General features: G+C 72.3%; 54 protein-coding genes (2 of these 54 only partly in view). 23 read left to right on the top strand and 31 right to left on the bottom strand.

From position 1 onward, the window contains the following. Window positions 1-367 carry the 5' end (the start) of a PQQ-binding-like beta-propeller repeat protein gene (locus ACFYU9_RS34600; protein WP_389215317.1) on the bottom strand. The gene continues 2045 nt to the left of window position 1, outside the view, so only the first 367 of its 2412 coding nucleotides appear in the window; it begins with the start codon at window positions 365-367; its stop codon lies off the left edge, out of view. Window positions 368-487: 120 nt separating this feature from the next. After that, the gene (locus ACFYU9_RS34605; RefSeq protein WP_389347503.1) at window positions 488-1285 is read right to left on the bottom strand and encodes a VOC family protein; all 798 of its coding nucleotides are present in this window, start codon (window positions 1283-1285) and stop codon (window positions 488-490) included. A gap of 302 nt (window positions 1286-1587) precedes the next feature. Between ACFYU9_RS34605 and ACFYU9_RS34610 the strand changes: the two genes are divergently transcribed. Continuing rightward, complete coding sequence (locus ACFYU9_RS34610; RefSeq protein WP_389215312.1) at window positions 1588-2235, top strand: TetR family transcriptional regulator; 648 nt, start codon at window positions 1588-1590, stop codon at window positions 2233-2235. A gap of 150 nt (window positions 2236-2385) precedes the next feature. Here the strand turns inward: ACFYU9_RS34610 and ACFYU9_RS34615 are convergent, their stop codons facing one another. Beyond that, window positions 2386-2859, bottom strand: a complete 474-nt coding sequence (locus ACFYU9_RS34615) for a nitroreductase family deazaflavin-dependent oxidoreductase (protein ID WP_389215309.1) — start codon at window positions 2857-2859, stop codon at window positions 2386-2388. Next, window positions 2860-4083, bottom strand: a complete 1224-nt coding sequence (locus ACFYU9_RS34620) for an acyl-CoA dehydrogenase family protein (RefSeq protein WP_389347505.1) — start codon at window positions 4081-4083, stop codon at window positions 2860-2862. 116 nt (window positions 4084-4199) lie between these two features. Between ACFYU9_RS34620 and ACFYU9_RS34625 the strand changes: the two genes are divergently transcribed. The 4 genes from ACFYU9_RS34625 to ACFYU9_RS34640 all read left to right on the top strand — a co-directional run bounded on the left by ACFYU9_RS34625 (window position 4200) and on the right by ACFYU9_RS34640 (window position 10955). Next, on the top strand, window positions 4200-5366 hold the full coding sequence (locus ACFYU9_RS34625) for an acetyl-CoA acetyltransferase (protein ID WP_389347507.1): 1167 nt from the start codon (window positions 4200-4202) through the stop codon (window positions 5364-5366). A gap of 109 nt (window positions 5367-5475) precedes the next feature. Further along, entirely contained in the window at window positions 5476-6717 is a 1242-nt protein-coding gene (locus ACFYU9_RS34630; protein WP_389215300.1) for an FAD-dependent monooxygenase, read from the top strand. Between the two features lie 146 nt (window positions 6718-6863). Continuing rightward, window positions 6864-10250 carry a hypothetical protein gene (locus ACFYU9_RS34635; protein WP_389347509.1) on the top strand — a complete coding sequence of 1129 codons (3387 nt, stop codon included), beginning with the start codon at window positions 6864-6866 and terminating at the stop codon, window positions 10248-10250. A 39-nt stretch (window positions 10251-10289) separates the two neighbouring features. Continuing rightward, complete coding sequence (locus ACFYU9_RS34640; protein WP_389215295.1) at window positions 10290-10955, top strand: pyridoxal 5'-phosphate synthase; 666 nt, start codon at window positions 10290-10292, stop codon at window positions 10953-10955. A 31-nt stretch (window positions 10956-10986) separates the two neighbouring features. Here ACFYU9_RS34640 and ACFYU9_RS34645 read toward each other — a convergent pair whose 3' ends face one another. From ACFYU9_RS34645 to ACFYU9_RS34670, 6 genes are all read right to left on the bottom strand, one after another. Then, entirely contained in the window at window positions 10987-12828 is a 1842-nt protein-coding gene (locus ACFYU9_RS34645; protein ID WP_389347511.1) for an AMP-dependent synthetase/ligase, read from the bottom strand. 53 nt (window positions 12829-12881) lie between these two features. Next, window positions 12882-13487: a TetR/AcrR family transcriptional regulator gene (locus ACFYU9_RS34650; RefSeq protein WP_389216035.1), complete on the bottom strand. Its 606-nt coding sequence runs from the start codon at window positions 13485-13487 to the stop codon at window positions 12882-12884. 87 nt (window positions 13488-13574) lie between these two features. Then, window positions 13575-14909: a dicarboxylate/amino acid:cation symporter gene (locus ACFYU9_RS34655; protein WP_389347513.1), complete on the bottom strand. Its 1335-nt coding sequence runs from the start codon at window positions 14907-14909 to the stop codon at window positions 13575-13577. 381 nt (window positions 14910-15290) lie between these two features. Further along, window positions 15291-15557, bottom strand: coding sequence for a DUF4229 domain-containing protein (locus tag ACFYU9_RS34660; RefSeq protein ID WP_389215288.1), 267 nt, complete (start codon window positions 15555-15557; stop codon window positions 15291-15293). 93 nt (window positions 15558-15650) lie between these two features. After that, entirely contained in the window at window positions 15651-16814 is a 1164-nt protein-coding gene (gene mqnE, locus ACFYU9_RS34665) for an aminofutalosine synthase MqnE (protein WP_389215285.1), read from the bottom strand. A gap of 46 nt (window positions 16815-16860) precedes the next feature. After that, window positions 16861-17316 carry an Lrp/AsnC family transcriptional regulator gene (locus ACFYU9_RS34670; protein WP_267044218.1) on the bottom strand — a complete coding sequence of 152 codons (456 nt, stop codon included), beginning with the start codon at window positions 17314-17316 and terminating at the stop codon, window positions 16861-16863. Window positions 17317-17432: 116 nt separating this feature from the next. Here ACFYU9_RS34670 and ACFYU9_RS34675 point away from each other — a divergent pair, with 116 nt between their 5' ends. After that, window positions 17433-17567: a hypothetical protein gene (locus tag ACFYU9_RS34675; protein WP_389215282.1), complete on the top strand. Its 135-nt coding sequence runs from the start codon at window positions 17433-17435 to the stop codon at window positions 17565-17567. Window positions 17568-17571: 4 nt separating this feature from the next. On the opposite strand, the gene ACFYU9_RS34680 is transcribed toward ACFYU9_RS34675, so the two are convergent. Genes ACFYU9_RS34680 through ACFYU9_RS34690 form a run of 3 tightly spaced genes read right to left on the bottom strand, consistent with a single transcriptional unit; the run spans window position 17572 to window position 20624 of the window. Next, window positions 17572-18243, bottom strand: coding sequence for a UbiX family flavin prenyltransferase (locus tag ACFYU9_RS34680; RefSeq protein ID WP_389347581.1), 672 nt, complete (start codon window positions 18241-18243; stop codon window positions 17572-17574). A 30-nt stretch (window positions 18244-18273) separates the two neighbouring features. Further along, complete coding sequence (gene mqnP, locus ACFYU9_RS34685; RefSeq protein WP_389215279.1) at window positions 18274-19176, bottom strand: menaquinone biosynthesis prenyltransferase MqnP; 903 nt, start codon at window positions 19174-19176, stop codon at window positions 18274-18276. Continuing rightward, on the bottom strand, window positions 19173-20624 hold the full coding sequence (locus tag ACFYU9_RS34690; RefSeq protein WP_389215277.1) for a menaquinone biosynthesis decarboxylase: 1452 nt from the start codon (window positions 20622-20624) through the stop codon (window positions 19173-19175). The genes mqnP and ACFYU9_RS34690 overlap by 4 nt, the downstream gene beginning before the upstream one ends. An 89-nt stretch (window positions 20625-20713) precedes the next feature. On the opposite strand from ACFYU9_RS34690, the gene ACFYU9_RS34695 reads away from it, so the two are divergent. Together ACFYU9_RS34695 and ACFYU9_RS34700 are read left to right on the top strand one after the other, a co-directional pair. Continuing rightward, window positions 20714-21001, top strand: a complete 288-nt coding sequence (locus tag ACFYU9_RS34695) for a PLDc N-terminal domain-containing protein (RefSeq protein ID WP_389215274.1) — start codon at window positions 20714-20716, stop codon at window positions 20999-21001. Window positions 21002-21016: 15 nt separating this feature from the next. Beyond that, window positions 21017-21895 carry a LysR family transcriptional regulator gene (locus ACFYU9_RS34700; protein WP_389215271.1) on the top strand — a complete coding sequence of 293 codons (879 nt, stop codon included), beginning with the start codon at window positions 21017-21019 and terminating at the stop codon, window positions 21893-21895. Here ACFYU9_RS34700 and ACFYU9_RS34705 read toward each other — a convergent pair. Both ACFYU9_RS34705 and ACFYU9_RS34710 read right to left on the bottom strand, forming a co-directional pair. Continuing rightward, a complete protein-coding gene (locus ACFYU9_RS34705) occupies window positions 21807-22727 on the bottom strand; it encodes a DMT family transporter (RefSeq protein WP_389347515.1) in 921 nt (306 codons plus the stop codon). The two genes, ACFYU9_RS34700 and ACFYU9_RS34705, sit on opposite strands and share 89 nt — an antisense overlap. A 106-nt stretch (window positions 22728-22833) precedes the next feature. Next, window positions 22834-24063, bottom strand: coding sequence for an acyltransferase family protein (locus ACFYU9_RS34710; protein WP_389347517.1), 1230 nt, complete (start codon window positions 24061-24063; stop codon window positions 22834-22836). 235 nt (window positions 24064-24298) lie between these two features. Between ACFYU9_RS34710 and ACFYU9_RS34715 the strand changes: the two genes are divergently transcribed. Both ACFYU9_RS34715 and ACFYU9_RS34720 read left to right on the top strand, forming a co-directional pair. Beyond that, window positions 24299-26398 (top strand): hypothetical protein, encoded by a 2100-nt coding sequence (locus tag ACFYU9_RS34715; protein ID WP_389347519.1) that lies wholly within the window; start codon window positions 24299-24301, stop codon window positions 26396-26398. 4 nt (window positions 26399-26402) lie between these two features. Then, complete coding sequence (locus ACFYU9_RS34720; RefSeq protein WP_389215259.1) at window positions 26403-27956, top strand: ABC transporter substrate-binding protein; 1554 nt, start codon at window positions 26403-26405, stop codon at window positions 27954-27956. Window positions 27957-28003: 47 nt separating this feature from the next. Here ACFYU9_RS34720 and ACFYU9_RS34725 read toward each other — a convergent pair whose 3' ends face one another. The 8 genes from ACFYU9_RS34725 to hemL all read right to left on the bottom strand — a co-directional run bounded on the left by ACFYU9_RS34725 (window position 28004) and on the right by hemL (window position 36457). Next, window positions 28004-28537 (bottom strand): SRPBCC domain-containing protein, encoded by a 534-nt coding sequence (locus ACFYU9_RS34725; RefSeq protein ID WP_389347521.1) that lies wholly within the window; start codon window positions 28535-28537, stop codon window positions 28004-28006. A 46-nt stretch (window positions 28538-28583) separates the two neighbouring features. Then, the gene (gene ccsB, locus ACFYU9_RS34730) at window positions 28584-29672 is read right to left on the bottom strand and encodes a c-type cytochrome biogenesis protein CcsB (RefSeq protein ID WP_389347524.1); all 1089 of its coding nucleotides are present in this window, start codon (window positions 29670-29672) and stop codon (window positions 28584-28586) included. Further along, a complete protein-coding gene (locus ACFYU9_RS34735) occupies window positions 29669-31408 on the bottom strand; it encodes a cytochrome c biogenesis protein ResB (protein WP_389215249.1) in 1740 nt (579 codons plus the stop codon). Before ACFYU9_RS34735 ends, ccsB begins: the two co-directional genes overlap by 4 nt. Before the next feature lie 10 nt (window positions 31409-31418). After that, a complete protein-coding gene (locus ACFYU9_RS34740) occupies window positions 31419-32162 on the bottom strand; it encodes a cytochrome c biogenesis CcdA family protein (RefSeq protein WP_389347527.1) in 744 nt (247 codons plus the stop codon). A gap of 13 nt (window positions 32163-32175) precedes the next feature. Beyond that, window positions 32176-32781: a TlpA family protein disulfide reductase gene (locus tag ACFYU9_RS34745; RefSeq protein ID WP_389347529.1), complete on the bottom strand. Its 606-nt coding sequence runs from the start codon at window positions 32779-32781 to the stop codon at window positions 32176-32178. Between the two features lie 135 nt (window positions 32782-32916). After that, window positions 32917-34170: a hypothetical protein gene (locus tag ACFYU9_RS34750; protein ID WP_389215240.1), complete on the bottom strand. Its 1254-nt coding sequence runs from the start codon at window positions 34168-34170 to the stop codon at window positions 32917-32919. 299 nt (window positions 34171-34469) lie between these two features. Continuing rightward, window positions 34470-35144 (bottom strand): histidine phosphatase family protein, encoded by a 675-nt coding sequence (locus ACFYU9_RS34755; RefSeq protein ID WP_389215237.1) that lies wholly within the window; start codon window positions 35142-35144, stop codon window positions 34470-34472. Then, a complete protein-coding gene (gene hemL / locus ACFYU9_RS34760) occupies window positions 35141-36457 on the bottom strand; it encodes a glutamate-1-semialdehyde 2,1-aminomutase (protein WP_389215234.1) in 1317 nt (438 codons plus the stop codon). Before hemL ends, ACFYU9_RS34755 begins: the two co-directional genes overlap by 4 nt. 841 nt (window positions 36458-37298) lie before the next feature. On the opposite strand from hemL, the gene ACFYU9_RS34765 reads away from it, so the two are divergent. Next, a complete protein-coding gene (locus ACFYU9_RS34765) occupies window positions 37299-37877 on the top strand; it encodes a hypothetical protein (protein WP_389216029.1) in 579 nt (192 codons plus the stop codon). Here ACFYU9_RS34765 and ACFYU9_RS34770 read toward each other — a convergent pair. Further along, entirely contained in the window at window positions 37822-39813 is a 1992-nt protein-coding gene (locus ACFYU9_RS34770) for an APC family permease (protein WP_389347531.1), read from the bottom strand. The two genes, ACFYU9_RS34765 and ACFYU9_RS34770, sit on opposite strands and share 56 nt — an antisense overlap. 113 nt (window positions 39814-39926) lie before the next feature. Here ACFYU9_RS34770 and ACFYU9_RS34775 point away from each other — a divergent pair, with 113 nt between their 5' ends. Continuing rightward, window positions 39927-40304 (top strand): MerR family transcriptional regulator, encoded by a 378-nt coding sequence (locus tag ACFYU9_RS34775; RefSeq protein ID WP_389216026.1) that lies wholly within the window; start codon window positions 39927-39929, stop codon window positions 40302-40304. Between the two features lie 133 nt (window positions 40305-40437). On the opposite strand, the gene ACFYU9_RS34780 is transcribed toward ACFYU9_RS34775, so the two are convergent. Beyond that, entirely contained in the window at window positions 40438-41364 is a 927-nt protein-coding gene (locus tag ACFYU9_RS34780; RefSeq protein ID WP_389347533.1) for an ABC transporter substrate-binding protein, read from the bottom strand. 177 nt (window positions 41365-41541) lie between these two features. On the opposite strand from ACFYU9_RS34780, the gene ACFYU9_RS34785 reads away from it, so the two are divergent. Beyond that, window positions 41542-41784 carry a hypothetical protein gene (locus tag ACFYU9_RS34785; protein WP_389347535.1) on the top strand — a complete coding sequence of 81 codons (243 nt, stop codon included), beginning with the start codon at window positions 41542-41544 and terminating at the stop codon, window positions 41782-41784. Window positions 41785-41807: 23 nt separating this feature from the next. Here ACFYU9_RS34785 and ACFYU9_RS34790 read toward each other — a convergent pair whose 3' ends face one another. Continuing rightward, window positions 41808-42395 carry a TIGR03086 family metal-binding protein gene (locus ACFYU9_RS34790; protein WP_389347537.1) on the bottom strand — a complete coding sequence of 196 codons (588 nt, stop codon included), beginning with the start codon at window positions 42393-42395 and terminating at the stop codon, window positions 41808-41810. A 61-nt stretch (window positions 42396-42456) separates the two neighbouring features. On the opposite strand from ACFYU9_RS34790, the gene ACFYU9_RS34795 reads away from it, so the two are divergent. Next, window positions 42457-43431 carry a DUF6597 domain-containing transcriptional factor gene (locus ACFYU9_RS34795; RefSeq protein ID WP_389347539.1) on the top strand — a complete coding sequence of 325 codons (975 nt, stop codon included), beginning with the start codon at window positions 42457-42459 and terminating at the stop codon, window positions 43429-43431. Window positions 43432-43445: 14 nt separating this feature from the next. Then, a complete protein-coding gene (locus ACFYU9_RS34800; RefSeq protein ID WP_389215217.1) occupies window positions 43446-43991 on the top strand; it encodes a GNAT family N-acetyltransferase in 546 nt (181 codons plus the stop codon). On the opposite strand, the gene ACFYU9_RS34805 is transcribed toward ACFYU9_RS34800, so the two are convergent. After that, the gene (locus tag ACFYU9_RS34805; RefSeq protein ID WP_389347541.1) at window positions 43972-44415 is read right to left on the bottom strand and encodes a GNAT family N-acetyltransferase; all 444 of its coding nucleotides are present in this window, start codon (window positions 44413-44415) and stop codon (window positions 43972-43974) included. The two genes, ACFYU9_RS34800 and ACFYU9_RS34805, sit on opposite strands and share 20 nt — an antisense overlap. A gap of 338 nt (window positions 44416-44753) precedes the next feature. Between ACFYU9_RS34805 and ACFYU9_RS34810 the strand changes: the two genes are divergently transcribed. After that, the gene (locus ACFYU9_RS34810; RefSeq protein WP_389347543.1) at window positions 44754-45488 is read left to right on the top strand and encodes a Mut7-C RNAse domain-containing protein; all 735 of its coding nucleotides are present in this window, start codon (window positions 44754-44756) and stop codon (window positions 45486-45488) included. 72 nt (window positions 45489-45560) lie between these two features. Here ACFYU9_RS34810 and ACFYU9_RS34815 read toward each other — a convergent pair whose 3' ends face one another. Together ACFYU9_RS34815 and ACFYU9_RS34820 are read right to left on the bottom strand one after the other, a co-directional pair. Continuing rightward, complete coding sequence (locus ACFYU9_RS34815; protein WP_389347545.1) at window positions 45561-46046, bottom strand: MarR family winged helix-turn-helix transcriptional regulator; 486 nt, start codon at window positions 46044-46046, stop codon at window positions 45561-45563. Window positions 46047-46215: 169 nt separating this feature from the next. Next, a complete protein-coding gene (locus ACFYU9_RS34820) occupies window positions 46216-46776 on the bottom strand; it encodes a TetR family transcriptional regulator (RefSeq protein ID WP_389215204.1) in 561 nt (186 codons plus the stop codon). Window positions 46777-46915: 139 nt separating this feature from the next. Between ACFYU9_RS34820 and ACFYU9_RS34825 the strand changes: the two genes are divergently transcribed. Next, window positions 46916-48388, top strand: coding sequence for an FAD-dependent monooxygenase (locus ACFYU9_RS34825; protein WP_389347547.1), 1473 nt, complete (start codon window positions 46916-46918; stop codon window positions 48386-48388). Between the two features lie 179 nt (window positions 48389-48567). Here ACFYU9_RS34825 and ACFYU9_RS34830 read toward each other — a convergent pair whose 3' ends face one another. Further along, window positions 48568-49038: a hypothetical protein gene (locus ACFYU9_RS34830; RefSeq protein WP_389215199.1), complete on the bottom strand. Its 471-nt coding sequence runs from the start codon at window positions 49036-49038 to the stop codon at window positions 48568-48570. A gap of 74 nt (window positions 49039-49112) precedes the next feature. Between ACFYU9_RS34830 and ACFYU9_RS34835 the strand changes: the two genes are divergently transcribed. The 3 genes from ACFYU9_RS34835 to ACFYU9_RS34845 all read left to right on the top strand — a co-directional run bounded on the left by ACFYU9_RS34835 (window position 49113) and on the right by ACFYU9_RS34845 (window position 51022). Continuing rightward, window positions 49113-49448 (top strand): YnfA family protein, encoded by a 336-nt coding sequence (locus tag ACFYU9_RS34835; RefSeq protein WP_389347549.1) that lies wholly within the window; start codon window positions 49113-49115, stop codon window positions 49446-49448. A 72-nt stretch (window positions 49449-49520) separates the two neighbouring features. Further along, the gene (locus tag ACFYU9_RS34840; RefSeq protein ID WP_389215193.1) at window positions 49521-50285 is read left to right on the top strand and encodes an SDR family NAD(P)-dependent oxidoreductase; all 765 of its coding nucleotides are present in this window, start codon (window positions 49521-49523) and stop codon (window positions 50283-50285) included. Window positions 50286-50350: 65 nt separating this feature from the next. Beyond that, window positions 50351-51022: a DUF2278 family protein gene (locus tag ACFYU9_RS34845; RefSeq protein WP_389215190.1), complete on the top strand. Its 672-nt coding sequence runs from the start codon at window positions 50351-50353 to the stop codon at window positions 51020-51022. A 76-nt stretch (window positions 51023-51098) separates the two neighbouring features. Here the strand turns inward: ACFYU9_RS34845 and ACFYU9_RS34850 are convergent, their stop codons facing one another. Further along, the gene (locus ACFYU9_RS34850; RefSeq protein ID WP_389347551.1) at window positions 51099-52292 is read right to left on the bottom strand and encodes an RtcB family protein; all 1194 of its coding nucleotides are present in this window, start codon (window positions 52290-52292) and stop codon (window positions 51099-51101) included. Between the two features lie 181 nt (window positions 52293-52473). On the opposite strand from ACFYU9_RS34850, the gene ACFYU9_RS34855 reads away from it, so the two are divergent. The 3 genes from ACFYU9_RS34855 to ACFYU9_RS34865 all read left to right on the top strand — a co-directional run. After that, entirely contained in the window at window positions 52474-53379 is a 906-nt protein-coding gene (locus ACFYU9_RS34855) for a DUF3558 domain-containing protein (protein ID WP_389215184.1), read from the top strand. 120 nt (window positions 53380-53499) lie between these two features. Continuing rightward, window positions 53500-54240 (top strand): DUF3558 domain-containing protein, encoded by a 741-nt coding sequence (locus ACFYU9_RS34860; RefSeq protein WP_389347553.1) that lies wholly within the window; start codon window positions 53500-53502, stop codon window positions 54238-54240. Window positions 54241-54381: 141 nt separating this feature from the next. After that, window positions 54382-55310, top strand: the 5' portion of a protein-coding gene (locus ACFYU9_RS34865; RefSeq protein ID WP_389347555.1) for a DUF2637 domain-containing protein. 379 nt of this gene lie beyond the right edge of the window; 929 of the gene's 1308 nt are visible here — the first part of the coding sequence; its start codon is at window positions 54382-54384; its stop codon lies beyond the right edge, outside the window.

A 55310-nucleotide genomic window follows, 5' to 3' on the forward strand; every position in this document is an offset into this window, starting at 1 on the left:
CGGCGACACCGGCCGCGAGCCAGCGCACCGCCTGGGCCGGGAGCGGCCCGCACTCGTTCACTATCTCTTCGAGGGAGGGAGCGGGGACGTACGCGGTCGCGAGCCACGGCACGGCGGCGCGCGGATCGGCGTCGACGACGGCCGCCGTGTAGAAGCCGGAGACCGCCCGCGCGGCCTCCACCTCACGGGTGAAGCGGACGCGGAACAGCTGGTCCTCGGCGAGCTCCGTCCGCACGGTCTTGATCGCCACGCGCCGCCCGGACGCCGAGCGCGCGAGGTACACCAGGCCCATTCCGCCCGCGCCGAGCCGGCCCAGCACCTCGAAGGGCCCGATCCTTCTCGGGTCGTGCTGCGTCAGCTGCTCCACTTGCCTGCCACCTCCCCGTAGGGCCATGAGAGTACGGCCCCGTGGACCCTGATTGTTCCTGTCCGGGGCGGTGGTTGCGAACCCGGGGGCGGATCGGGGTGTCATACCTCATATCGGCCGTCATCCGGACGGTCGTGCCGCCCGTTTCTCCAGGACCGCGAAACGCGCTCCCTGGTTGTCCCTAAGGACGGCGGCGCGGCCGTGCGGGGTGTCGTGCGGGTCGGTGAGGACGCGGCCGCCGAGGCGGACGGCGGTGGCGCAGGCGGCGTCGCAGTCGCGGACGGCGAAGTGGGCGAGGACGTGGCCGGGGAGTTCGGCGGGGACGGCGTCGGTGAGGACGGCGCGGCCGCCGAAGGCAGCGGGCCAGGCCCCGGCGCCGGAGCGGGGCGGGGACCAGACGCGGTAGTCGGGGGCGGGGCCCGGGCCCGCGGGGTCCTGGGGTTCGCTCTGGCGGCCGAGCCAGCCGAAGACGGAGGCGTAGAAGGTGTCGACCGCCTCGGGTTCCCTCGTATGGACCTCCAGCCAGCAGAAGGCGCCGGGCTCGTCGACGACCTCGAAGCCGTCGGCGTCACCGGACTGGCGCAGTCCGAAGACGGCGCCGCCCGGGTCGGCGGCGAGCGCGAGGACGCCGAAGGGGCCGACGGGGTAGGGCTCCATCACCATCCGGCCGCCGCCCGCCTTCACCCGCTGGGCGGCGGTTCCGGCGTCGCCGACCGCCAGATAGACGGTCCAGGTGGTGGGCATGCGGCCGTCGCGCTTGGGCAGCAGCCCGGCCACCCGCCGGCCGCGCAGCAGGGCCTCGTCGCGGTCGGGGTCGAAGCTCCAGCCGAAGAGCTCGCCGTAGAAGCGCTTGCCCGCCGGGAGGTCGGGGAGCTGCGCGTCCACCCAGCACGGGGTGCCCTGTGTGAAGACGGCCATGGTTTCAGGATGGGCGCCGTGTCCCGGGCGCGCACCGCCACACGGCCCGCACGGGTTGTCCACCGAAGTTTTCCACAGGCTGTTAATAAGATGAATGAGCTGTGGACGGGCCCGGAGCGCCCGCCGGGGAGCCCGCCGGGACCCTGCCGGGGCCCTTCCGGAACCTCGCCGGGCCCTTCCGAGATCCTTCCGGGATCCTTCCGGCACCCCGTCGAGGCCCTGCTGAGGCCCTGCTGAGGGGGGTGGCCCCCATTTGCAGTCGGCCGAATCGCGCGCCGATCACCCCTCGGTAAGCTGACGGCATGACAGGACAAGTACGCACCGTCGACGGCCGCGTGGCCGGACGACGCGGCCAGGCGACGCGGCAGAAGCTGCTCGACTGCCTCGGCGAGATGCTCAGCTCCTCGCCCTACCGGGACGTCAAGGTCATCGACGTGGCCCGGAAGGCGGGGACTTCACCCGCGACGTTCTACCAGTACTTCCCTGACGTCGAGGGCGCCGTCCTCGAGATCGCGGAGGAAATGGCCAAGGAGGGCGCGGGGTTGACCGAACTGGTCTCCGGCCGCTCCTGGGTCGGCAAGGCCGGCTGGCAGACCTCCGAGGACCTCGTCGAGGGATTCCTGGACTTCTGGCGCAAGCACGACGCGATCCTGCGGGTGGTGGACCTCGGGGCCGCGGAGGGCGACAAGCGGTTCTACAAGATCCGCATGAAGATCCTGAACTCGGTCACCAACTCCCTCACGGACGCGGTGAAGGAGCTCCAGTCCAAGGGCAAGGTCGACAAGGACATCAGCCCCGCGGCGATGGCGGGCTCGCTGGTGGCGATGCTGGCGGCGGTCGCCGGCCACCAGAAGGGCTTCCAGACCTGGGGCGTGAAGCAGGCCGAACTCAAGCCGAACCTCGCCCTGTTGGTGCACCTGGGAATCACGGGGAAGAAGCCGACGAAGTAACCCCGTAGCCCGGGGAGCGGTCCGCTCCCCTCACCCGTCCTGTCGCGCCGGCGGCGGTCCCGTACGCGTTCGCGTACGCGAGGCCACCGCCGGCGTTCCCTTTCCCGCTCCACCCGGTCCCCACTCCACCCGGCCCCCGCTTCACCCGGCTCAGGCGCGCGTGAGCCGGAACAGCCGGATCTCCCGCTCGATCCGTGCCTGGTACGTGGCGTACGGCGGCCAGAACACCAGCGCCGCCCGCCACGCCTGCGCCCGCTCCTCCCCGGTGAGCAGCCGCGCCCGTACGGGAAAGCTCTCGCCGCGCCAGCTGACCTCGGCGTCCGGGTGGGCGAGCAGGTTCGCGGTCCAGGCGGGATGACCCGGGCGGCCGAAGTTGGAGCCGACGAGCAGCCAGGTGCCGGCGTCCGGCTCCGGCACGCAGGCGAGCGGGGTGACCCGCGGCTGTCCGCTCTTCGCGCCCCGGGCGGTGAGGACGACGCCCGGCAGCATGCGCGCGCTCAGCAGCACCCTGCCCCGGGTCAGCCGGTGCACGGCCCGGTCCATGGCGGGGATGACGTGCGGGGCGACCCGGGCGAAGGCGCGGGTCGAGGAGACCTTCTGCATCACGCGCAGCCCGACCGGCATCTACGCCACCTCCCCGGAGGTCTCCCCGAACAGGGCGGCGCGCCCGGCGGCCCGCGCCCGCAGCCGCACCGCCGGGCCGAAGAGCAGCTCGTCCGCCGCCGCCCGCTTGAAGTACAGATGGGCGTCGTGCTCCCAGGTGACGCCGATCCCGCCGTGCAGCTGGATCGTCTCGGCGGCCGCCGCCCGCTGGGCTTCGAGGGCCTGGGCGAGGGCGAGCCCGGCGGAGACGGGATCGCCGTCGGCCGCCGCGCAGTGGGTGAGCGAGCGGGCCGACTCGATCTGGACGAGGAGGTCGGCGAGCCGGTGCTTCAGCGCCTGGAAGGAGCCGATGGGCCGGCCGAACTGCTCGCGGGTGGCGGCGTGTTCGACGGTGCGGTCGAAGGCTCCGCGGGCGGCGCCGACGGCCTCGGCAGCCAGCGCCACGGCGGCGAGGCGTCCGGTCGCGGCGAGCGCGCCGAGCACGTCGAGCGTTCCGTCGGCCGGCTCCTCGCCCAGCAACCCGGCTTCGACGTCGCGGAGTTGGACGGTCGCCTGGGAGCGGGTGAGGTCGAGGGCGGTGTCCCGGCGCCGCACGAGCCCGGTGGCGTCGCTCGGCACGAGGAAGAGCAGCGTGCGGCTGCGCGGGAAGCCGCCGGTGTGCGCGGCGACCAGGAGCAGCCCGGCGCTGTGGCCGTCGAGGACGTGGCGGGCCTCCCCGTACAGCGACCAGCCGCCGCCCTCCCGGGGCACGGCCTGGACGCCGCCGGAGCGGCCGCCGCCCGACCAGGGCGTGGCGGTGTTGTCGTCCGCGAGGTCGAGGGCGAGCGGGAGGGAGCCGCCGGGCAGGGCGAGGGCGCAGGTCAGGGTGCCGTCGGCGATGCGGGGCAGCAGGTCGGCGCGCTGGGCCCCGGTGCCGAGCGCGGCGATGAGCGGGGCGGCGAGGACGGCGGTGGCGAGGAGCGGGGAGGGCGTGAGGGCGCGGCCGGTCTCCTCGCAGGCGGCGGCGAGCTCGGCGGGGCCGCAGCCGGCCCCGCCGTACCGCTCGGGCAGGGCGAGGCCGGGCAGTCCGAGGGTGCCGGCGAGGGCGGCCCACAGGGCGGTGTCGTAGCCCTCGGGGGTGGCGACGGCGGCGCGGACCGCGGCCGGTCCGGCGCGTTTGGCGAGGAGTTCGCGCAGGGTGCGGCGGATCTCCTCGCAAAACTCCCCGCGCTCCTGTTGCTCTTGGGTGACGGCGGCGGTACGCATGGGTCTCCCTTCCGGGGTCCCTCGTATCTGACGGTGCGTCATGCTAGGACCGCCCGGTGCAGATGCACAGCCCGGCGACCCTGTCGGAGCAAGAAATCTGATGTACCGTCAGATTCATGCCCACCACCATCACGGACCGCCGCCGGCGCGTCGCCGTCGTCGGCATATCCCTCTCCGACTGCGGCCGGGTCGACGAGGCCACGCCCTACGCCCTGCACGCCCAGGCCGCCCGCCGCGCCCTCGCGGACAGCGGCCTGGACCGCTCCCTGATCGACGGCCTCGCCTCGGCGGGCCTCGGCACCCTCGCCCCGGTGGAGGTCGCCGAGTACCTGGGCCTGCGCCCGCGCTGGGTGGACTCCACCTCGGTCGGCGGCGCCACCTGGGAGGTCATGGCGGCGCACGCCGCCGACGCCATCGCCGAGGGCCGCGCGAGCGCCGTCCTGCTCGTGTACGGCTCCACCGCCCGCGCCGACGTCAGGGCGCGCCGCCGCACCGGCAACCTCTCCTTCGGCGCGCGCGGCCCGCTGCAGTTCGAGGTCCCGTACGGGCACAGCCTGATCGCCAAGTACGCGATGGCCGCCCGCCGCCACATGCACGAGTACGGCACCACCCTGGAGCAGCTCGCGGAGGTCGCCGTCCAGGCGCGGGCGAACGCGGCGCTCAACCCGGAGGCGATGTTCCGCGATCCGGTCACGGTCGACGAGGTGCTGGACGGCCCGATGATCGCCGACCCGTTCACCAAGCTGCACTGCTGCATCCGCAGCGACGGCGGCTGCGCGGTCCTGCTCGCGGCCGAGGAGTACGTACCGGACACGGCGAAGACGCCGGTGTGGATCCTCGGCACCGGCGAGTACGTCTCGCACACCGCGATGTCGCAGTGGGAGGACTTCACGGTCTCCCCGGCGGCGGTCAGCGGCCGGCTGGCCTTCGAGCGGGCCGGCGTGCGGCCCGAGGACGTCGAACTGGCGGAGATCTACGACGCGTTCACCTACATGACCCTGGTGACCCTCGAAGACCTGGGGTTCTGCGCGAAGGGCGAGGGCGGTGCGTACTTCGCGGAGAAGGACCGGCTGCCGGTGAACACGGACGGCGGCGGGCTGTCCGCCTGCCATCCGGGGATGCGGGGGCTGTTCCTGCTGGTGGAGGCCGTGCGCCAGCTGCGCGGCGAGGCGCCGGGGCTGCAGGTGCGGCGGCCGGACGGCTCGCTGCCGGAGCTGGCGGTGGCGTCGGGGACGGGGGGCTGGTTCTGCTCGTCGGGAACGGTGGTCCTGGGGCGCGGCTGACCGCCCGGCCGAGAATCTATACAGCCGTCATAGACAGACGTGTAGTACGCTCGTATAGTCGTCTGTGCGGGGCCGGACCTGGCCCGCACAGACGACAAGGAGTTCCGCCATGCGTGCTGCCAGGACCGTCCTGATCTCCGGCGCCTCGATCGCCGGCCCCGCCCTCGCCCTCTGGCTGCACCGCTACGGGTTCGTCCCCACCGTCGTCGAGAAGGCGCCCGCCCTGCGCACCGGCGGTTACAAGGTCGATCTGCGCGGCGACGCCATCGGGATCTGCGCCCGGATGGGCATCCTCGACGAGGTCCGCGCCCACTCCACCGGCATGGACGGCGGCTCGTACGTCGACTCCCGGGGCCGCACGGTCGGCGAGCTGCCCTCCGAGATCTTCGGCGGCCGCACCGGGCAGGACGACGAGATCATGCGCGGCGACCTCGCCGGCATCTTGTACGAGCGGACCCGCGACGACGTCGAGTACCTCTTCGGCGACTCCCTCGCGAGCCTCGCCGAGGACGCGGACGGCGTGGAGGTCACCTTCGAGTCCGGCACCGTCCGCCGGTTCGACCTGGTCGTCGGCGCCGACGGCCTCCACTCGCACACCCGCCGCCTGGTCTTCGGCGACGAGCGGCAGTTCAAGCGCCACCTCGGCGCGTACATCTCCATCTTCTCGGCGCCCAACCGGCTCGGCCTGACCCGCTGGGAGACCTACCACGCCCGCCCGGACAAGCTGATCTCCGTCTACGCCACCGCCGGCGAGCACTCCGGCACCGCCAAGAACTGCTTCGTCTTCTCCTCCCCCGCCGAACTCGCCTACGACCACCGCGACACCGCCGCCCAGAAGCGCCTCCTCGCCGACGCCTTCGCGGGCGACGACTGGGAGATCCCGCGGCTGATCGCGGACGCGGCCGGCGCCGGTGACTTCTACTTCGACTCCATCGCCACCATCCGCATGGACCGCTGGTCCCGCGGCCGCGTCGTCCTCCTCGGCGACGCCGCCCACTGCACCTCCCCCGCCTCCGGCCAGGGCACCGGCCTCGCCCTCACCGGCGCCTACGTCCTCGCCGGCGAACTCGCGGCGGCCGGCGGCGACCACGAGGCGGCGTTCGCCGCGTACGAGGAGCTGATGCGCCCGGGCGTCGAGCTCAACCGCCGATTCGCGGAGAAGTTCGCCAAGGAGATGACCCTCTCGTCCCGGCGGAAGATCGCCCTGCGCATGTTCATGGTGCGCGTCCTGCCCAGGACCCCCTTCAAGAACCTCATCGCGAAGAAGATCCGCGACGAGATCCAGCGGGCGTCGACGGCCGTCCCGGTCAAGGAGTACGGCGCCTACGAGACCACCGCCCCGGCTTCCTGAACGAGTTCGAAATCACGTACCGCACGTCCGGGGCCGCTGTTACGATCGCGCCTTCGGACGGGAAGCGCCGGAGGGGGCCGCGCGGAGAACGCGCGAACGACGGCCGCCCGTCCCTTGCCTGACAAGGCCTTCGGAGGGGATCCACCTTGTACACCCACGCGCGAAGAACACTCGCCGCCGCCACCACGCTGGCCCTCGCGGCCGGCCTCACCGCCGCGGTCACGGGCCCGGCGACGGCCGCCACGGCCGGCGCGACCGGCGCGACCGCCACCGACGAGGTCGTGGTCCCGAACCCGGGGCGCGAACGGCCCCGGATCGACACCCTGAGGAGCGCGGGCACCACCGGCTACGCCCATGACCCCGAGGGCACCGGCACCGTGTGGACGGACTACGCGACCGGCGAGGACACCCCGCTCCCCGTGACCGGGATCAACGGCCACTCCGGTCTCCACGCGGATCTCGGCTGGGGGCCGCTGGACCAGACCCGCACGGTCGCCATCCACCACCTCGGGTCCGGGACCACGAAGAACGTGCCGCTCCCCGCCGGGCAGTACTTCTCCGACGCGTACAACGGCGACACGGCCCTCGCCTTCACCAAGGACGCGACGACCCGCCGGCTCACCTCCGCCACCCTCTACCAGGTCGCCGAGGACGGAACCGTCACCCCGCGGACCATCCAGGACCTGCCGCAGGCGTTCAACTCGTTCAGCACCGTCACGCAGGACCTGCGCGGCGCGGTCCTCAGGGCCCAGTCCTTCGCCGGCGCGTCCGCCCTGGACAACTCCTACTACCTGCTCGACTACGCGACCGCCACCATCAAGCCGCTCTACGGCGTCATGAAGGGCACCTTCGCGCTGAGCGACACCCAGGTCGTCTCAGGCACCTACGACCTGTACTCCGTCCCCCGCGACAACCCGGCGGCCACGCCGGTGCGGACCGTCCTCCCGGCACCCGCGGCAGACGAGGGCGCCCCCGCCTTCGCGGTGATCGGCGACACCGTCCTCTTCCAGCGCGAAGGGACCTCCGCCGACGCCACCCATCTGCCCGGCAAGGCCGTGCGCGCGATCCCCCTCGGCGGAGGGACGGTCAGCGAGGTCCTGAAGGCCGGCGAGGTCGGGCCGCGTTTCGCCACCGCGCCCGACGGCAGCGTCCTCGTCGTCGGAGGCACCGGCGCCCTCGACTGGGCCGTGCGGCGGATCACCGTCGGCGCCGACGGCACGCCCCTGGTGACCCGGGTGCGCGAGCTGCCGCGCGTGCCCCGGCGGATCACCCACCTCGCCCTGGGCGGCGGCCGGCTGAGCTACCTCAGCCCTCTCGACCGGGGGAACGGCTTCGTCGAACTCGCCGACGTCGACACGAACATCGGCGCCACCCCCGCCGCGACCCTGCCCAGGACCCGCTTCTGGTTCGGCGTCAACCCGCCGACCGGCCTGGCCTCGCTCGGCGACGGCGACTCGGCGGTCGCGTGGAACAACTCGGTGATCCGCCCCCTGACCACCTCCGGCTACTGGCCGGTGGAGGGCATTCCCGCCGGGGCCACCGTCGTGGACGGCGCGGGACGCCACGTCGTGGCGAAGGCCGGTGACACCACCTACGTCGGCGACTTCGAGAGCGCCCACTCCGGCGAGCCGACCGTGAAGCTCACCCTGAAGAACTCTCCCGCCGCGCTGTGGGACACCAAGGTGTGGAAGCCCTCCGCGACCACCGGCAACCTGGTCGACGCCTACGACCTGAAGACGAACACGACGTCGGCCGCCGTCGACCTCGCGTCCGGCTGCCGGCCCACCGATCTGCAGGCCTCCGCGGGCCGCTGGCTCTACTGGGCCTGCGGAACCACCAAGGCCGGTGTCTACGACCTCACCCTGAAGAAGAGCGTGCCGGTCCCGGTCGGCGAGGCCCTGCTCGGCGACGGCTTCGTCGTCCGGCACGAGGGCGACAAGCTGAAGCTGACGGACGCGGCCACCGGCCAGACCTCGGACCTCGCGGACCTGCCCGCCTCGGCCTCCGGCTCCGGCCGCAGGACGACCTGGACCGTGGACAAGTTCGGCGGCGACGTGGCCTTCGTCGACGCGGCACAGGACGTCCACGTCCAGCGGGTCGCCCTCGGCCGCCAGGCACTGGCCGCCCTCGACTCCTCCGTACCCGACCTGTCCTTTGCCGACCTGTCCGGCGTCGAGCCCGCGAGCACCTGGTCGCCGGTGTGGCGCTTCTCCCGGCCGGTCTCCTGGACGCTCCGCGTCGCGAAGGGCGACGGCGAGGGCGTCCGCACCTTCACCGGGGCGCACGGCGCCGGTGCCTCCGTCCGCGTCGACTGGGACGGCAAGGACTCCCGCGGCCGCGGCGTCGAGGACGGCCAGTACCGCTGGGAGCTGACCGCCCGTCCGCTCGACGGCTCCGGGCCCGCGCAGGCCAAGTGGGGCTCCTTCAGCGCCTACGGCAGCTCGCTGACCACCGTCCCCGGCACCTACACGCCCATGACGCCCGCCCGGCTCCTCAACACCCTCGGCGGCGTCGGCGCCCCGAAGGCGAAGGTCGGCCCGGGCGGCACCGTGCGCCTCAAGGTGGCCGGGCAGGCCGGTGTGCCCGCCGAGGGCCTGACGGCCGTGGTCCTCAACGTGACGGCGACGAACCCGACGGCGGCGGGCTACGTCTCCGTCTACCCGTACGGCACCCGCCGCACCGCGACCTCGAACCTCAACTTCACCGCCGGGAGGACCATCGCCAACCTGGTGACCGTCCCGGTCGTCAACGGCTGGGTCGAGTTCTACAACCACAGCGGCTCCGTCGACCTGCTCGCCGACATCGCGGGCTACTACACCGAGGGCACCGCGGGCTCCGCGTACCACCCGGTGGCGCCGCAGCGCGTCCTCAACACCATCGGCGGCGTCGGCGCCCCGAAGGCGAAGGTCGGCGCGGGCGGGACGGTGGACCTCGCGATCACCGAGCCGGGAGTCACCGCGGTCGCGATGAACGTGACGGCGACGAACCCGACGAAGTCCGGCTACGTGTCGGTCTACCCGTACGGCACCGTGCGCCCGCCCGTCTCGAACCTCAACTTCACCGCCGGCCAGTCCGTCCCCAACCTCGTCATCGTCCCCGTCAAGGACGGCAAGGTGACCCTCTACAACCACGCCGGCACGGTCGACCTGCTCGCCGACGTCACCGGCTACTTCAAGAAGGACACCGGCGCGGTCTTCACCGGGATGCAGCCCAAGCGGATCATGAACACGATCGCGGGCGTCGGCGTGCCGAAGGCCAAGGTCGGCGCGGGCCGGACGGTCACCCTGGAGGTCGGCGCGAAGTACTCGGCCGTCGTCCTGAACGTCACCGTCACCCACCCGACGGCGGCGGGCTACGTGTCGGTCTACCCGTACGGCACCGTGCGCCCGCCCGTCTCGAACCTCAACTTCACCGCCGGGCAGTCCGTCCCCAACCTCGTCATCGTCCCCGTCAAGGACGGCAAGGTCACCTTCTACAACCACGCCGGCTCCGTCGACCTCCTGGCCGACATCGCCGGTTACTACACCGGCTGATCCCGCGACCCGGCGGCGCGGGGCCTCATGATGGACGCCATGGACGACGAACGGCGTTTTCAGGAGGCCCTGCGGTCTCTGAAGGTCTGGGACACCGAGCTGCCCGCGTTCGATCCGGCGGACGTGCCGGAGGAGCCGGTGGCGCTCTTCCACGCCTGGTTCACCGGCGCGGTGGAGGCGAAGGCGGTCGAGCCGCACACGATGGCGCTCGCCACGGTGGACGCGGACGGGCGGCCCGACGTGCGGACGGTGATGCTGCACGGGGCGGACGCGCGGGGCTGGCACTTCGCCTCGCACGCGGGCAGCGCGAAGGGGCGTCAGCTGGCCGCGCGGCCGGAGGCGGCGCTCAACTTCTACTGGCCCGTGCAGGGGCGGGCCGTGCGGGTGCGCGGCCGGGTGGTGACCGGGACGGAGCGGGAGGCGTACGAGGATCTGCACGCCCGGACCGCCGGCGCCCTCGCCTCCGCGCTCGTCGGGCACCAGAGCGAGCCGCTGGACGACCTCGGCACCCTCGCCCGGGCGAGCGCCGCCGCCTGGGACCGGGCGAGGAGCGAACCGGAGGCGCACGCGCCGAGCTGGACGCTGTACGTCGTCGAGCCGGCCGAGGTCGAGTTCTTCCAGGGCGACGAGCAGCGGCGGCACGTACGCCTGCGGTACCGGCTCGGCAAGGCCGGCACCTGGGAGCGCGAGCTGCTCTGGCCGTAGTCCGGGTCCGGCCGCGGGCCGCCGGGCACCTCTAGCGGACGGTCCCGTACATCGCGTCGATCTCCCGCGCGAAGTCCCTCAGCACCGCCCTCCGCTTCAGCTTCAGGGAGGGCGTGAGGTGTCCGCTCGTCTCCGTCCACTCCGTGGTCAGGACCCGGAAGGCACGGATCGACTCGGCCCGCGACACCAGCCGGTTCGCGTCGTCGACGGCCCGCTGGACCACGGCGAGCAGCTCCTCGTCGCGGGTCAGCTCCCACAGCGCGAGATGGTCCTTGTGCCGCATCCGCCGCCAGTGCAGCAGGCCCTCGTGGTCGAGGGTGACGAGCGCGGTGACGAACGGCCGGTTGTCGCCGAGGACCATGCACTGGGCGACCAGGGGGTGGGCGCGCAGCCAGTCCTCCAGCGGGGCCGGGGCGACGTTCTTGCCGGCGGAGGTGACGATCATGTCCTTCTTGCGGCCGGTGATCCGCAGATGGCCCTCGTCGTCGAGGGCGCCGAGGTCGCCGGTGGGGAACCAGCCGTCGTCGGTGTACGGCAGGGCGACTCCGCGCTGGGCGTCCCAGTAGCCGGCGAAGACATGGCCGCCCTTGAGCCAGACCTCGCCGTCGGGCGCGATGCGGACGGCGGTGCCGGGCAGCGGCCGGCCGACGGTGCCGGGGCGCGGGCCGTGCAGCGGGGTGACGGTGGCGGCGGCGGTGGTCTCCGTCAGGCCGTATCCCTCGTACACCTCGATGCCCGCGCCCGCGAAGAACTCGGCGAGCCGCGCCCCGAGCGGTGAGCCGCCGCAGATGACGTGGCGGACCCGGCCGCCGAGCGCGGCGCGGATGCGCTTGTAGACGAGCGGTTCGTACAGGGCGCGGGCGGCGCGCAGGCCGATCGAGGGGCCGCCGGTGTCCCGCGCCTGACCGGCCGCCTGTTCGTGGCCGTACCGCTCGGCGATGCGCGCCGCCCGGTCGAAGGAGGCGGCGCGTCCGGCGCGTTCGGCGGTGGCGCGGGCGGTGTGGAAGACCTTCTCCAGGACGTACGGGATGGCGAGCAGGAAGGTCGGGCGGAAGCTCGCGAGGTCGGCGAGGAGTTCGTCGCTCTCGACGGAGGGCGCGTGGCCGACCCGGACCCGGGCGCGGACGCAGCCGATGGCGACCATCCGGCCGAAGACGTGCGAGAGCGGCAGGAACAGCAGGGTGGAGGCGGGCTCCCTGCTCACCGAGCGGAAGACCGGGTGGAGGAGTCCGACCGCGTTGTCGACCTCGGCGAAGAAGTTGGCGTGGGTGAGCGCGCAGCCCTTGGGCCGGCCGGTGGTGCCGGAGGTGTAGATGAGGGTGGCGAGGTCCTGGGGGGTGAGCAGTCCGCGCCGCGCGGTGACGGCCTCGTCGGCGACCCGCGCGCCGGCTCTTCGCAGCTGCTCGACGGCGCCGGTGTCGAGGACCCACAGCTGTCCGAGGCCGGGCAGCCCGCGCCGCTCGGCGGAGACGAGCCGGGCCTGGGCGGCGTCCTCGACGACGCAGGCGGCGGCGCCGGAGTCCTGGAGGATCCAGCGGGCCTGGTAGGCGGAGGAGGTCGGGTACAGCGGGACGGTGATCAGCCCGGCGGCCCAGGCCGCGAAGTCGAGCAGCGTCCACTCGTAGCGGGTACGGGCCATCAGCGCGAGCCGGTCGCCGGGCCGCAGCCCGTGCGCCACGAGCCCCTTGGCCACGGCGTGCACGTCGGCGGCGAAGGCGGAGGCGGTGACGTCGGCCCAGCTCCCGTCCGGCGCCTTGCGCGAGAAGAGCACGGCCGCCGGGTCCTCGCGGGCGGTCTCGTACGGCAGGTCGGCGAGCGAGCCGCGCCGCACGGGCGGGACGAGCGCGGGGACGGAGACCTCGGTGACGGGCACGTGCGGCTCCTCGGGCGTCGAGAACCGGACAGTAACCTTACTTCCGAGTAAATCTAGGGCGTGCCAAGGGATTTGGACAGATCCCCGGTCACACTGCTCAGGCCCGACCAGGCGAGGGTGATGAGCGTCGTGGCCGCCTGCCGGGGCGTGGCCCGGCGCTCTCCGTCGGTCCCGTTCGCCCAGTTCGCCAGCGACTCCGCCGCCCCCACCAGCGCCTGCGCCAGGCCCTCCGCGTCGCACGGCCCGTCCGCCGCCGCCCGGATCAGCCGGCCCACGTACGCGGCGATCCCGGCCCGCATCCGCTCCGCCTCGGTCGCGAACGGCTCCCCCTGGGCCCGCGCCTGCCGGCTCAGCACCGCCCACGCGTCCGGGTGTTCGGCGGTGTGCGTGAAGAACGCGAGCACGCCCGCCCACAGCCGCTCCTGCGCCGGCCCGTCCCCCTCCACGGCGGCGGCCACGACGGCGAGCAGCGCCTCCGCCTCCCGCCGGATGCAGGAGGTGAACAGCTCCTCCTTGGAGTTCAGGTACAGGTACACCAGCGGCTTGGACACCCCGGCCAGTTCGGCGATCTCGTCCATCGACGCCGCCTGGTACCCGCGCCGCCCGAAGGTCAGCACGGCCGCGTCCATCATCTGCCGCTCGCGCACCGCGCGCGGCAGCCTCTTCTTCCCCGCCACGTTGATCACCCTACAAACGAACCGTGCCCCGGACCGTCGGGTCCGGGGCACGGTGACGTGAACTCGGCGTCAGGCGGCGGCGGTGGCCGGCACCTTCCGCTCGGCGTCCTGCGCGCCGGCCGGCTCGTCGACCGGGGAGGCCGAGGCGGACTCGTAGGCGGCGAGGTCCAGGATCTTCTCGCGGGCGGAGACGATGACCGGGACCAGGGCCTGGCCGGCGACGTTGGTGGCGGTGCGCATCATGTCGAGGATCGGGTCGATCGCCATCAGCAGACCGACGCCCTCCAGCGGCAGGCCCAGGGTGGAGAGGGTCAGCGTCAGCATGACCGTCGCACCGGTGAGACCGGCGGTGGCCGCCGAACCGATGACCGAGACGAAGGCGATGAGCAGGTACTCCTTGACGCCCAGCTGCACGTCGAAGATCTGCGCGATGAAGATCGCGGCGAGCGCCGGGTAGATCGCGGCGCAGCCGTCCATCTTGGTCGTGGCGCCGAACGGCACGGAGAAGGAGGCGTACTCCTTCGGGACGCCGAGGCGCTCGGTGACCCGCTGGGTGACCGGCATGGTGCCGACGGAGGAGCGGGAGACGAAGGCCAGCTGGATGGCGGGCCAGGCGCCCTTGTAGAACTGCAGCGGGTTCAGCTTGGCGACGGTCGCGAGGAGCAGCGGGTAGACGCCGAAGAGGACGAGCGCGCAGCCGATGTAGACGTCTGCGGTGAAGGTCGCGTACTTGCCGAGCAGGTCCCAGCCGTAGTTGACGATGGCGCGGCCGATGAGACCGGCGGTGCCGATCGGGGCGAGCCGGATGACCCACCACAGGGCCTTCTGCAGCAGCTGGAGCGCGGACTCGGAGAGCGTGAGCAGCGGCGCGGCCTTCTCGCCGAGCTGGAGGGCGGCGATGCCGGCGACGGCGGCCATGAAGACGATCTGCAGGACGTTCAGCTCGGTGAACGGCGTGATGACGTCCGTCGGGACGATGCCGGTGAGGAAGTCGATCCAGCTGCCGTGGTGCTCGGGCAGCTTGCCGTCCTTCGGCGTCAGGCCGGTGCCGGCGCCGGGGTTGGTGAGGAGGCCGATCGCGAGGCCGATGGCGACCGCGATCAGCGAGGTGATCATGAACCAGACGAGGGTCTGCACGGCCAGGCGCGCCGCGTTGTTGACCTTGCGGAGGTTGGTGATCGAGACGAGGATCGCGAAGAAGACGAGCGGGGCGACGGCCAGCTTGAGCAGCTGGACGAAGATGCCGCCGACCTGGCCGAGGGTCTCCTGCAGCCAGCCGATGTCCTGGCTGCGGGCCACCCAGCCGAGCAGGACGCCGATGACGAGACCGGCGACGATCTGGGCCCAGAACGGGACCTTGGGTATGCGGGACTTCGTCACGGGCGCGGACGAGGACGCGGACACGGGCACACTCCACTGGTGCGTATCGGGGGAATACGGGGACGGGGGTGCGGCACACCCGCGCTCACGCGCGGGCCGCTGCATGATGCCGGATCAGAGGGCGCGGCAACAGACCGCGGACATACAGCGGCAGAGATCGACGTGCAGGCGCGCCACGAGCGGGCGGCCCGGGTCCTTGAGGAGGCGCACTGCTGTCGTCATGGCCAGAACGTTAACACTTGCACTTTGAGAACCTCAAAGCAGTTCTTTGAGGTAATGGGATACCGAGAAGGCGTCTCAGCCTTCGGAACGCAGAAAACCCCTGGCGGGAGCCTTCGAAGCTCCCGCCAGGGGTGAAGATGTGATGCTGCTTACGCAGCCTTTACGTGGCTCCCGCCGAGGTTGTTACGCGGCGTCCTCGGCCGAGCGGTTCGACTCCAGACGGCCCTTGGCCCGGTCGACCTTCGCCACGATCTCGACGCTCATCCGGTCCCGCTCCTTGCGCAGCAGGACGAAGCTCAGGGGCGCCGACACCAGGATGGACAGCAGGAGCACCCACAGCATGTTGGAGTCGCCGAGGCCGCGCGGCAGCACCCGCGCGTAGACGAGACCCCACAGCACGAGGAAGCTGCCGGCGAAGATGCCGAGGCGCATGAGGGTGTAACGGAGCATGCGAGTTCCTCTCATACCGGACGAGCGTCCCTCCAGTGAAGCACGCGCGGGCAGGACCCCTCGGAGGGGGGTCCTCACCCGCCCTCACGATCTTCAGACGCGCATCGGCTGCGGCGACTCGCGGAGCCCGGCGTCCGGGCCCGGATACTCGCGGATGACCTCGTAGCGCGTGTTGCGCTCCACCGGCCGGAAACCGGCGTCCCGGATGAGCTCCAGGAGGTCGTCCCGGGTCAGCTTGTTCGGGGTGCCGTAGTTGTCGGCGTCGTGCGTGATCTTGTACTCGACCACCGAGCCGTCCATGTCGTCCGCGCCGTGCTGGAGCGCCAGCTGCGCGGTCTGGACGCCGTGCATCACCCAGAAGACCTTGACGTGCGGCACGTTGTCGAAGAGCAGCCGGGAGACGGCGAAGGTCTTCAGGGCCTCGGCTCCGGTGGCCATCGTGGTGCGGGCCTGGAGCTTGTTGCGGATCTTGCCGTCCTTCATGTCCACGAAGTCGTGCTGGTACCGCAGCGGGATGAAGACCTGGAAGCCGCCGGTCTCGTCCTGGAGCTCGCGCAGCCGCAGCACGTGGTCGACGCGGTGGCGCGGCTCCTCGATGTGGCCGTACAGCATCGTGGCCGGGGTCTTCAGACCCTTCTCGTGGGCGAGCCGGTGGATCCGGGACCAGTCCTCCCAGTGGGTCCGGTGGTCCACGATGTGCTGCCGGACCTCCCAGTCGAAGATCTCGGCGCCGCCGCCGGTCAGCGACTCCAGGCCGGCCTCGATCAGCTCGTCGAGGATCTCCGAGGCCGACAGGCCCGAGATGGTCTCGAAGTGGTGGATCTCGGTGGCGGTGAACGCCTTGAGCGAGACGTTCGGCAGCGCCTTCTTCAGCTCGGAGAGCGAGCGCGGGTAGTAGCGCCAGGGCAGGTTGGGGTGCAGCCCGTTGACGATGTGCAGCTCGGTGAGGTTCTCGCCCTCCATCGCCTTCGCGAGGCGCACGGCCTCCTCGATGCGCATGGTGTAGGCGTCCTTCTCACCGGGCTTGCGCTGGAAGGAGCAGTAGGCGCAGGAGGCGGTGCACACGTTCGTCATGTTCAGATGACGGTTCACGTTGAAGTGCACCACGTCGCCGTTCTTGCGGGTCCGGACCTCGTGGGCCAGCCCGCCGAGCCAGGCGAGGTCGTCCGACTCGTACAGGGCGATGCCGTCCTCACGGCTCAGCCGCTCGCCGGCGAGGACCTTCTGCTCCAGCTCACGCTTGAGCCCAGCGTCCATCACGGCCGCCTCCCTTTTCTCCGAAACCAGGCTCCCCAACCTACTCTCAGCCTTCCTCAGGGAGATCCCCGACCCGGTTCTCCCACTTCGTGGACAGCACGATCGTGGTACGCGTCCGGGACACGCCCTTCGTGCCGCTGAGCCGGCGGATCGTCTTCTCCAGGCCGTCCACGTCGTTGGCGCGGACCTTGAGCATGAAGGAGTCGTCGCCGGCGATGAACCAGCAGTCCTCGATCTCGGCCAGGTCCTTCAGCCGGCGGGCCACGTCCTCGTGGTCGGCGGCGTCGGAGAGGGAGATGCCGATGAGCGCGGTGACGCCGAGGCCGAGCGAGGCGGCGTCGACGGTGGCGCGGTAGCCGGTGATGACCCCGGCGGTCTCAAGGCGGTTGATGCGGTCGGTGACGGAGGGGCCGGAGAGCCCGACGAGCCGTCCGAGCTCGGCGTATGAGGCCCGGCCGTTCTCGCGCAGGGCCTGGATGAGCTGCCTGTCCACGGCGTCCATAGGTATGAAGCCTTCCATTGTCCAGCGATACCGCGAGTATAGGTATAGAATCTAAGGCACACAGGGACGACACCCTGTGAATCTTTCAGTGGATCAAAGACGATCTTTCAGGAGTGATGTTCACCGTGTACACGATCGAGATGGCCTACGCCCGCATGCGCGAGCTGCAGGAGATGGCCAGCCGCTCGCGTGCTTACCAGACCTCCGCCGCCTCGAAGCGCGCCGCCAAGAAGGCCGCCAAGAAGCGCTAGTCCCCTATTCGGGACGGGATGCTCCACCGAGCTCCCCCTCCCAACGGCGGTACAGCTCGTGCGGCACTCCCGCCGCGTCGAGCACCCGCCCCGCGACGAAGTCCACCAGGTCCTGGATGTGCGTCGCACCCGCGTAGAACGCCGGAGAGGCGGGCAGCACCACGGCGCCCGCCTCGTCCAGCGCCACCATGTGCCGCAGCGTCTGCCCGTTCAGCGGGGTCTCCCGCACGGCGACCACCAGCGGCCGCCGCTCCTTGAGCGTCACGCTCGCGACCCGCTGCAGCAGATCCTTCGAAAGCCCGAGCGCGACCCCCGCCACGGCGGCCGTCGACGCCGGCACGATCAGCATCCCCTTCACGGGGTACGACCCCGAGGACGGCCCGGCGGCCAGGTCACCCGCCGCCCAGTACCGCACGTCGCTCACGTCGACACCGCCGAAGGTGTCGGGCTTCCCGTCGGCGCCCCGTGCCAGCCAGGTCGCCAGGTCCTCGCGCCAGTGCGCGTCCCGGAAGGCCAGCCCCGTCTCGTCCAGCAGGGTGAGCCGCGAGGCCCGCGACACCACCAGGTCGACGCTCTCCCCCGCCGCGAGCAGCCCCCGCAGCACGGAGGCGGCATACGGCGTGCCCGACGCCCCCGACACTCCCACGACCCACGGACGACGCTGCTGCTTGTTCACCGGCTCCACGCGGCCGAGCCTATCCGGCCACTAGACCGAGAGCCCGCGCACCAGCAGGTCGAGCAGCGCGCACAGGAACAGCGCGATGCCGATGAAGCCGTTGACGGTGAAGAACGCCCTGTTCAGCCTCGACAGGTCGTGCGGCTTGACGATCGAGTGCTCGTAGGCGAACGCCGCCACCACGACCACCAGGCCCGCCCAGAAGAAGACACCCGCGTCCGTCGCCAGCGCGTACCAGACCAGCAGCGCCGTCGTGATCACCGCCGAGACCCGCGCGCCCCACAGGGCGGCCGGGATGCCGAAGCGGGCCGGGACCGACATCACGCCGTGGGCGCGGTCCGCCTGGACGTCCTGGCAGGCGAAGATCAGGTCGAAGCCGCCGATCCAGATGCCGACCGCGAGGCCGAGGATCACCGCGTCCCACGACCACTCGCCGGTCACCGCCAGCCAGGCGCCGATCGGGCCGATGGACTGGGCGAGGCCGAGGATCGCGTGCGGGAAGTTCGTGAACCGCTTCCCGTACGGATAGACCACCATCGGGATGACGGCGAGCGGCGCGAGCGCCAGGCACAGCGGGTTGAGCAGCGCCGCCGCGCCCAGGAAGACCACCACGGCGACGCCGGCGCCGGTCCACGCGGAGCGCACCGACACCGCGCCGGTCACCAGCTCGCGGTTGGCGGTGCGCGGGTTACGCGCGTCGATCTCGCGGTCGATGATCCGGTTGCAGGCCATCGCGAAGGTGCGCAGGCCCACCATGCACACGGTCACCAGGAAGAGCGTCCACCAGTGGATCCTCCGGTCCGTCTGGTACATGGCCGTCAGGGCGGCGATGTACGCGAAGGGCAGCGCGAAGACCGAGTGCTCGATCATCACCAGGCGCAGGAACGCCTTCGTGCGGCCCGGCTGGGCGCCGGGCACCGCGGCCGTGGTCACAGCCCGTACTCCTTCCAGCGGCGGTCCACCAGGGCCGCCGTCGCCGGGTCCGACTCGACCATGTCCGGCCAGCCGCCGTCCCGGGTGTAGCCCTCCTCGGGCAGCTTCTTCGTCGCGTCGATACCGGCCTTGCCGCCCCAGAACTGCTGGTAGGAGGCGTGGTCCAGATGGTCGACGGGGCCCTCGACGACCGTCAGGTCGCGGGCGTAGTCGGTGTTGCCGAGCGCGCGCCAGGACACCTCGTGCAGGTCGTGCACGTCGCAGTCCTTGTCGACGACGATGATCAGCTTGGTCAGCGACATCATGTGCGCGCCCCAGATGGCGTGCATGACCTTCTGCGCGTGCTTCGGGTACTTCTTGTCGATCGAGACGATCGCGCAGTTGTGGAAGCCGCCGGACTCCGGCAGGTGGTAGTCCACGATGTCCGGCACGATGATCTTCAGGAGCGGGAGGAAGAACCGCTCCGTGGCCCGGCCCAGCGGACCGTCCTCGGTCGGCGGGCGGCCGACGACGATCGACTGCAGCAGCGGGCGCCGCCGCATGGTGATGCAGTCGATCCTCAGCGCGGGGAACGGCTCCTGCGGGGTGTAGAAGCCGGTGTGGTCGCCGAACGGGCCCTCGGGCAGCATCTCGCCCGGCTCCAGCCAGCCCTCGATCACGACCTCCGCCTGCGCGGGTACCTGGAGCGGCACGGTCTTGCAGTCGACCATCTCGATCCGCTTGCCCTGCACGAAGCCGGCGAACAGGTACTCGTCGATGTCGCCGGGCAGCGGCGCCGTCGAGGCGTACGTCACGGCCGGCGGGCAGCCGAAGGCGATCGCGACCGGCAGCCGCTCGCCCCGCTCCGCCGCGACGGCGTAGTGGTTGCGGCTGTCCTTGTGGATCTGCCAGTGCATGCCGATGGTGCGCTTGTCGTGCCGCTGGAGGCGGTAGAGACCCAGGTTCCGCACGCCCGTCTCGGGGTGCTTGGTGTGCGTGAGCCCCAGGTTGAAGAAGGAGCCGCCGTCCTTGGGCCAGGTGAAGAGCGCCGGCAGCAGGTCGAGGTCGACGTCGTCGCCGGTGAGCACGACCTCCTGGACCGGAGCCTCTTTGACCTTCTTCGGGGGCACGTGGACCATCGAGCCCAGCTTCCCGAACGCCTCGCGGACGCCGACGAAGCCGTGCGGCAGCTCGGGCTTGAGCAGCCCGCCGATCTTCTCGCTGATCTCCTCGTAGGACTTCAGGCCCAGCGCCTTGAGGAGCCGGCGGTCCGTGCCGAAGACGTTCATCGCCAGCGGCATCGAGGAGCCCTTGACGTTCTCGAAGAGGAGCGCCGGGCCCCCCGCCTTGTTGACGCGGTCGACGATCTCCCCGACCTCCAGGTACGGATCGACTTCGGCCTTGATGCGCTTGAGGTCGCCTTCGCGCTCCAGGGCCCTGAGCAGCGAGCGCAGATCGTCGTAAGCCATGGGCCCAGTATCGGTCACCGGCTAGTCTTGACCCGTCACCGGGGCCGCCACTACGCGCCCCCGCCGCCGTTTCCAGGGGGCTTTCGCACATGCTCAGGGCGCTGCTGTTCATCCTGCCGCTGGCACTGATGATCTACGCCTTCATCGACTGCCTGAACACCCCCGAGGACGAGGTGAAGCACCTGCCGAAGGTGGTGTGGGTGCTCATCGTCCTGCTCGTGTGGGTCGTCGGGGCGGTCGGCTGGATCGCGGCGGGCAAGCGGCGGGCGACGCGCGGCCGCGCCGGCGGCGGATGGGTGGCGCCGGACGACAACCCGGAGTTCCTGAAGTCGCTCGGCGAGCAGCAGCCGCGGGACGAGGACGGCGAGAAGTCCTGAGCGGGAGGTCCTGACATGGAGCTCAGACTCCTCGTCACCTTCGAGAAGGTCGCCACGGTCCTCTCCTTCACCCGGGCCGCCGCCGAGCTCGCCTACGCCCAGTCGTCCGTCACCGCCCAGATCCGCGCCCTGGAGTCCGACCTCGGCGCCGAGCTGTTCGAACGGCTCGGCTCCCGCATCCGCCTCACCGAGGCCGGCGAACGGCTGCTGCCGTACGCCCGGCAGATGATCGCGCTCGCCGGCGAGGCCCGGGCGGCGGTCGCGGCCGGGGACGGCGAGCCGGCCGGGACGGTCACCGTCGGCACGATGGAGTCGCTGACGTCCTATCTGCTGCCGCCGCTCCTGGAGCTCTTCCACCACCGCTATCCGGGCGTACGGCTCTCGCTGCGCCCCACCCTCGGCGACGCGACCCGGCAGGCGCTGCGCCAGGGCACGTACGACCTGGGGCTCCTGATGGAGCGGGAGACGGCGCACGAGGGCCTGGAGAGCGAGGTCCTGGGCGCGGAGCCGCTGGTCCTGGTGGCCGCGCCCCGCCATCCGCTGGCCGGGCGGACCGGGCTGACGACGGCCGATCTGGCGGCGGCGGGCCTGGTGGGCACCGAGCCGGGCTGCGCCTACCGCGACCTGTTCGAGGCGGAGCTGAAGCCGTACGGGCCGGTGTTCACCGAGTACGGGACGATCGAGGCGAGCAAGCGGGGCGTGGCGGCCGGGCTCGGCATCGCGCTGCTGCCCCGGATCACCGTCACGGGGGAACTGGCGTCCGGGGAGCTGGTGGCGCTCGACTGGGAGCCGCCGTTCACCCTCTTCACGCAGATCGCGTGGCGGCGGGGGAAGCGGCTGCCGGCGCACGTCCGGCTGTTCGTGGAGCAGGCGCGGCGGCTCGCCCGAGAGTGACCTTCAGGCTCGCGAGCACGATCAGCGGCACGCCGAGCGCCTGCACGAGCCCGATGTGGTGCCCGTACACGGCCCAGTCGGCGACCATCGCGACGGCCGGATAGGTGAAGGCGAGCACCGCGATCCGGGCGGTGGGCAGCTTGGCGTACGCCGCGTACATCAGCACGTACATCACCCCGGTGTGGACGAGCCCGAGGCCCGCGAGCCATCCCCATCCGGTCCCGAGCCGCGCCGCCTCCCCGAAGTCCGCGAAGGGCAGGAGCAGCGGGATGCCGACGGTCACCTGCACGAGGGCGATCAGGTGCGGCCGGACGCCGCCGATCCGCTTCGTCACGATCGTCGCGAGCGCGTAGAGCACGGCCGCCGCGAGCGCGAACCCGAGCCCCTTCAGCGACGCCGTGTCCCCGGGCCGGGTCCCCGACACGAGCACGAGACCGGCGAACGCGACGCCCAGCCATGCCACCTTGGCCGCCCCGATCCGCTCCCGCAGCACGACCGCGCCGAGCAGCACCAGGAAGAACGGCTGCGTGTGGTAGACGACGGTGGCGAACGAGATCGAGGTGGCCTCGTACGCCTCGAACAGGAACACCCAGTTGAACACGATGAACACCCCGCCGAGCGCGGCGAGCGCGAGCGTGCGGGCCGTGAACCCGTGCCCGGTGAGGTAGCCGCGGGCCAGCGAGTAGGCCCCGAGGGCGAGGGCGCCGAAGAGGCAGCGGAAGAACACGACCGTGAAGGGCGACGCCCCCGACTGCACCACGAAGATGCCGAGGGTGCCGGACAGCACCATGGCGAGGGTCAGTTCGAGGGTTCCGCGGGTCTCGTTTCTCATGTCCACGACGCTACGGAGGCGGACGTGAGGCGGTCCACGGGCCGGTGGGGGGTGCTGCCGATGGCCTCATCGGCAGCACCGATGAGGCCTGGCCCGCGCCTTGCGGTCAGCGTCCCGCCGGCACCGGTTCGGGTCGTTCGGCCGCGGGCTTTCCGGCGACCGTGCGGCTGCCGGAGCCCGGCGTGCGGCGGCGGCCCAGGTCCTTCAGGCGCAGCGCGGGGCGTTCGACGAGGTGCCAGGAGAGCGCCGCGCACAGCAGGGTGATGGCCATGGTGATGGCCAGGTAGGCGGACATGCCCCAGCGGGTCCAGCCGATGACGGCCAGGGCCTGCTGGACGACGAAGCCGTAGATGTAGATGCCGTACGAGTAGTCGTGGCGGGCGCCGATGCGGCGGAACGGGGCCGGGAGCCGGATCGCCAGCCACAGCAGGGTGTAGGCGAGGGCGGGGATGCCGGCGACGAAGAAGTATCCGTAGTGGAGGCTGCCGGCGAGGACGGCGACGGAGACGGCGCCGAGCCAGTCGCTGACCGGGATGCGGTCGCGGTAGACCTCGATGAGGACGCCGCAGCAGAAGGCGAAGCCGAGGTAGACGATGTACGCCGGGGTCACGTAGCCGAGCAGCGGCAGGTCGATGGCCTCGAAGTAGCGGGCCTTGCTGGGGCCGCCCCAGAACGGGGTGGCGAGGGCCTGCCGGGCGACGAGCCAGAGCAGCAGTCCGGTGATGAGGATGACCGCGCGGCGGGCCCGGGTGAGGATGCCGGTCACGGCGAGCACGGCGACGCCGACGTAGCAGAGGAACTCGTAGCGCAGGGACCACAGGGCGCCGTCGAAGGCGGCGTTGTGCAGCTTCCCGGTCGACTGGAGATGGCCGAGAAGTCCGGATATGTCGTACTGCCGCATGGCGAGCGACCAGTTGGCCCGCAGATAGTCCACCGGGCCCTGGGGGCCGTCGAATCCGTCCAGGTTCCCGTAGGTGCGCCAGTACAGCAACGGCGCCACCACGAAGGCGGTGACCAGCAGACAGACCCATACGCCGGGCAGGATGCGCAGCACCCGGTGCCAGAAGTAACGGCCGATCGGAAGCCGGGCGCCGCTGCGGGACACCAGGATGCCGGAGAGCACGAAGAAGCCGTAGACGGCGATGGTGCCGAGGGTCAGCTGGCCGTGGCTGAAGCCGACCAGGTGCTCCTTGCCGCCGTACCCGAGTATTCGGGCGTGGGAGACCACGACGGCCGTGGCGAGCCCGAGCCGCAGGAAGCCGAGGCTGTTGTCGCGGCCGGTGAACAACTCGGCCACGGTCCCGCGGGACCAGGGCAGCGCGAAACCGCGACGCATGGCTATTTCCTTAAGATTCGACCGGCCGCACATCATCGGCCACCCTGTTCACACTTGTCCAGTCCTGTCCGATGCCCGTATACGGATCCGGACAGCTCGCGCCGCCGTGGCCGAACATGCCCGCAAACCCGGCCAGGGACATGCACACAAACTCTGGCCCAATCCCAACTCCCCACGGATATCCTTGACTTGAGCATGTGACGGGGCACGTCTGCTGGGATGCGGGGGGTGTCGGGTGGACAGAGTCCTGTACGGCCGCGAGGCGGTGTTCCATCGCACCGGGCTCGCCGCGCGGCTGGTCGGGCTCGGCGGGGAGCGGCTCGGCGCGGTCCGGTACGAGCACGGGGACGACCCGCCGGTCGTGGTGTTCACGGGCGGACGCGGGATGGGCAAGACCGCGCTGCTCAAACAGCTGCGCAACACCTACAAGGGCGCCACGCCGCTCGCCCTCGTCGACTGCGCCCACATCGAGCCGCCCGCCGACCACGGGCCCGGCTGGACCGAGCTGACCGGGGCCCTCGCCGAACTGGCCGTACAGCTCTCGCCGAAGGTGACCGGGGCGCGGCCGGTGGAGTTCCCGCGGCTCTCGCTCGGGCTCGTGGCCGTCGCGTCGATCAGCTGGACGCGCGAGGAGGAGGAACGGGCACAGGGCGACCTGCAGCGGCTCGGGCCGGTGCTCTCCACCGTCGACGCCACGAAGGGCGCGGCGACGAACTGGGTCACCAAGGTGCTCACCAAACTCGCCGCGACCTTCGCCGAGACCGCCGCCCCGCTCGCCGGACTGCTCGCCGAGGCGACCGTGGAAACCGTCCTGGAGGAGGTGTTCGGCCACGTCCAGCAGAAGTCGGAGGGCTGGTACGGCACGTACCGCAACGCCGGCGGCCGCGGCAAGGCCGGACTCCAGCAGCTCGCCATCGACTTCGCGCAGGGCGGCCGGCGCCGCCGGGAGGCCGAGGACTTCCTCGTCGGCGCCCTGATCGAGGACCTCGGCCACGCCTACAAGGGCCTGGTGCGGGCCGGCACCCGCCGCGGCCGGCCCGTGCTGCTGCTCGACAACGCGCACGGCGACCTCGGCCGCCGGCTCGTCGAACCGATCCTGCGCGCCCGCCACGAGGGCCGCCGCGACAAGGTCGTCGTCCTCGCCACCTCCCGGGTCGACGACCACGAGGGCATGGGGCACGCCCACCGCACCCGGCTGCCCGAGACCGCGCACCGGGCACCCGCCCCGCGCGGCGGCGACGTCACCTCCGGCATCCTCGCCGTCGCGCTCACCCCGCTCTCGCCCACCCAGACACAGGCCGCCTTCGACCGGCTCGACCCGTCCGGCCGCACCCCCGCCGACCTGGCCCGCGGCGTCCACCGGCTCACCGGCGGCCGCCCGCTCGGCGTCACGCTGCTCAGCCGGGCCGCCGCCGAGGCCCCGCGCGCCGCACGGCCCGCCCTCACCCCGGGCGCCCTGCTCGACCTGACCGTGGAGCTGCGCGAGGACAGCGCTCCGGTGCCCGTCGTGCCCGCGCTGCTCGGCGCGCTGCTGCCGCAACAGCGCCTGGAGCCGTTCACCGTGCTCGCCGCCGCCCATGACGAGGAGTCGGCCCGGCGGCTCGCCCGCACCCTGCTGCACACCGAGTCCCGCGACGGCGACATGGCGCTGCGGGTGCGGGACCTGCTGCGCGCCGAGGACTGGGCGGAGGGCCCCGAGCACTTCGTCGCCGACCCGCTGCTCCGCGCCCTGCTGCTGCACCGGCTGCGCTTCGACGACGCCGACCACCCGGACCACACGGCCTGGCGCGCCGTCCACGAGACGCTGCACCGGCACTACGACCAGGACGCGAACCTCCCCTACCGGCTCCACCACGAACTCGCCCTGGGCCGGGTGGAGAACGCGGTGACCCATCTGCGCACCACCTTCCCCGGGCCCGACGTCCTCGGCTGGCTCGGCCGGCTCCGCTTCATCGCCTCCGCGCCCTACCCGCGCGAACCGCGCCCCGCCGGACACGGCGCCGGCCCCGATCCGCGCCGGGCCGCCGCCCTCGGCCGGCAGACCCTCGGCCGCGACACACCGGACTGGCTGCCCGCCGGGCTCGACGCCGACGCGACCGCCCTGCACCTGTCCGTACGGCGCCTGCTGCACGCCGTATGGCTGCTCACCGATCCGCTCGCGCTGCCCGACGAGGAGGTGACCGAGAAACTGGCGCACGAGCTGCGCCAGCTGTCCGGCCGCCATCTGACGGGCAACGCCCCGCTGTGGGACGCGGCCACGCACTGGCCGAAGGACATCCACGCCTGGCGCCGGCCCTCGCTGCCGCCGGGCCGGGACCACCAGGACGGAGTCTGAGGTCATGGCCGACCGGCTCAGCAACTTCCTCCGCACGTTCCTCTACACCCCGCGCCAGAAGCTGATCGCCGCGCTGATCGCCCTGCTCGTCGTCGGCGTGCCGCTCGGCTGGGCCGTACGGAAGTGGACCGCCCCCGAGAACCGCTCCTGCGCGCCCGGCGTCGCCCGCCCACAGGACTCGGACGAGTGCGTGGGCGTCGGCACCGCCGGCGACGGCTACGCCTTCGGGATACCCGAGCTCGCGGAGATCGCCGGGCGCATCGGCGCCGAGAACGCCACCCTCAAGCCCGACGAGTACGCCACCGTCGCCGTCCTGCTGCCCTACACCTCCACCGACCCCGGCATGCGGGTCAAGGTGCTGCACGAGACGCAGGGCGCCTACGCCCGCCAGTACCGCGCCAACCACGAGTCCAACAGCGAGACCCCCAAGATCCGCCTGGTCCTCGCCAACACCGGCAAGAACAACGCCCACTGGCAGACCGTCGTCGACCAGCTCAAGGCCATGACCGGCGCCCCGCACCGGCTGCGCGTGGTGACCGGCGTCGCCACCTCCTCCGACGCGGTCCGCGGGGCCATCGCCGGCCTCACCGGCGCCGGCATCGCCGTCGTCGGCACCACCATCACCGCCGACGACATCGCCGACGGCCCCGGCCCGGCCCACAACCGCTACCCCGGCCTCGCCCGGGTCTCCCCCACCAACACCGACGAGGCCCACGCCCTCGCCCACTTCGGCAAGGTGGACTCCGGCAAGGCGCTGCTCGTCCAGGACACCCGCAACGGCGACCACTACACCGACACCCTCAAGGCGGCCTTCGCCGCCTCCCTCAAGGGCGCGCCGTACGAGCCGCAGCTCTTCACCTCGCCCGACGACCCCACCGACGAGGGCACCACCGCCAACACCTTCCGGCAGATCACCCACCTCATCTGCGACACCCGCGCCGAGACCGTGTTCTTCGCCGGCCGCCACACCCAGCTGCGCCAGTTCATCAACGCGCTGGGCGCCCGCGGCTGCGCCGAGCGCTCCTTCACCATCCTCACCGGCGACGAGGGCTCCTACCTGGGCGCCGACAAGCAGCTCGACCGGCGGGCGCTGAAGAACCGGCTCACCGTCCGCTACGCCGCCCTCGCCCACCCCGACGCCTGGCGCCCCGGGCCCGGCCGGCCGGTCCCGGCGACGGGCGGTTCGGCCGTCGCGTACCAGACCTTCGTGACGGACATCGCCCGCGCCTCCGCCAAGCCGGTCGCGCTCGCCGACGGGCAGGCGATCGTCGCGTACGACGCCATGGCCACCGCCGTCCACGCCATCCGCCAGGCCACCCCGGACGGCGCCGCCTATCCGGACCTGGCCGACGTCCGCACGCAGTGGCCGCAGGTCAAGGGCTCGCTACGGGTCGAGGGCGCGGGCGGCTGGATCTGCCTGGACAACTACGGCAACCCGTACAACAAGGCGGTCCCGATCGTGCAGCTCGCCCAGGACGGCACCCAGCGCTTCGTGGCCGTCGCCTGGCCGGAGGGCGCACCGCCGGCGACGAGCTGCCTGCCGCCGCGCAAGGGGTGAGACGCCCGGGCTCACGGCCGCCGCGCGAGGGGTGGGACACCCGGGGCTCAGGGCTGCCACGCCGGCCAGGGCGCCTCGTCCCGCTCGTACCCCTCGCGCAGCTGCCGCCACCGCTCGTCCGTCCAGTCGCGCCAGTCCGTCGGCCGCCCGTCCAGCGCGTCCCGCAGCCGCTCCAGGTGTTCGTGCCAGCCCGCCAGCATGTCCAGCTTGGCCTCGCGCGTCCCGTGGAAGTCCGCCGTGAAACGCAGCACGGTCGACCCGGCCGCGTCCGGCCGGCCCGGTTCCAGATGGAAGCGGATCCGGCCGTGCGGCGGGCCGACCGTGTACTCGGCGACGTACTCGGGGTCCCAGGCGGTCACCCGCCCCGAGACGACCGTGTCGCCGTTCAGCCAGCGGAGCGTGACGCGCCCGCCGAGCCGGGGCTCCAGCGGGTCCGCCGCGCACAGCCACGAGGGCAGGCCCTCGGGCGAGGCGACGGCGGCCCAGACCAGCGGCATCGGGTGCGGGAGGTCGACCACGTACCGCAGCTGGTGCTCGTCGATGTCGTGGGTCTCGCTCCTGCCCCGGGATATCTCGCTCATACCTCCAGCGTGGCCCCGGGGCCCTCCGGTCGCGAGCTCACGGGCCCTAGACGCCCGCGTACGAGTGCTTGCTCGCCACGAAGATGTTGACGCCGTAGTAGTTGAAGAGGAAGCAGGCGAAGGCGACGAGCGCGATGTACGCGGCCTTGCGGCCCTTCCAGCCGGCCGTGGCCCGGGCGTGCAGGTACGCGGCGTAGGCGACCCAGGTGATGAAGGACCAGACCTCCTTGGCGTCCCAGCCCCAGTAGCGGCCCCACGCGTCGCCGGCCCAGATCGCGCCCGCGATGATCGTGAACGTCCACAGCGGGAAGACCGCCGCGTTGACCCGGTAGGCGAACTTGTCGAGCGTCGCGGCGGCCGGCAGCCGCTCCAGGACGGAGCGGGCGAAGGAGCCCGGGTTGCCGCCGGTCGCGAGCTTGTTCTCGTACGAGTCGCGGAACAGGTAGAGCAGGGTGGCGACGGCACCGAGGTAGAAGACCGCACCGCAGAAGATCGCCGTGGAGACGTGGATCCACAGCCAGTACGAGTGCAGGGCCGGGACCAGCTGGTCGCTGTCGGTGTAGAGCCAGGTGGTGGCCACGCCGAGGTCGAGCAGGACGGTCGTCACCAGCGGCAGACCCATCCAGCGGATGTTTTTCTTCGCGGCCAGGAAGCCCAGGTACGCGCCGGTCGCCACCGTGGAGAAGGTGATCGAGAACTCGTACATGTTGCCCCACGGCGCCCGCTGCACCGAGAGCGCGCGGGCGATCACGCCGGCCGCCTCGACGAGGAAGGCGAGCGTGGTGAGCGAGACGGCCATCCGGCCGTACAGGTCGCCCTTCTCCGTGCCGCCGGCCGCGCCGGGGCCGTCCGGGACGTCCCGGGCACCGGCCGCGGAACGCGTGACGACCTTCGGCTTGTCGAGCACGGCCGTGCCCTCGCCGGCCGTCTTGACCTGCACGGTCACGGCCGGGGCGGCGGCCGGGGCGGCGGTCCGGGTCAGCGCGGCGGCCGTGCGGCCGACCTTGCTGCGGCTGCCCAGCACCCACTCGGCGATGTGCGCGAGGAAGGCCAGGGTGTAGACGGCCATCGACGAGTAGATGAGGTAGTTACTCGTGTGCGCCAGGCTCTCGTTGGTCGCGGCGGCGAGGATCACTTCTCAGCCCCTTCGGACTCTGCGGCAGGTGTGTCGGCGGGTTCTTCCGCCAAATCGGTGGTTGTTTCCGCCGCCTCCGGCGCCGTCGGCGCCTCGGCGTTGAGCAGGGCCGCGAGCTCGGCCAGCTCCTCGGGCAGCCTCGCGGACTCGCTCCGCCCCAGGCCCGCCATCTCCACGACGGTGACGCCGTCCGCGCCGCGCACGGCCCGGACCCAGACCCGGCGGCGCTGGATGAACAGCGAGCCGGCGAGACCGCTGATCGCGGCGATCGCGCCCGTCAGGGCGAGGCCGCTGCCGGGCTGCTGAGTGATCGAGAAGCTCGCCCACTCCTTGATCTCCTTCTCGAAGGTGATCGAGCCGGCGCCGTCGGGCAGGGTCATGGTCTCGCCCGGCAGCAGACGGTTCGCCTTGCCGGTGCCGCCCGCGACCTTGAACTGCTTCATCTTGGTCGTGTCGAGCTGGTACACGTTCTGCGGCAGACCGGAGTTCACGCGCAGGTCGCCGTGGTAGCCGGTGAGCGCCATCACGGGGAAGCCCAGACCGGGGAACTGGGAGAACATCGTGCCCTTGCCGGCACCGGCGAAGGTCGGCACGAAGAACGCCTGGAAGCCCAGCTGCTCCTTCTTGCCGTTCTTGTCGCGGTAGCCGTCCATCACCTTGACGGCGCCGGTGGACGTGACGTTGTTGTCGATCGGCAGCAGGGGCACGGGCTCGTGCATGACGACCTTGCCGCGCCCGTCCCGGACGGTGATCACGGGCGCGTAGCCGTGCGCGATCAGATAGACCTTCGCGCCGTCGACCATGAGCGGCTCGTTGACCCGGATGACCGACTTCTTGTCGGGGCCGTCGCCCTCGGAGTACGTGACGGCCGCCTCGAAGGTGCGCGGCGTGCCGCGCTGCGGGCCGCTCTTCTCGTACGTACCGGTGAACTCGTCCAGCTTGAAGCTGAACGGGGGCAGGTCCTCGACGCCGAACATCGAGCCGGACTTGAAGTCGTCGTACTGGGTGAGCGTGTTGGAGAAGCCGTCGCCCTCGACGATCAGCTTGCCGCCCTCGGACTTGTACAGCCGGCCCCAGGCGAAGGCGACCAGGATGACGATGAGCGCGACGTGGAAGATCAGGTTGCCGGCCTCGCGCAGATAGCCCTTCTCCGAGGCCACCGCGTCGCCGACGGTGTGGGCGCGGAAGCGGCGGCCCTTGAGGATGCGCGTCGCGGCCTCGCGGACCTGCTCGGGCTCGGCCTCGGTGCGCCAGGTGGTGTAGGCGGGCAGCCGGGTGAGCCGCTTGGGCGCGCCCGGCGGGCGGCCGCGCAGCTGGCCGACGAACTGCCAGGTGCGGGGCACGATGCAGCCGATGAGCGAGACGAACAGCAGGATGTAGATCGCGGAGAACCACACCGAGCTGTAGACGTCGAAGAGCTGGAGCTTGTCGTAGATCGGCGCGAGCGTCTCGTGGGCCTGCTTGAAGGTCCGCACCTTCAGCTCGTCCGCGCTGTTCTGCGGGATGAGCGAGCCGGGGATCGCGCCGAGGGAGAGCAGGAAGAGCAGGATCAGCGCGACCCGCATGGAGGTCAGCTGCCGCCAGAACCAGCGGATCCAGCCGATGACCCCGAGGCTGGGGCCGCCGATGACGGTGTCCTCGGCGGACTCCTGGGGCGCGGTGGACAGCTGGGCCCCGGCCGCGCCGAGACCGCCCTCGGGCTGCTCGCGCTCTTCTGTCGTCTCTGTCTTGCTCATCTCGGAACTCTCAGATCCCCACCGTGAAACCGCTGGACCAGCTCTGCATCGTGGAGACCATGGTGTCCCATGCCCCTGTGAGCAGCAGGACGCCGGTCACGATCATCATGCCGCCGCCGATCCTCATCACCCACGTGTAGTGCTTCTTCACCCAGGCGAACGCGCCCAGCGCCTTGCGGAAGGCGACGGCCGTCAGGATGAACGGCAGGCCGAGACCGAGGCAGTAGGCGACGGTCAGCAGCGCGCCGCGGCCGGCGCTGGCCTCCTGCGCGGCGAGCGCGTTGACGGCGGCGAGCGTCGGGCCGATGCACGGCGTCCAGCCGATGCCGAACAGCGCGCCGAGCACGGGCGCGCCGATGAGTCCCGTGGCGGGCCTCTTGTGGAAGCGGAACTCGCGCTGGGTGAACCAGGGCATGAGGCCCATGAAGAACACGCCCATGGCGATCATGAGCACGCCGAGGATCGTCGTCAGGGTCTCGCGGTGCTCCTGCAGCGTCCAGCCGAAGTAGCCGAACAGCGCGCCGCTGGAGACGAAGACGGCGGAGAAGCCGAGCACGAACAGCGTCGCGCCGGCCGTCATCCGGCCGCGCCGGGCCTCGCCGAGGTCGGTGCCGGTGACGCCGGTCACGTAGCTCAGGTAGCCGGGGACGAGCGGCAGCACGCACGGCGAGAAGAAGGACACGAGCCCGCCGAGCGCGGCGATCGGCAGCGCGAGCAGCAGGGTGCCGGTCAGGACCGTCTGATTGGGATCCACGTCACGTTCCCCGTCACTTCTCGGCGAGAAGCGGGTCGATCATGGAACGGAGCTTGGTCTCGTCGAGCCCCATGAGGGAGCGCGCCGCGATCTTTCCGTCCTTGTCGAGCACGATCGTGGACGGAATGCCCTGCGGAATGAGCGAGCCCTTGGGGAATCCGTTGAGAATGAGCTTTCCGGCCGGGTCGTAGAAGCTGGGATAGGTGATCCCGTAGTCGGCCTCGAACTCGGCGGGCTTGGTCTTGTCGAAGTCGCGGGTGTTGATCCCGACGAACTCCACGCCCTTCGCCTTGTACTCCTTGGAGACCTTCGCGAAGTGGGGGGCCTCGGCACGGCACGGGCTGCACCAGGAGCCCCACACGTTGAGGACGACGACCTTGCCCTTGAGGTCGCCGACGTCGAGCTGCTTGCCGTCGAGGGTCTCCCCGGCGAGCTTGCCGGTCGCCGCGCGCTCGCCCTTGGCGACGGTGGAGATGCCACCCGTGTTGGTCACGAAGTTGGTGCCGCCACCACCACCGGACTTGCCGTTGGAGTCGGAGCTGCATGCGGTCAGCGCGAGCGCGGCGGCCAGGGTTCCGACCGCCAGCAGGGCGCGACGAGGGGCGCGGCTAAGGCTCATGTGAAAAGTTTCGCATGGGCGTTCCGGGGATCTTGGGCGCCCCCCTACGTGCCCGTAAAGCCCCTTGTCAAGAAAATCTAAGCCGGTCCGTCAGACGTATCCCGGACGTGCCCCCGGACGGTCTTCGGGCAGGCTTCAGACGGTCTTCAGGAATGTGCTCCAGCCGCCCGCCGGGGACTGGCCGACTTCAAGAGTACGCAGCTTCGCGAGGACCTTCGGATCCTGCACGTCCATCCAGTCCGTGAACTGCTTGAAGGAGACCAGCCGGACGTCCTTCTTGCCGGCCATGTGCTTCAGGGCCTCCTCGACGGCGTCCATGTAGATGCCGCCGTTCCACTGCTCGAAGTGGTTGCCGATGAAGAAGGGCGCGCGGTTCGTCTCGTACGCGCGCTTGAAGCCCGACACGTACGCCTCGGTCGCCTGCTTGCGCCAGCCCGGGTAGCGCGAGGGCATGCCCTTGGTCGTGTTCTTGGACTGGTTGGCGAGCATGTTGTAGTCCATCGACAGGACCTCGAAGGAGTGGCCGGGGAAGGGCACGGCCTGCAGCGGGAAGTCCCAGATGCCCTTCCGCTTGACCGGCCACATCTGGCGGCCGCCGGGCGAGCTGGCGTCGTAGCGCCAGCCGAGCCGCTTGGCGGTCGGCAGCAGGTTGTCCTGGCCGAGCAGGCAGGGCGTGCGGCCGCCGACGAGCTCCTTGGTGTAGTCGAAGGGCAGCGCGTCGAGGTCGGTCCAGCCGCTGTTGGTCTTCCACTTCGTCACGAAGCCGATCGCCTGGTCGATCTCGCTCTGCCACTGGGCCGGGGTCCAGTGGGCGACCGTGCCGGAGCCGCTGCAGAAGTGGCCGTTGAAGTGGGTGCCGATCTCGTGGCCCTCCAGCCACGCCTGCCGGACGTACTTCAGGGTCGCCTTGACGTGCTCGTCGGTGAGGTAGCCGATGTCGGAGGCGCCGACGCGGTTGTTCGGCGGCCGGTAGAGGTCCTTCTTCGACTCGGGCAGCAGATAGAGCCCGGAGAGGAAGAAGGTCATCCGCGCGTCGTGGTTCTTGGCCAGCTCCAGGAAGCGCGGGAAGAGGCCGTTGCCGACCTCGCCGGCGCCGTCCCAGGAGAACACCACGAACTGCGGCGGGGTCTGGCCGGGCTGCAGCGGCACGGGGGCGTCGGGCTGGTTCGGCTGCTTTCCGGTGTCGGAGGTGGAACCGTCACCGATGGGCTTGCCGTCGTTAGGCGTGGGCGTGGCGGAACCGTCCGGGCCGCCCGACGCGTTCCCGTCCTTGCCCGACCCGGAACGGCCGTTCTTGTCCGGGCCGTTGGTGCTGCACCCGGCGATCCCGAGCGCCGCGGCCGCTCCGACGCCCGCGCCCAGGAGCTTCCTCCGGCTGACCTGCCCCATCCCGCGCATCCGATCCCCACATCCCGCAACCCTCGAACAACCGACATCCAGTGAGATGCCGGGAGGAACACGGAGGTTCCGGGAAATAGCACAAAAATTTCAGGGCGACCGGTCGTCCGTGCGAAACACACGAACGACCGGTCGCCCTGATGATGAGCCAGGAAGGCCGACGGAGGCTATGGCCAGGGGGTTACGGTCCGGTGGCCATGTGGGGCCGGGTCACCTCCCGGACCCGCCGTCCCCGGCGCGGACCAGGGCCTGTCCGACCCCGATCCGCCGGACGGTCCCCAAGACGCCCTCTAGGCGCCGAACGCCTTCGCCTTGCCCTTGACCGGCTTGGCCCCGGCGCGCAGGTGCGCCGGCACCAGGTCCAGGGCCGGCTCGCTGTAGCCCACGGAGACGATCTTGTCGCCCTGGTACGTGAACGAGGTCAGCGAGGCCAGCGTGCACTGCCGGCGGCGCGGGTCGTGCCACAGCCGGCGCTTCTCCACGAAGCTGCGCACGATCCAGATCGGCAGCTGGTGGCTCACGCACACCGCCTCGTGCCCGCGCGCCGCGTCCTTCGCCGCGTCGAGCGCGCCCATCATGCGCACGACCTGCTCGACGTACGGCTCGCCCCAGGACGGCTTGAACGGGTTGGTCAGGTGCTTCCAGTTGCCCGGCTTGCGCAGCGCGCCGTCGCCGACGCCGAAGGTCTTGCCCTCGAAGACGTTCGCCGCCTCGATCAGCCGCGGGTCGGTGGCGAGGTCGAGGCCGTGGGTCTTGGCGATCGGCGACGCCGTCTCCTGCGCCCGCTCCAGCGGGGAGGCCACGACATGGGTGATGTCCCGGCCGGCGAGGTGCTCGGCGACCCGGTCGGCCATCTGCCGGCCCAGCTCGGAGAGGTGGTAGCCGGCGCGGCGGCCGTAGAGGACGCCGTCGGGGTTGTGGACCTCGCCGTGGCGCATCAGGTGGACGACGGTGATGTCGGTCATGCCTGGACCTCCGTGGCCTCGGCGGCGGCACGGGCGGCCGCGGGCAGGGCGGCGGCGATCCGCTCGATCGCGCGCTCGTCATGGGCGGTGGACACGAACCAGGACTCGAAGGCCGACGGCGGCAGGTAGACGCCGTCCGCGAGCATCGAGTGGAAGAAGGCGTTGAAGCGGAACGCCTCCTGCTTCTTCGCGTCGTCGTAGTTCCGCACCTCGTCCGCGGTGAAGAACACCGAGAACATATTGGACGCGGTCTGCAGCCGGTGCGCCACGCCCTCCTTGGTCAGCGCGTCCGTGACCAGGCCCTGGATCTCCTTCGACACCGCGTCGACCGTGGCGTAGGCGGCCTCGTCGAGCAGCTTCAGCTGCGCCAGGCCCGCGGCGGTGGCGACCGGGTTACCGGAGAGCGTGCCGGCCTGGTAGACCGGGCCGGCGGGGGCGAGATGGCCCATGACGTCGGCGCGGCCGCCGAAGGCCGCGGCCGGGAAGCCGCCGCCCATGACCTTGCCGAAGGTCATCAGGTCGGGACGGACGCCGTCGACGCCGTACCAGCCGGCCCGCGAGGTGCGGAAACCGGTCATGACCTCGTCGGAGATGTACAGCGCGCCGTTCTCCCGGCACACGTCGGCCAGGCCCTGGTTGAAGCCCGGCAGCGGCGGGACGACGCCCATGTTGCCCGGCGACGCCTCGGTGATCACACAGGCGATCTCGCCCGGGTGCGCGGCGAACGCGGCCCGCACCGCCTCCAGGTCGTTGTACGGCAGCACGATCGTGTCGCCGGCCTGGGCACCGGTCACGCCCGGCGTGTCGGGCAGGCCGAAGGTGGCCAGGCCGGAGCCGGCGGCGGCGAGCAGCGCGTCCACGTGGCCGTGGTAGCAGCCCGCGAACTTGACGACCTTCGCGCGCCCGGTGAAGCCGCGGGCGAGCCGGATCGCCGACATCGTCGCCTCCGTGCCGGAGGACACCAGGCGCACCTGCTCGACCGGCTCGATCCGCGCCACGATCTCCTCGCCGAGCGCGACCTCGCCCTCGCCCGGCGTGCCGAAGGAGGTGCCGCGCGCCACGGCCGCCTGCACCGCGGCGGTCACCTCGGGGTGCGCGTGCCCGAGGATCATCGGCCCCCACGAGCAGACCAGGTCGACGTACTCGCGACCGTCGGCGTCGGTGAGGTACGGGCCGGTACCGGACACCATGAACCGGGGCGTTCCGCCCACGGCCCGGAAGGCTCGTACCGGAGAGTTCACGCCGCCGGGCGTCACAACCGAGGCGCGGTCGAAAAGCGTCTGTGAGACTGGAGCTTCGTATGAATACGGCACTGTGATCCTGACCTGCGAGTACGACGTGTGATACGGAGGGACGATACGGAGGACGGTGTGGGCACCCTGTGAATTACGCCGGGGCGGCTGTCCTCCGCGTCTGCGAAACTGGGGCGTCATAGGGATGGCTCACGGAATCCATGGTGTCAGAGGCCACGGCGATCTTGCGGACAGGTGTTTCACCGCAGGACCCTGGGGGAGGTCACTGTCACGATGATCGGACCGCGTGGCGGACGCGTGCGGCCTGGAACAGCAGTCGGGTGGAGATATGCATCGCGGTGGCGGACCGGGCGAGGGGACTGACGACCTGGGTCCCGACCCTGTCCGGCGGGGGAGGCACCGGCGCCGGAGGACGGAAGAGCCGCGGGCCAACGAGCCGCGCAAGGGCGAACCGAGGACGGGCGAGTCGCGCACGGGCGAGCCGAGGACGGGCGAGTCCAGGGGGAACGAGCCGCGGGCGAACGAGCCCCGGACGAACGAGCCGCGCATGGGCGAGCCGCGCGCTTTCGAGCCGAGGGCTTTCGAGCCGAGGGCCTTCGAGCCCCGGGGGCACGAGCCGAGGACGGGCGAGCCGAGGACGGGCGAGCCGCGCATGGGTGAGCCGAGGACCGGAGATTCCCGCACGGGAGATTCCCGCACGGGCGAGCCGCGCACGGGTGAGTCCCGGACCGGCGAGCCGAGGACCGGCGGCTCCCGGACCGGCGATTCCCGCATGGGCGATTCCCGCATGGCCGAGTCCTGTCCGGGCGAGTCCCGTCCGGGCGGGGACGTCCCGAAGAGCGGTGAGCCCTCGCGGGGCGGCGGCGGCGAGCCGCCGGCCGGTGACACGGGCGCGGGCGGCGTGGGCGGCGTGGACGACTCGCGGCTCGGCCGGGCCAGGGCCCGGCGCGCCCGGGCGGCGCGCGAGGCGCGTGAGGCACGGGAGACCACCGACCGGATCGACGGACCGGTGGCGGACGGCGCGAGCATCGGGAGGGGCCGCTTGGGGGTGACGTACAAGTACTTCGGCGCGCCGGACGGCGCGACCGCGGCCCGCGTCCCGATCTCGATGCGTCCCGAGGAACTCGGCGGCGACGAGCTCGGCATGGGCGGCATGTTCTCCCGGATCAAGCCGGAGACCATAGCCGCGATGGTCCTCACCGGCATCCAGGGCATGCCCCTGCACAAGGTCCCTCCGCTCGAACTCGTCGTCCTGCACCCCGACTACGCCGTGGTGAAGCTGCCGATGACCGCCGTCGACCCGCTCCGCGGCATCGGCGAGGAGTCGGTCGGCGCCGCCGCCTTCATCTGGTCGACGGTCCCCGACCGCGGCGGCCCGCAGGACGCGTTCAACGTCTACCGGCTGCTCCACGAATGGCAGGACTTCAGCCACCGTCTGCACGAGGCGGGCCACCAGCCGTACTGCCTGGTGTGGCCGTAGCGCCCGCCAGCTGACGCGCCGAGGCGAGCCGGTAGGGGACGTCGATGACCACGACGTTCTTCATGAACAGCAGCCGGGCCTTGAGCCGCAGCGCGCTCTGGTTGTGCAGCGGCTGCTCCCACCAGTGGCCGACCACGTACTCGGGGATGACCACCGACACGACCGAGTCGGCGCCGCGTTCCGGCGCGTCTCTGATGTGCCGCAGGACCGGCTGCACGATCGAGCGGTAGGGGGAGTTCAGGACCGTCAGCGGCACGTCGATGCCGTGCTCCTGCCACGCGGCCTCCAGCGCCTCCGCCGCGGCCGGGTCCTCGGCGACGGTGACGGCGGCGAGCGTGGCGGGCTTCAGCGTCTTCGCGTACGACAGGGCGCGCAGGCTCGGCGCGTTGACCGAGGCGACGAGGACGAGGACGTGGTTCTCGGCGAGCGGGCGTGGATGGGCGCCGGGCGCGATGGCGACCTCGGCGGCGACGGTGTCGTAGTGACGGCGCACCCGCTTCATGCCGGCGAAGAGCAGCGGCATCGCGATGACGACGATCCAGGCGCCGTGCGTGAACTTGGTGACGAGGACGATCACGAGCACGACGGCCGTCAGGCAGGCGCCGAAGGCGTTGATGGCGAGCCGGCGCAGGACGTGGACCCGGGCCGCGGCGCCCTCCGGTGTGCCGGCCCGGTCGGCGAGTTCTCGCCGCCAGTGCTTGACCATGCCGGCCTGGGACAGGGTGAAGGAGACGAAGACGCCCAGGATGTAGAGCTGGATGAGGCGCGTGAGGTTGGCGTCGAAGGCCACGATCAGGGCGATCGCGGTCAGGGCCAGGAGGATGACGCCGTTGGAGTAGACGAGCCGGTCGCCGCGGTGGACGAGCTGGTGGGGCACGAAGCGGTCGCGCCCCAGGACGGAGGCGAGCATCGGGAAGCCGTTGAAGGCGGTGTTGGCCGCCAGGACGAGGACGCCCGCGGTGACGGCCTGGAGGGCGTAGAAGAGGACGTGCCAGTCGCCGAAGGTGGCGCGGCCGATCTGGGCGAGCGCGGTCGAGGTCGGCGTGCCGGGCGGCAGCCCCAGCTGGGCGGGGTCCTCGGCGACGTGCACGTCGTAGACCATCGCGAGCGTCGTGATGCCGAAGAACATGGTCGCGGAGAACCCGCCCATGACCGCCAGCGTCATGGCGGCGTTTCGGCTCTTGGGCTTCTCGAAGGCCGGTACGCCGTTGCTGATCGCCTCGACGCCGGTGAGCGCGGTGCAGCCGGACGCGAAGGCGCGCAGGCCGAGCAGGACGAGCGCGATGCCGGAGTACGCGGAGACCGCGTGGACCGGCAGGTCCGCCGACTCGGCCCGGATGGTGGCGCCGTTCGCCATCCGCACCGCCGCGACCGCGAACATCACGTAGATCACCGTGATGAAGGCGTACGTCGGCACGGCGAACCAGCGGCCCGACTCGCGCACCCCGCGCAGGTTCATCCAGGCCAGCAGGATGACGAAGCCGACGGAGAGCAGCGTCGCGTGGTCGCTGAGCGCGGGCGCGGCGGAGGTGATCGCGGCGACGCCGGAGACGACGGAGACGGCGACGGTCATCACGTAGTCGATCAGCAGCGCGCTCGCGGCGGTGAGCGCCGCCGTCGTGCCCAGGTTCTCCTTGGAGACGACATAGGCCCCGCCGCCGCCCGGGTAGGCGTAGCAGGTCTGCCGGTACGAGGCGACCACGACGAGCAGCAGCACGACGATGCCGATCGCCGCCCACCAGGCCAGATGCCGCACGGCGAGGCCGCCGAGCGCCAGGATCAGCAGGATCTCCTCGGTGGCGTAGGCGACGGAGGAGAGCGGGTCGCTGCAGAAGATCGGCAGGGCGAGCCGCTTGGGCAGCAGGGTCTCGCCGAGCCGCGCGCTGTCCAAAGGACGTCCGACGAGCAGGCGTTTCGCCACGTTTCCGGCTCTCATAAGTGATGAAGTTAGGACGAATCGGATCTCCTGCACGGAAGCCGCGCCCGCCGGCGCCCGCCCCGCCCGAGGAAGGACCTGATGTGCTGAGCGCTCTCCCCACCGCCCGCCCGATGAAGATCGGCGAGGTCGCGGAACGGACCGGACTCCCCCTGCGCACCATCCGCCAGTACGAGGACACCGGCCTGGTCGTCCCCTCCGCCGCGTCCGAGGGCGGCTTCCCGCTCTACACGGACGCCGACGTCGCCCGTCTGACGGTCATCCGCCGCATGAAGCCCCTCGGCTTCACCCTCGACGAGACCCGCGACCTCCTCACCGCCCTCGACCACCTCACCACCGCCTCCCCCGACCTCCCTCCGGAAACCCGGGCCGCCCTGGTCGCCCGCGTGCGCCGCTACGAGGAGGCGGCGAGGAAGCGCGTGGCGGAACTGCGCGCGCAACTGGCGAGGGCGGAGGAGTTCGCGGGATCGCTGGGGGGCTGGGTGGGGTAGGGGGTGGCGAGCCGGGGGTGGGGGTGGCTGGCCGCCTACGAGCGGGGGACTGCGCCCCGGGCCCACGGCGTCGTGGGCCCACGGCGCCCACGACGCACGTCGCCCATGGGGCCGGGCCCACCCCGAGCGGCGCCTACGCCCCGGCGTCCAACGCCTCCGCCACCACCCGGAAGAACCCCGCGTACGCCCCCGCACTCGGCGGCGTCTCCGGATTCCACGGCACCAGCGCCGCCCCCGCCGGCACCCGATGCGGCGGCACCGCGTTCGCCCGGCTGTCGAACAGCACCAGGTCCGCCCCGAGCCCGACGGCGTACTCCCAGTCCGTGGCCAGCCAGTTCGCACCCGGCCCCGCCCCCGGCTCCACGAACCGCACCCCGAGCTCCGCGAGCCGCGCCAGCTCGGGCCAGGCGTGCGGCCGCGCCAGGTGCACCTGCTCCGGGCCCGCGCCCGACAGCGCGAGCACCCGCACCGCGCCGCGCCCGGCGGCAGCCCGTACCGCCGCCTCCGCGTCGGCCGCCGTCGCCCCGGCGTCACCGGCCGCCCGCTCATCCCCGCCCGCACTCAGACCCCTGCCCGCACCCGCACCCGCGCCCGCACCCAGGGCCTCGCCCAGCTCCGCGAAGCGCCCGACGATCGCGGGCAGCGACCGCTCGTAGCTCACGGACAGCGTGACCAGCGGCGCGCCGAGCCGCTCAGCGAACGCCTCGTCCAGCGCGTACGGGCTCTTGCCGTCGTACGTCACGTCCACGACCAGGTCCGCGCCGCCCAGCTCCCCGATCCGCGCCGCCGCCGCCTCGTCGAGGGCCCGCCCGGGGCCCAGGTACGGCACCTCCGCCGCAGCGAGCCCGCCCGCCTTGACGGGGTCGAGGAGCTCGCCGTCGTGCCCGGAGCCGTAGACGGCGACCGGCCGCACGCCCAGGTCGAGCAGGGCCGCTCCGGCCCGTACGTACGCCACCACCCGCTCCGGCCGGCGCCCCGCCGTCAGGGCCGCGCCCCGGTCGTCCGTGAATCCCCACCCGCCCGTGCCCGCGTCCGTGCTCGCGTCCGCCATGTCCGACATGCGGCTGCTCCTCCCCGGCCGGAAATCTCCGTCCCCGCCACCTTGGGACGGTTCCGCGGCCCGCACAAGAGGGCCTCCGAAGGGTCCTCGCCCCCTGCCGAAAGACCCCCAGGGTGGTGTTAACTGAACAGGTCGGGAGGAAGCAGTAGGAACCGTCTCGCGCCCCCGGAGTCAGCCATGATCTTGCCCGGCCAGTTCACGGACGCCCGCGTGCTCACCCTCATCGGCCTGCTGGCCGTCTCCGCCGCCGTGTGGGTGGCCCTCGGCCTGCGCGGTCGCACCCGCCGCGACCGGGCCGCCGCCCCGCTGGAGCGGGTCTGGCACCCACAGGAGTCGGTGGCCCTCACCCCGGCCGAGGAACGGGCCTTCGACCAGGTCGTCTCCCGCCTGTCGCGCGGCACGGCGGGCCGCCTGCGCTGAGGCCGCCGTACGACCGGGCGCGCTCAGCCGGCCGCCGCCCACGCCCGCGGGTCCCGCCCCGTCGTCGCGAGCAGCCGCTCGAACGCGGACGCGGCAACGCCGTCGTCCGGCAGCGCCACCGCCTCCCCGAAGACCCCCGCCTTCCGGGCCATCGGCGCCATCCGCGCCACCTCGTCGGCCAGCTCCGCCACGACCACCGGGTCCGGCGCGAAGGGCCGGCCGGTGGCCCGGGCCAGGTCCCACCCGTGCACGGTCAGGTCGAGCAGCACCATCGCGCCGACCGTCCGCGCCGGGAGGTCCATCGCCCCGGTGGTCCCCTCGTCCGCGCCGGGCGCGGCCCACGCGGCGACGAGCGCGTCGGCCTCCGCCGCGAAGCGGTCCCGCCAGTCCGGTTCGGCCAGGTAGTCGGGCTGACGGGAGAAGTCGGAGGGCTGCTTGGCGGCGAGCAGCCGGAAGTTCTCGACGACGAGGAGAAGGTGGTTGAGCAGGCCGCGCACGTCGTACTCGGCACAGGGCGTGGCCGCGCCCAGCTCGTCGTCGGCGGTACCGCGTACCAGGGGGACGGCCGTGGCGGCGGCGGTACGGAGCAGATCGGCGATGCGGTGGGTCATGCACCGACGCTACGAACCGCGCCCGCGTCCCGTCTTGAAGAAACGCGCCACGGAGGACACGATGCGCCATATGAACGCCCCCGGCCCCGGCCCCGCACCCGGCCCGCGCCGTGACACGCGGGGCATCGTGGACCCCGCCGAGCTCCTGGCCCGCGTCCGCTTCCGCCGTCATCTCCCGGCTCCCGCGCTCCGCCCGTACCTGGAGCACTACTGGCTGATCGACTGGGACCTGAGCGAGCCGTACGCGTCCCATGTCGTCCCGCACCCGTCGGTGAACGTCGTCTTCGAGCGGACCGACGAGCCCGGCGGTTCCGGCGGCTCCCCCGACTCCCGGGACTCGGGGACCGGCATCGGCGCCGGCGACTCCGCCGTGATCTCGGGCATCGGCCTCGAACTCTTCACCAGGAAGCTCGCGGGGACGGGCCGGGTCTGCGGCGTGCAGTTCCGCCCGGGCGGCTTCCGCCCCTTCGCGCCGGCGCTGCCGGTCTCGCACTGGACGGGCCGGATCGCGCCGCTCGCCGAGGCGTTCCCGGACCTGGGGCCCGGCGACCCGGCCCGCGTGCTCGCGCCCGCCGACGACCACGCGCGCGTGGCGGCACTCGACGCGTTCCTGCTGGCCCACGGCCCCGCCGACGACCCGGCCGCCGACGAGGCGATGGCCCTGGTCGACCTGGTCCGCACGGACCGCACGGTCCGCCGGGTGTCCGCCCTCGCCCGCACCGCCGGGCTCTCCGCGCGCTCGCTCCAGCGGCTGTTCGCGTCGTACGTGGGCGTCGGCCCCAAGTGGGTCATCCTCCGCTACCGCATCCACGAGGCCCTGGAACGCGCCGAGTCCGGCTCCCCCGCCACGCCGGCCACCGCTCCGGCCACCGCAACGGTCACCACGCCGGCCGCCGCTCCGGTCGCCGCTCCCCCGGACTGGGCGCGGCTGGCCGCCGAACTCGGCTACAGCGACCAGGCCCATCTCGTACGGGACTTCACGGCGACGGTCGGGGTCCCGCCGAGTGCGTACGCGCGGGCGTTGTCAGACCCGTGACCTAGGGTGCGGCCATGGAGACCACACGCACCTCCGTACGCCTCGAACCCTGGTCCGACGGGGACTTCGACCTGCTGCGGGCCATGAACGCGCCGGAGCTGATGACCCATCTCGGCGGCCCGGAGACCGACGAGAAGCTCGCCGACCGCCAGCGGCGGTACGTGGCGATCTGCGCCGACGCCGAGCGGCCCGGCGGCATGTTCCGGATCGTCGTGCTGCCGGAGGGGATACCGGCCGGCGGCATCGGCTTCTGGGAGTCCGAGATGGACGGCGAGCCCGTCTACGAGACGGGCTGGACGGTCCTGCCCGGCTTCCAGGGCCGGGGCGTCGCCACGGCCGCCACCCGCGTCGTGGTGGAACGGGCCCGCGCCGAGGGCCGGTTCCGCCATCTGCACGCCCTCCCCTCGACGGAGAACGGGCCGTCGAACGCGGTGTGCCGCAAGGCCGGCTTCACCCTCCTCGGCGAGGAGGAGCTGGAGTACCCGCCGGGCCGCCCGATGCAGTGCAACAACTGGCGGCTCGACCTCGCGGCCGACGTCCCTACGGAGCCAGGGGCCTGAGCTCGCGGCTGAAGTTGAAGGCCACGATGTCGAAGCGCTCGCGCAGATAGAAGCGGTGCGCTCCGGTGCGGTGCGTGCCCGAGTCCAGGTTGAGTTCGTGGCAGCCGGCCGCGCGGGCGCGCCCCTCCAGATGGGCGACCAGCGCCTGGCCCACTCCGGTGGAGCGGGCGGTCTCCCGGGTCACCAGGTCGTCCACGTACAGGTTCTTCAGCGAGCTGGTGTTGACGACGATCCGCCATCCGGCCACGCCCACGCACTGCCCGTCGTCCGCGTACGCGGCGGTGAAGCGCAGGCCCTGCGCGTGGCCCTCGGCGTAGACGTCCCGGAAGAGCTCGGGCGTGAGGTGCGGACGCAGCTCGCGCAGCACGGGCAGCAGCTCGGTCTCCAGACGGGGATCGCCGGGCTCAAGGTCGATGATCTTCATGCGGCGACGGTATCGCGGGAGACCCCCCGGCGCAGGGCCTCGTCACGGGCCCTCGTGGATCACCGTCACGGGCCCTCGCGGACGACCGTCACGGGCCCTCGCGGACGACCGTCACGGGCCCTCGCGGACGACCGTCGCGGGGCTTCGGTCCCCGTCGCGGGGTCCCGGTGAGCCACCGTCGCGGGGCCCTCATGGACCACCGACGCGGGCTGCTCATCGATCCCGTCGCCGGCCCCGGTGAGCCACCGTCGCGGGGCCCTCGTGGGTCCCGTCGCGGGAGGCCCCGCCCCGCCGGAATTCCCTGGCCGAGCCCGCGCACCCGGTGACATCCTGTCCCCGTGAACGGACCGGAGATCCAGATCAGCTTCGCCCCCGGCCTGCGGCTCTTCGTCGCGGCGGAACGGCGCTCGGGGCACACCGCCGTGACCACCGACGGCGTCTCGTCGCTCGGGCACGTCGTGGAGTCGCTGGGCGTGCCGCTCACCGAGGCCGGGCGGCTGCTCGTGGACGGCCGGCCCGTCGACCCGTCGCACGTGCCGGCGGCCGGCGAGACGATCGACGTGGAGGGCGTCGAGCGCCCCCAGGCGGTGCCCGGCGCGCCGCTGCGCTTCCTCCTCGACGTGCACCTGGGCACGCTCGCCCGCCGGCTCCGCCTGCTCGGCGTCGACGCCGCGTACGAGAGCGAGGACATCGGCGACCCGGCGCTCGCCACGCGCTCCGCGCAGGAGCGGCGCGTGATGCTGTCGCGGGACCGTGGGCTGCTGCGCCGCCGCGAGCTGTGGGCGGGCGCGTACGTCTACAGCGACCGGCCCGACGACCAGCTGCGCGACGTCCTGGAACGCTTCGCGCCGCGCCTCGCGCCCTGGACCCGCTGCACGGCGTGCAACGGGCCGCTGACCGACGCCGACAAGGACGCGGTGCGCGACCAGCTGGAGACGGGCACGCAGAAGTCGTACGACGTCTTCGCGCGCTGCACCGAGTGCGGCCGGGTGTACTGGCGCGGCGCTCACCACGCCCGCCTGGAGGCGATCGTCACGGACGCGGTCCGCGAGTTCGGCGGCGCGACCGCCTGACCCGGCCCCTCGGCCCCTCGGGCCGTCCGGGCCGCCGGGCCGCACGGGCCGCACGGGCCGTCCGGCCGGGGGCTAGTCGAACTCGCCTGACCTCAGCCGCTCGATCTGACGCGCGCTCCGTTCGACGGTGCGCCGCATGTGCGTGGTGAGCAGGGCCAGTTCGGCGTCGCTGTAGTCGTCGAAGAGATCGCCCCAGGTGCCGTTGAGGCGCCGCCAGAACGCGCCGAGCTCGGCCATCCGCTCGGGCACGGCGGCCACCATGACCCGGCGCCGGTCCTCCGCGTCCCGCTCGCGCCGGACGTAGCCGGCCCGTTCGAGCCGGTCGACGAGCCGGGTGGCGGAACCGGTGGTGAGCCCGGTGAGCTCGGCGACCCGCCCGATGGTGACCGGCTCCTGCTCCAGGCTGAGCAGGTTGAGGCACTGCACGTCGGTCGGGTGCAGGCGCAGACGGTCGGCGACGGCCTGGTTGAACAGGGCGTAGGCGGCCATGGAGCGGCGGGCCTCGCCGTGCAACTCGGCCATCAGCGCGTCCCTGCGGGCGGTGTTCTGCTGCGGCATGCAGAGAGTGTACGAAGCAGCGACCGGACGGAAGGCCGCCCGCACCGGTAGCGCCGGCAGCCCGCGCCGTGGGCCTCGACACCCTCGCCACGTGACACCCGACCCGTGTGACGCCCCTGTCGGCCCTGTCCGCGTGACGCGTCCGGCTCGCGTGACTCCCCGGCCCTGCCTACGGCGCCTCCGCCGTCAGATACCGCTGCACGGTCGGCCCCAGCCAGGCCACCACCTCTTCACGGGTCATCTCGACGGCGGGCGGCAGCCTCAGCACGTAGCGCGTCAGCGCCATGCCCATGATCTGCGAGGCGGCGAGCGCCGCGCGGCGCGGCGCCTCGGCCGGGACGGGGCAGACGCCGCGGGTGACCGGGCCCAGCTGCTCGGCGAAGATCGCCTGGATCCGCTCGGCCCCGGCGGCGTTGGTGACGCCGACCCGCAGCATGCCGGTCAGCACGTCGTCGCGCTCCCAGCGGTCCAGGAAGTGCTCGACCAGGGTGGCGCCGACGTGCCGGGCCGGCAGCGCGCCGAGCTCGGGTATGTCCAGCTCGATCGCGGAGGCCGCGGCAAACAGCCCCTCCTTGTTGCCGTAGTAGCGCATGACCATCGACGGGTCGATCCCGGCGTCGCGGGCGATGGCCCGGATGGTCGCGCGCTCGTACCCCTCGGCGGCGAAGCGCTCGCGGGCGGCTTCGAGGATCGCGTTGCGGGTGGCGTCGGAGCGGCGTGCGGTCGTCATGCCAACAACTGTAGGCCAACGAGTGTTGACACGCCAGCAGCCTCCGGCCTACATTTGCCAACAAGCGTTGACCAACAGTCGTTGGCCAACGAGCGTAGGCATGAAGACACAGGCACGCAGGCACCCCCTGGAGGCAGCGATGAGCACCACGGGCAGCACGGGCACCACCACCTCTCCCACTCCTGCGCACGACACCGACGTCCTCGTCGTCGGCGCCGGCCCGACCGGGCTCCTGCTCGCCGGGGACCTCGCGGCCACCGGCCTGCGGGTCACGCTCGTCGAGCGCCGCGCCGCCGGGATGAGCAACCTGACCCGCGCCTTCGCCGTGCACGCCCGCACGCTCGAACAGCTCGACGCCCGCGGCCTCGCCGACGAGCTGGTCGCCACCGGCACCCGGCTCGACCGGCTCCGCCTCTTCGGCCGCGCCGCCCTCGACCTCTCGGGCCTGCGCTCCCGCTTCCCGTTCCTGCTCATCACCCCGCAGTACGAGGTGGAGCGCCTTCTGGAGCGCCGGGCGGTATCCGCGGGCGTGCGGTTCCGGTACGGGACGGAGCTGCGCGGCCTGCGCCAGGACGCCGACTCGGTCACCGCCGAACTGGCCGGCCCCGCCGAGCCCGCCGAACCCACGGAACCCACCGAGCCCACCGACTCTGCCGGCCCCGGACCCACGACCGTCCGCGCCCGCTATCTGGTCGGCACCGACGGCGTGCGCAGCGCCGTGCGCGGCGCGCTCGGCCTGCCCTTCCCGGGCGCCTCCGTGATCCGCTCCCTCGTCCTCGCGGACGTCCGGCTCGACCGGAAGCCCGAGGACCTGCTGACCGTCGCCGCGGGCGGCGACTGCTTCGCCTTCATCGCCCCCTTCGGCGACGGCTGGTACCGGGTGATGGGCTGGGACCGCACCCGCGAGCTCCCCGACGACGCGCCCGTCGACCTCGAAGACGTCCGGACGATCGCCCGCCGCGCCCTCGGCTCCGACTACGGCATGCACGACGCCCGCTGGGTCTCCCGCTTCCACAGCGACGAGCGCCAGGCCCCCGCCTACCGCTCGGGCCGCGTCTTCCTCGCCGGCGACGCCGCTCACGTCCACTCACCCGCGGGCGGCCAGGGCATGAACACCGGCCTCCAGGACGCCGCCAACCTCTCCTGGAAGCTCGCCGCCGTCCTCCGCGGCGAGGCGTCCGACCCCGAGGCCCTGCTCGACAGCTACCAGGCCGAGCGCCACCCCATCGGCGCCCGCGTGCTGCGCAGCAGCGGCGCCATCATCAGGCTCGCCATGGCCCACACCCCGCTCCGGCGCACCGCCCGCGCGGTCGCCGCCCGGATCCTCGGCAGCGTCAGGCCCGTCGCCGCCCGTGCCATGGGCCAGATCAGCGGCATCGGCATCTCCTACGGCCCCGGCGCGCGCCGCGTCCCCGATCTGAGCCTGCGCGAGGGCCGGCTCTACGAGCTGCTGCGCAAGGGCGAGTTCGTCCTGGTCGCCCCCGAGGGCACCGACCCGACCCTGCCCCGTACGGCACCGGTCGCGCCGGACCACGTCATACGCGCCACCTGGGCGAACCCGGCCCGCCGCGACATACTCCTGGTCCGCCCCGACGGCTACACGGCCGCGTAGCCACCCGGGCCACGACCCCGACCCCCGGCCCCGAACCGGGCGTCGGCCCCAGCCCCGAACCCGGACGCGGACGCGGCGTCGGACCCGGCCCCGGACCCGGACCCGGCCCCGGACCCGAACCGAGTGCCGGCCCCAGCCCCGGGCCAGGACCCACCCCCGTCCCGTCCCGTCCCGTCCCGTCAGAAGACGTACGGGTCGCCGGTGGCGAGGACCAGGACGCGGTGGCGGTCGTTCTGCGGATTGCGGTCGGCGACGCCGTCGCGCCACGCGGTCCGGATGTCCACGGTCAGCTCGTCCGGGCGGCCCGCGGTCCGCAGGGCGAGCGCGAGCTCGCCGGCCGCCCCGGCCGCCCGCAGCCCGCCCGTACGGCAGGAGACCACCCGGTCGCTGCTCCACAGGCAGGCCGGCGGCAGCTCCTGGCCGCCCGCCATCGGCACCGAGAAGGCGATCCGGACGGTCGCCTGCGAGACGTCCGAGGGGCCGTGGTTCTCACTGACCAGCCAGACGGCGAGCCGCCCGTCCCAGAGGGAGAGATGACCGTGGTGGGACAGATCCGCCTCAGGGCCGGCGGCCTGGGCGCCCGGGCCGGTACCGGTCACCAAGGCAGCGGCCAGGGCCGCGCCGAGCAGCGCCTTGCGCATCGCACTCATGACCCGAAGATACCGATTGATACCCATATGCCCTGACCATCCATCAGTCGCGTGTCCCGTGACACCCTTCCCCCATGCTGATCGCCCGCTCCGCCCTCCTCTTCGTCGTCGCCGCCCTCTTCGAGATCGGCGGCGCCTGGCTCGTCTGGCAGGGCGTACGCGAACACCGCGGGTGGATCTGGATCGGCGCCGGCATGCTCGCCCTCGGCGTCTACGGCTTCGTCGCCACGCTCCAGCCCGACGCCGAGTTCGGCCGCATCCTCGCCGCCTACGGCGGTGTGTTCGTCGCCGGCTCGCTCGCCTGGGGCATGGTCGCCGACGGCTACCGCCCCGACCGCTGGGACGTCACGGGCGCGCTGATCTGCCTCGCCGGCATGGCCGTCATCATGTACGCGCCCCGCGGCCACTGACCGGCGCCCGGCCCGCCCGCCTATCCTGACCAGGCCATCGACACAATCGACCGTACGCGCGAGGAGCACCCCATGACCGCCGCCGGCAAGCCCATCGCCGTCGTCACCGGAGCCAGCAGCGGCATCGGTGCCGCCACCGCCCGGCAGCTCGCCGCCGCCGGCTACCGCGTGGTCCTCACCGCCCGCCGCAAGGACCGCATCGAGGCCCTCGCCGCCGAGATCACCGAGGCCGGCCACCAGGCCACCGCCTACGCCCTCGACGTCACCGACCGCGCCGCCGTCGACGAGTTCGCCACCGCCTTCCGCAGCCTCGCCGTCCTCGTCAACAACGCCGGCGGCGCCCTCGGCGCCGACCCGGTCGCCACCGGCGACCCCGAGGACTGGCGCCGCATGTACGAGGTCAACGTCATCGGCACGCTGAACATGACCCAGGCCCTGCTGCCCGCCCTCACGGCGAGCGGCGACGGCACGGTCGTCGTCCTCTCCTCCACCGCCGGCCACGCCACCTACGAGGGCGGCGCGGGCTACGTCGCCGCCAAGAACGGCGCCCGCGTCCTCGCCGAGACCCTCCGCCTGGAGATCGTCGGCACCCCGGTCCGCGTGATCGAGATCGCCCCCGGCATGGTCAAGACCGAGGAGTTCGCCACCACCCGCTTCGGCGGCGACACCGAGAAGGCCGCCAAGGTCTACGCCGGCGTGGCCGAACCGCTGACCGCCGACGACGTCGCCGACACCATCACCTGGGCCTGCACCCGCCCGCCGCACGTCAACATCGACCTGCTGGTCGTCCGCCCCCGCGCCCAGGCCTCCAACACCAAGGTCCACCGCGAACTCTGACCCGGACGAGTCCCGGCCCGGAGCGCCGCCGGGCCGGGCCCACCCGGCGGTGCTTCACTGACGGCATGCCCTTCGAACGCTACGGCGTACTCTCGGGAACCCTGTACCGCCACTACCGCGACCAGCCCGACAACCAGGGCCGCTGGTTCCACGTCCACGCGGAGGTGGACGCGCCCGGCCGGCGGTACCACTGCGCCATCGACGTCGACAGCCATCAGTCCAACGTCGGCGTCCAGTGGAAGACCTTCGTCCTGGACTCGTCCGCCGTCGGCGCGGCCACCGCCCTCGCCCAGGGCGTCCACGACCTCGCGCCCACCCCGGACTCCGGCGCGCTGGACTATCTGCGCCACCCTGCCCTGGTGGACCGCTCCGGCGTCCTCTTCGAGCGCCGCCCGCCGTCCTGGCTCCAGGAACTGCTCGACCTCTTCGGCTCACGCCCCTGGCAGGCGGGCTCCAACCTGGACGCCGCCACCGCGCTCGAACCGATGCTGACCCCGGGCCGGCACGTCCTCGTCTTCGGCGAACCGTTCGACGACGGCCCCGGGGGCGAGGCCGGCATGCACAACATCCACCAGAACCAGGGCGACCCCGCCGGCTCCCAGTGGTGGCCGGAGAACGGCCCCTGGCAGGACGGCGCCACCCTCACCCAGCGCCCCGACGGCCGCTGGGACGTCTTCCTGAACCGGTTCTCCAGCCAGGCCGACCGCACGGACACCCAGGGCCACCCCCACGCCTGAACGCGACGCGGCGGGGCGCCGCGGGTTCTCACCCGCGGCGCCCCGCCGTTCACCGGACGTCAGCCCTCACCAGGCGTCAGCCCTTCACACAGATGACCTGCTTCAGCTTCGCGACCACCTCGACCAGGTCCCGCTGCTGCTCGATGACCTGCTCGATCGGCTTGTAGGCGCCCGGGATCTCGTCCACGACGCCGGAGTCCTTGCGGCACTCCACGCCCCGCGTCTGCTCCTCCAGGTCCCGGGTCGAGAAGCGCCGCTTCGCCGCGCTCCGGCTCATCCGGCGCCCCGCGCCGTGCGAGGCGGAGTTGAAGGAGGCCACGTTGCCGAGCCCCTTCACGATGTACGAACCGGTGCCCATCGAGCCCGGGATGATCCCGTACTCGCCGGAGCCGGCCCGGATCGCGCCCTTACGGGTGACCAGCAGGTCCAAGCCCTGGTACCGCTCCTCGGCCACGTAGTTGTGGTGGCAGGAGATCACCTGGTCGAAGGTCACCTTCGCCTTGCGGAACTCCCGGCGGACGACCTCCTGGAACAGCGCCATCATGATCGCGCGGTTGTACTGCGCGTACTCCTGCGCCCAGAACAGGTCGTTGCGGTACGCCGCCATCTGCGGGGTGTCCGCGACGAACACCGCGAGGTCGCGGTCGACCAGGCCCTGGTTGTGCGGCAGCTTCTGCGCCTCGCCGATGTGGTGCTCGGCGAGCTCCTTGCCGATGTTCCGGGAGCCGGAGTGCAGCATCAGCCAGACCGCGCCCGTCTCGTCGAGACAGAACTCGACGAAGTGGTTGCCGCTGCCGAGCGTTCCCATCTGCTGCCCCGCCCGTTCGCGGCGGAACTTGACGGAGTCGGCGACGGTGTCGAAGCGCGACCAGAAGTCGTCCCACCCCGCCGTCGGGAACTTGTAGAGCCGCCCCGGGTCCACCGTCTCCCGGTGCATCCCGCGACCCACCGGGATCGCCTGCTCGATCTTCGACCGCAGCCGCGACAGGTCGCCCGGCAGGTCGTTCGCCGTCAGCGACGTCCTGACCGCCGACATGCCGCAGCCGATGTCGACGCCGACCGCCGCCGGGCACACCGCGCCGCGCATGGCGATGACCGAGCCGACCGTGGCGCCCTTGCCGTAGTGCACGTCGGGCATGACGGCCAGGCCCTTGATCCACGGCAGGGTCGACACGTTGTGCAGCTGCCGCATCGCGCCGTCCTCGACGGAGGACGGATCGGTCCACATCCGGATGGGCACCTTCACGCCCGGCACTTCGACGTACGACATACTTCCTACTTCCCCCGAAAAGTCTGATAGCGCAAAAACCGGAGCCAAAGCCCGTACAGGTGACCGCGGACCGGCATCAACGGCCGTGCGTGCGATACACATTGTGTTCACCTCGCCTCGCGGGGCAGCAAACAGTTTTCGGGGGATTCCTCCGGGAGTCCGGAGAAGGGAGCCTGGGATCGTGCAGCGCAAGGCGTACGTGCTCTCAGCGGCCGCTCTCGCCGTCGGTCTCGGGATCGGCCTGAGCGGCTGCTCCTCCGGCACCGCGGCGAACGTCGACGCCGTCGACTCCAAGGCGGGCCCCGCCGCCGCCTCCGCCGCGCCGCCCGGGCGCTACCGGACGCTGTTCGAACCGTGCGGCGCCGTGCCCCTGGCCACACTGAAGGAGCTGCTGCCGGGTGCCGCCGGGCTGCCCGACGCCGAGCGCGACCGCGTCTACCGCGGCACCGCGGCGGCCACGTTCGACACCGACCGCCGGGTGGGCTGCAGTTGGAAGGCGGCCACGCCCGACGCCACGGACCAGCTGACGCTCGACATCGAGCGGGTCGTCTCCTACGACCCGCTGGTCAGCGACGACGACCGGGCGCATCAGGTGTTCACGGGGAAGCAGTCGGCCGCGGGCATCGCGCCGGCGGCCCCGACCACGACGCCCCCCGCGACGGCCCCCGCGTCCACGGCGCCGGGGACGCCCAAGTCGTCGGCGTCGACGGCCCCGGGCGCTCCGCCGGCCGGGAACGAGCCGGCGCACGCCCCGCAGGGCCCGGCCACGCCGCCCGTGATCCCGGCCGCGACCGCCACCGCCACCACGAACACGGCGACGCCCCCCGCCACGTCCCCCACCGCCGGCCTGGAGCCGCGCGCGCTCGACGGTCTCGGCGACGCCGCGTACCTCGACGACACGCTCGTCACCACCGGTCCGTCCGGCCAGCAGCGGCTCGTCAGCGTGGTCTTCCGCACATCGAACGTCATCGTGACGGTCTCCTACGAGGAGCAGACGACGTCCTCGGCCGACGCCCCCGATCGCGCGGAACTGCAGGAAAAGGCCCGGAATCTGGCCGGTCTGCTGGCCGACCGGCTGGAGGAGTAGCCGAGGGAGTAGCGGTCCGCATCCACTCCGTGACCGCCGCCGGACCACGTAACGTGTCGGCGTACCGTGGCCGCCCGGCCGCCGGCCGCCCAAGCGACTGCCCAAGCGACTGAAGGAACCATGCAGCGATCTGCCCCGCGACTTTCCCGCATACTCGCCTGCGCCGCCGTCCCGGTGATGCTCGTCGCCGCCGGCTGCTCGTCCGGCTCCGACTCCGGCTCCGGGGACAAGGGGTCCGGCACGCCGGACAAGGCCGCCTCCTCTGCCGCAGGCACGCCGTCGGCGGCGCCGACGACGAAGAAGGTCGAACCGGCGAAGTTCGCGAAGCTCCCGGAGATCTGCAAGGCGCTGTCGTCGAAGACGATCGACGAGCTCGTGCCGAAGGCCAAGAACGACAAGGGCACGGCCGCCACCTCCAGCGACACGACCAGCCGCGGCGGCTGCTCGTGGAACGGCCTTGAGGACAAGGGCACCAAGGGCTCGAACTACCGCTGGCTCGACGTGTCGTTCTACCGCTACGAGTCGGACGCGACGCTCGGCAGCGGCCAGGAGCGCGCCGCCGACAACTACGCCAAGGAGCTCGCGAAGGTCCAGGCGACCGGGGGCGCGAAGGACCTGAAGACGACGAAGGCGCCGGGCGTCGGCGACCAGGCGGACGTCGTGTCGTACGAGCTGCGCAAGACGGACGAGGACTTCCAGTACGGGTCGGTCGTGGCCCGCACGGGCAACGTCGTGGTGCTCCTCTCGTACAACGGCGCCGGCTACTCGGGCGCCAAGACGCCGTCGGAGAAGTGGATCACCGACGGCGCGCTGAAGGCGGCGAAGGAGGCCGTGGCGGCGGTCGCCACGGCCAACAAGTAGCCGACCAGGAGCGGCCGTACAGCCGGTACGCAGCGGTTCGTCCCGCTTTGCGCGAAGCCCGCGCCTCCCCCGGAGGCCGGGCTTCCCGCGCATGTGCCAGTCTGTGCCCGCGAGATGTCGTTCGACGGGAGGGGATCGCGGGTGGCCGCGATGCAGCTGACACGCACGCACCGCATACTCATCGGCATGGTCGTCGCCGGTGCGGTGATCATCGCCGGAATCGGTTTCGCCGGGTCGTACGCGGCGGTGCGCGCGCTGGCGGTCGCGAAGGGCTTCGGCACCTTCTCGTACTTCTTCCCGATCGGCATCGACGCGGGCATCTGTGTGCTGCTCGCGCTCGACCTGCTGCTGACGTGGATCCGCATCCCGTTCCCGCTGCTGCGTCAGACGGCGTGGCTGCTGACGGCGGCGACGATCGCGTTCAACGGCGCGGCGGCGTGGCCGGACCCGCTGGGTGTCGGCATGCACGCGGTGATCCCGGTGCTGTTCGTCGTCGCGGTGGAGGCCGCGCGGCACGCGGTGGGCCGGATCGCGGACATCACGGCCGACAAGCACATGGAGGGCGTGCGGCTGACGCGCTGGCTGCTCTCGCCGATTCCGACGTTCCTGCTGTGGCGGCGGATGAAGCTGTGGGAGCTGCGGTCGTACGAGCAGGTGATCAAGCTGGAGCAGGAGCGGCTGGTCTACCAGGCGCGCCTGCAGGCCCGTTACGGCCGCTTGTGGCGGCGCAAGGCGCCGGTGGAGGCGCTGATGCCGCTGCGTCTGGCGAAGTACGGCGTGCCGCTGGCGGAGACGGCGCCCGCCGGACTCGCGGCGGCGGGCGTGGAGCCCGTGCTGCTGCCGCAGGTGGCGCAGGTGGCGCAGGTGGCGCAGGTGGCGGTGGCCCAGCAGGCGGCGCAGCCGCAGCTTCCCCAGGCCGCGGTCCAGGCACAGCCGGTGCCGCAGCAGGTGCAGCAGCAGGTGCCCGCGCCGGTCCCGGCACAGAACGCGCCGGTCCAGGACGGCCAGCCGGATCAGGCGGTCCAGGCCGTCCAAGCCGTCCAGGCGCAGACGGACGGTTCGGGCAACCC

This window comes from Streptomyces sp. NPDC004327 (genome assembly GCF_042873935.1).
Taxonomy (GTDB): Bacteria; Actinomycetota; Actinomycetes; order Streptomycetales; family Streptomycetaceae; genus Streptomyces.

Excerpts from the sequence above, each read along its gene's own strand:
- ACFYU9_RS34605 (WP_389347503.1), bottom strand. The coding sequence starts at position 1,285 with ATGGCCGTCTTCACACAGGGCACCCCGTGCTGGGTGGACGCGCAGCTC.
- ACFYU9_RS34610 (WP_389215312.1), top strand. The coding sequence starts at position 1,588 with ATGACAGGACAAGTACGCACCGTCGACGGCCGCGTGGCCGGACGACGC.
- ACFYU9_RS34615 (WP_389215309.1), bottom strand. The coding sequence starts at position 2,859 with ATGCCGGTCGGGCTGCGCGTGATGCAGAAGGTCTCCTCGACCCGCGCC.
- ACFYU9_RS34620 (WP_389347505.1), bottom strand. The coding sequence starts at position 4,083 with ATGCGTACCGCCGCCGTCACCCAAGAGCAACAGGAGCGCGGGGAGTTT.
- ACFYU9_RS34625 (WP_389347507.1), top strand. The coding sequence starts at position 4,200 with ATGCCCACCACCATCACGGACCGCCGCCGGCGCGTCGCCGTCGTCGGC.
- ACFYU9_RS34630 (WP_389215300.1), top strand. The coding sequence starts at position 5,476 with ATGCGTGCTGCCAGGACCGTCCTGATCTCCGGCGCCTCGATCGCCGGC.
- ACFYU9_RS34640 (WP_389215295.1), top strand. The coding sequence starts at position 10,290 with ATGGACGACGAACGGCGTTTTCAGGAGGCCCTGCGGTCTCTGAAGGTC.
- ACFYU9_RS34660 (WP_389215288.1), bottom strand. The coding sequence starts at position 15,557 with ATGCTCCGTTACACCCTCATGCGCCTCGGCATCTTCGCCGGCAGCTTC.
- mqnE (WP_389215285.1), bottom strand. The coding sequence starts at position 16,814 with ATGGACGCTGGGCTCAAGCGTGAGCTGGAGCAGAAGGTCCTCGCCGGC.
- ACFYU9_RS34670 (WP_267044218.1), bottom strand. The coding sequence starts at position 17,316 with ATGGACGCCGTGGACAGGCAGCTCATCCAGGCCCTGCGCGAGAACGGC.
- ACFYU9_RS34675 (WP_389215282.1), top strand. The coding sequence starts at position 17,433 with ATGTTCACCGTGTACACGATCGAGATGGCCTACGCCCGCATGCGCGAG.
- ACFYU9_RS34690 (WP_389215277.1), bottom strand. The coding sequence starts at position 20,624 with ATGGCTTACGACGATCTGCGCTCGCTGCTCAGGGCCCTGGAGCGCGAA.
- ACFYU9_RS34695 (WP_389215274.1), top strand. The coding sequence starts at position 20,714 with ATGCTCAGGGCGCTGCTGTTCATCCTGCCGCTGGCACTGATGATCTAC.
- ACFYU9_RS34700 (WP_389215271.1), top strand. The coding sequence starts at position 21,017 with ATGGAGCTCAGACTCCTCGTCACCTTCGAGAAGGTCGCCACGGTCCTC.
- ACFYU9_RS34705 (WP_389347515.1), bottom strand. The coding sequence starts at position 22,727 with ATGAGAAACGAGACCCGCGGAACCCTCGAACTGACCCTCGCCATGGTG.
- ACFYU9_RS34710 (WP_389347517.1), bottom strand. The coding sequence starts at position 24,063 with ATGCGTCGCGGTTTCGCGCTGCCCTGGTCCCGCGGGACCGTGGCCGAG.
- ACFYU9_RS34720 (WP_389215259.1), top strand. The coding sequence starts at position 26,403 with ATGGCCGACCGGCTCAGCAACTTCCTCCGCACGTTCCTCTACACCCCG.
- ACFYU9_RS34725 (WP_389347521.1), bottom strand. The coding sequence starts at position 28,537 with ATGAGCGAGATATCCCGGGGCAGGAGCGAGACCCACGACATCGACGAG.
- ACFYU9_RS34735 (WP_389215249.1), bottom strand. The coding sequence starts at position 31,408 with ATGAGCAAGACAGAGACGACAGAAGAGCGCGAGCAGCCCGAGGGCGGT.
- ACFYU9_RS34745 (WP_389347529.1), bottom strand. The coding sequence starts at position 32,781 with ATGAGCCTTAGCCGCGCCCCTCGTCGCGCCCTGCTGGCGGTCGGAACC.
- ACFYU9_RS34750 (WP_389215240.1), bottom strand. The coding sequence starts at position 34,170 with ATGGGGCAGGTCAGCCGGAGGAAGCTCCTGGGCGCGGGCGTCGGAGCG.
- ACFYU9_RS34755 (WP_389215237.1), bottom strand. The coding sequence starts at position 35,144 with ATGACCGACATCACCGTCGTCCACCTGATGCGCCACGGCGAGGTCCAC.
- ACFYU9_RS34770 (WP_389347531.1), bottom strand. The coding sequence starts at position 39,813 with ATGAGAGCCGGAAACGTGGCGAAACGCCTGCTCGTCGGACGTCCTTTG.
- ACFYU9_RS34775 (WP_389216026.1), top strand. The coding sequence starts at position 39,927 with ATGAAGATCGGCGAGGTCGCGGAACGGACCGGACTCCCCCTGCGCACC.
- ACFYU9_RS34780 (WP_389347533.1), bottom strand. The coding sequence starts at position 41,364 with ATGTCGGACATGGCGGACGCGAGCACGGACGCGGGCACGGGCGGGTGG.
- ACFYU9_RS34785 (WP_389347535.1), top strand. The coding sequence starts at position 41,542 with ATGATCTTGCCCGGCCAGTTCACGGACGCCCGCGTGCTCACCCTCATC.
- ACFYU9_RS34790 (WP_389347537.1), bottom strand. The coding sequence starts at position 42,395 with ATGACCCACCGCATCGCCGATCTGCTCCGTACCGCCGCCGCCACGGCC.
- ACFYU9_RS34795 (WP_389347539.1), top strand. The coding sequence starts at position 42,457 with ATGCGCCATATGAACGCCCCCGGCCCCGGCCCCGCACCCGGCCCGCGC.
- ACFYU9_RS34800 (WP_389215217.1), top strand. The coding sequence starts at position 43,446 with ATGGAGACCACACGCACCTCCGTACGCCTCGAACCCTGGTCCGACGGG.
- ACFYU9_RS34805 (WP_389347541.1), bottom strand. The coding sequence starts at position 44,415 with ATGAAGATCATCGACCTTGAGCCCGGCGATCCCCGTCTGGAGACCGAG.
- ACFYU9_RS34815 (WP_389347545.1), bottom strand. The coding sequence starts at position 46,046 with ATGCCGCAGCAGAACACCGCCCGCAGGGACGCGCTGATGGCCGAGTTG.
- ACFYU9_RS34820 (WP_389215204.1), bottom strand. The coding sequence starts at position 46,776 with ATGACGACCGCACGCCGCTCCGACGCCACCCGCAACGCGATCCTCGAA.
- ACFYU9_RS34825 (WP_389347547.1), top strand. The coding sequence starts at position 46,916 with ATGAGCACCACGGGCAGCACGGGCACCACCACCTCTCCCACTCCTGCG.
- ACFYU9_RS34830 (WP_389215199.1), bottom strand. The coding sequence starts at position 49,038 with ATGAGTGCGATGCGCAAGGCGCTGCTCGGCGCGGCCCTGGCCGCTGCC.
- ACFYU9_RS34835 (WP_389347549.1), top strand. The coding sequence starts at position 49,113 with ATGCTGATCGCCCGCTCCGCCCTCCTCTTCGTCGTCGCCGCCCTCTTC.
- ACFYU9_RS34840 (WP_389215193.1), top strand. The coding sequence starts at position 49,521 with ATGACCGCCGCCGGCAAGCCCATCGCCGTCGTCACCGGAGCCAGCAGC.
- ACFYU9_RS34845 (WP_389215190.1), top strand. The coding sequence starts at position 50,351 with ATGCCCTTCGAACGCTACGGCGTACTCTCGGGAACCCTGTACCGCCAC.
- ACFYU9_RS34850 (WP_389347551.1), bottom strand. The coding sequence starts at position 52,292 with ATGTCGTACGTCGAAGTGCCGGGCGTGAAGGTGCCCATCCGGATGTGG.
- ACFYU9_RS34860 (WP_389347553.1), top strand. The coding sequence starts at position 53,500 with ATGCAGCGATCTGCCCCGCGACTTTCCCGCATACTCGCCTGCGCCGCC.